At 62.0% G+C, this 46,088-nt stretch carries 42 protein-coding genes; 25 read left to right on the top strand and 17 right to left on the bottom strand.

Features of this window, described 5'->3' with window-relative positions; genetic code table 11:
- Positions 1 to 30: 30 nt before the first annotated feature.
- Complete coding sequence (locus HX851_RS31760; protein WP_177066345.1) at positions 31 to 975, bottom strand: GlxA family transcriptional regulator; 945 nt, start codon at positions 973 to 975, stop codon at positions 31 to 33.
- 195 nt (positions 976 to 1,170) lie between these two features.
- Here HX851_RS31760 and choX point away from each other — a divergent pair, with 195 nt between their 5' ends.
- The 6 genes from choX to HX851_RS31790 all read left to right on the top strand — a co-directional run bounded on the left by choX (position 1,171) and on the right by HX851_RS31790 (position 6,682).
- Positions 1,171 to 2,115, top strand: a complete 945-nt coding sequence (gene choX, locus HX851_RS31765; protein ID WP_177061319.1) for a choline ABC transporter substrate-binding protein — start codon at positions 1,171 to 1,173, stop codon at positions 2,113 to 2,115.
- A 72-nt stretch (positions 2,116 to 2,187) separates the two neighbouring features.
- Positions 2,188 to 3,075 carry a 3-dehydrocarnitine:acetyl-CoA trimethylamine transferase CdhC gene (gene cdhC, locus HX851_RS31770; protein WP_177061317.1) on the top strand — a complete coding sequence of 296 codons (888 nt, stop codon included), beginning with the start codon at positions 2,188 to 2,190 and terminating at the stop codon, positions 3,073 to 3,075.
- 141 nt (positions 3,076 to 3,216) lie between these two features.
- Positions 3,217 to 4,182 carry an L-carnitine dehydrogenase gene (locus HX851_RS31775; RefSeq protein WP_121135222.1) on the top strand — a complete coding sequence of 322 codons (966 nt, stop codon included), beginning with the start codon at positions 3,217 to 3,219 and terminating at the stop codon, positions 4,180 to 4,182.
- Positions 4,183 to 4,355: 173 nt separating this feature from the next.
- Positions 4,356 to 4,832: a thioesterase family protein gene (locus HX851_RS31780; RefSeq protein WP_177066347.1), complete on the top strand. Its 477-nt coding sequence runs from the start codon at positions 4,356 to 4,358 to the stop codon at positions 4,830 to 4,832.
- A gap of 24 nt (positions 4,833 to 4,856) precedes the next feature.
- Positions 4,857 to 6,020: a gamma-butyrobetaine dioxygenase gene (locus HX851_RS31785; protein ID WP_177066348.1), complete on the top strand. Its 1,164-nt coding sequence runs from the start codon at positions 4,857 to 4,859 to the stop codon at positions 6,018 to 6,020.
- A gap of 398 nt (positions 6,021 to 6,418) precedes the next feature.
- Complete coding sequence (locus HX851_RS31790; RefSeq protein WP_177061311.1) at positions 6,419 to 6,682, top strand: hypothetical protein; 264 nt, start codon at positions 6,419 to 6,421, stop codon at positions 6,680 to 6,682.
- Positions 6,683 to 6,822: 140 nt separating this feature from the next.
- Here the strand turns inward: HX851_RS31790 and gbdR are convergent, their stop codons facing one another.
- Entirely contained in the window at positions 6,823 to 7,926 is a 1,104-nt protein-coding gene (gene gbdR, locus HX851_RS31795; protein WP_017128334.1) for a choline metabolism transcriptional regulator GbdR, read from the bottom strand.
- Between the two features lie 593 nt (positions 7,927 to 8,519).
- Complete coding sequence (locus tag HX851_RS31800) at positions 8,520 to 9,896, bottom strand: L-serine ammonia-lyase (RefSeq protein ID WP_177066349.1); 1,377 nt, start codon at positions 9,894 to 9,896, stop codon at positions 8,520 to 8,522.
- 441 nt (positions 9,897 to 10,337) lie between these two features.
- On the opposite strand from HX851_RS31800, the gene HX851_RS31805 reads away from it, so the two are divergent.
- The 3 genes from HX851_RS31805 to choV all read left to right on the top strand — a co-directional run bounded on the left by HX851_RS31805 (position 10,338) and on the right by choV (position 13,375).
- Positions 10,338 to 11,285: a choline ABC transporter substrate-binding protein gene (locus HX851_RS31805; protein ID WP_177066350.1), complete on the top strand. Its 948-nt coding sequence runs from the start codon at positions 10,338 to 10,340 to the stop codon at positions 11,283 to 11,285.
- Positions 11,286 to 11,354: 69 nt separating this feature from the next.
- Positions 11,355 to 12,200 carry a choline ABC transporter permease subunit gene (choW, locus tag HX851_RS31810; RefSeq protein ID WP_177061304.1) on the top strand — a complete coding sequence of 282 codons (846 nt, stop codon included), beginning with the start codon at positions 11,355 to 11,357 and terminating at the stop codon, positions 12,198 to 12,200.
- Entirely contained in the window at positions 12,197 to 13,375 is a 1,179-nt protein-coding gene (choV, locus tag HX851_RS31815) for a choline ABC transporter ATP-binding protein (RefSeq protein WP_177061302.1), read from the top strand. Before choW ends, choV begins: the two co-directional genes overlap by 4 nt.
- 313 nt (positions 13,376 to 13,688) lie before the next feature.
- Here the strand turns inward: choV and HX851_RS31820 are convergent, their stop codons facing one another.
- Positions 13,689 to 15,320, bottom strand: coding sequence for a BCCT family transporter (locus tag HX851_RS31820; RefSeq protein WP_368670163.1), 1,632 nt, complete (start codon positions 15,318 to 15,320; stop codon positions 13,689 to 13,691).
- A 298-nt stretch (positions 15,321 to 15,618) separates the two neighbouring features.
- Here HX851_RS31820 and betI point away from each other — a divergent pair, with 298 nt between their 5' ends.
- The 11 genes from betI (at position 15,619) to yccS (ending at position 31,527) form a co-directional block, all read left to right on the top strand.
- A complete protein-coding gene (gene betI / locus HX851_RS31825) occupies positions 15,619 to 16,212 on the top strand; it encodes a transcriptional regulator BetI (RefSeq protein WP_017128329.1) in 594 nt (197 codons plus the stop codon).
- Positions 16,213 to 16,319: 107 nt separating this feature from the next.
- Entirely contained in the window at positions 16,320 to 17,792 is a 1,473-nt protein-coding gene (gene betB / locus HX851_RS31830; RefSeq protein WP_177066351.1) for a betaine-aldehyde dehydrogenase, read from the top strand.
- A gap of 176 nt (positions 17,793 to 17,968) precedes the next feature.
- Positions 17,969 to 19,672: a choline dehydrogenase gene (gene betA, locus HX851_RS31835; protein ID WP_177061298.1), complete on the top strand. Its 1,704-nt coding sequence runs from the start codon at positions 17,969 to 17,971 to the stop codon at positions 19,670 to 19,672.
- A gap of 331 nt (positions 19,673 to 20,003) precedes the next feature.
- Positions 20,004 to 20,699, top strand: a complete 696-nt coding sequence (locus HX851_RS31840; protein WP_177061290.1) for an RraA family protein — start codon at positions 20,004 to 20,006, stop codon at positions 20,697 to 20,699.
- 208 nt (positions 20,700 to 20,907) lie between these two features.
- On the top strand, positions 20,908 to 22,350 hold the full coding sequence (locus tag HX851_RS31845) for a TldD/PmbA family protein (protein WP_177061288.1): 1,443 nt from the start codon (positions 20,908 to 20,910) through the stop codon (positions 22,348 to 22,350).
- Positions 22,350 to 23,687: a TldD/PmbA family protein gene (locus HX851_RS31850; RefSeq protein WP_177066352.1), complete on the top strand. Its 1,338-nt coding sequence runs from the start codon at positions 22,350 to 22,352 to the stop codon at positions 23,685 to 23,687. The genes HX851_RS31845 and HX851_RS31850 overlap by 1 nt, the downstream gene beginning before the upstream one ends.
- 276 nt (positions 23,688 to 23,963) lie before the next feature.
- Complete coding sequence (locus HX851_RS31855; RefSeq protein ID WP_177066353.1) at positions 23,964 to 24,842, top strand: alpha/beta fold hydrolase; 879 nt, start codon at positions 23,964 to 23,966, stop codon at positions 24,840 to 24,842.
- 33 nt (positions 24,843 to 24,875) lie between these two features.
- Positions 24,876 to 26,306, top strand: a complete 1,431-nt coding sequence (mdtD, locus tag HX851_RS31860; RefSeq protein ID WP_177061282.1) for a multidrug transporter subunit MdtD — start codon at positions 24,876 to 24,878, stop codon at positions 26,304 to 26,306.
- Positions 26,307 to 26,574: 268 nt separating this feature from the next.
- Positions 26,575 to 27,912 (top strand): ATP-dependent RNA helicase DbpA, encoded by a 1,338-nt coding sequence (dbpA, locus tag HX851_RS31865; protein WP_256262532.1) that lies wholly within the window; start codon positions 26,575 to 26,577, stop codon positions 27,910 to 27,912.
- 141 nt (positions 27,913 to 28,053) lie between these two features.
- A complete protein-coding gene (locus HX851_RS31870; protein WP_177061278.1) occupies positions 28,054 to 29,232 on the top strand; it encodes a BaiN/RdsA family NAD(P)/FAD-dependent oxidoreductase in 1,179 nt (392 codons plus the stop codon).
- Between the two features lie 111 nt (positions 29,233 to 29,343).
- Positions 29,344 to 31,527, top strand: a complete 2,184-nt coding sequence (gene yccS, locus HX851_RS31875; RefSeq protein ID WP_177061276.1) for a YccS family putative transporter — start codon at positions 29,344 to 29,346, stop codon at positions 31,525 to 31,527.
- 249 nt (positions 31,528 to 31,776) lie between these two features.
- On the opposite strand, the gene HX851_RS31880 is transcribed toward yccS, so the two are convergent.
- Positions 31,777 to 32,514 (bottom strand): substrate-binding periplasmic protein, encoded by a 738-nt coding sequence (locus HX851_RS31880; RefSeq protein ID WP_177066354.1) that lies wholly within the window; start codon positions 32,512 to 32,514, stop codon positions 31,777 to 31,779.
- 297 nt (positions 32,515 to 32,811) lie between these two features.
- On the opposite strand from HX851_RS31880, the gene HX851_RS31885 reads away from it, so the two are divergent.
- Complete coding sequence (locus tag HX851_RS31885; protein ID WP_177061273.1) at positions 32,812 to 33,264, top strand: GNAT family N-acetyltransferase; 453 nt, start codon at positions 32,812 to 32,814, stop codon at positions 33,262 to 33,264.
- Positions 33,265 to 33,270: 6 nt separating this feature from the next.
- Here HX851_RS31885 and HX851_RS31890 read toward each other — a convergent pair whose 3' ends face one another.
- Genes HX851_RS31890 through HX851_RS31900 form a run of 3 tightly spaced genes read right to left on the bottom strand, consistent with a single transcriptional unit; the run spans position 33,271 to position 36,270 of the window.
- Positions 33,271 to 33,567, bottom strand: coding sequence for a winged helix-turn-helix domain-containing protein (locus tag HX851_RS31890; protein WP_177066355.1), 297 nt, complete (start codon positions 33,565 to 33,567; stop codon positions 33,271 to 33,273).
- 21 nt (positions 33,568 to 33,588) lie between these two features.
- Positions 33,589 to 34,101: a M48 metallopeptidase family protein gene (locus HX851_RS31895; protein WP_177066356.1), complete on the bottom strand. Its 513-nt coding sequence runs from the start codon at positions 34,099 to 34,101 to the stop codon at positions 33,589 to 33,591.
- A 45-nt stretch (positions 34,102 to 34,146) separates the two neighbouring features.
- The gene (locus HX851_RS31900; protein WP_177066357.1) at positions 34,147 to 36,270 is read right to left on the bottom strand and encodes a putative bifunctional diguanylate cyclase/phosphodiesterase; all 2,124 of its coding nucleotides are present in this window, start codon (positions 36,268 to 36,270) and stop codon (positions 34,147 to 34,149) included.
- Positions 36,271 to 36,513: 243 nt separating this feature from the next.
- Here HX851_RS31900 and HX851_RS31905 point away from each other — a divergent pair, with 243 nt between their 5' ends.
- The 3 genes from HX851_RS31905 (at position 36,514) to HX851_RS31915 (ending at position 38,892) form a co-directional block, all read left to right on the top strand.
- Positions 36,514 to 37,188 carry a polysaccharide lyase family 7 protein gene (locus tag HX851_RS31905; protein WP_177061269.1) on the top strand — a complete coding sequence of 225 codons (675 nt, stop codon included), beginning with the start codon at positions 36,514 to 36,516 and terminating at the stop codon, positions 37,186 to 37,188.
- Positions 37,189 to 37,436: 248 nt separating this feature from the next.
- On the top strand, positions 37,437 to 38,108 hold the full coding sequence (locus HX851_RS31910) for a polysaccharide lyase family 7 protein (protein ID WP_177061268.1): 672 nt from the start codon (positions 37,437 to 37,439) through the stop codon (positions 38,106 to 38,108).
- A 250-nt stretch (positions 38,109 to 38,358) separates the two neighbouring features.
- Complete coding sequence (locus tag HX851_RS31915) at positions 38,359 to 38,892, top strand: RICIN domain-containing protein (protein ID WP_177066358.1); 534 nt, start codon at positions 38,359 to 38,361, stop codon at positions 38,890 to 38,892.
- Between the two features lie 118 nt (positions 38,893 to 39,010).
- On the opposite strand, the gene HX851_RS31920 is transcribed toward HX851_RS31915, so the two are convergent.
- On the bottom strand, positions 39,011 to 39,217 hold the full coding sequence (locus HX851_RS31920; RefSeq protein WP_177066359.1) for a hypothetical protein: 207 nt from the start codon (positions 39,215 to 39,217) through the stop codon (positions 39,011 to 39,013).
- Positions 39,218 to 39,867: 650 nt separating this feature from the next.
- On the opposite strand from HX851_RS31920, the gene HX851_RS31925 reads away from it, so the two are divergent.
- Positions 39,868 to 40,068: a hypothetical protein gene (locus tag HX851_RS31925; protein ID WP_177061264.1), complete on the top strand. Its 201-nt coding sequence runs from the start codon at positions 39,868 to 39,870 to the stop codon at positions 40,066 to 40,068.
- Positions 40,069 to 40,077: 9 nt separating this feature from the next.
- On the opposite strand, the gene HX851_RS31930 is transcribed toward HX851_RS31925, so the two are convergent.
- The 8 genes from HX851_RS31930 to HX851_RS45235 form a co-directional block, all read right to left on the bottom strand.
- Entirely contained in the window at positions 40,078 to 41,337 is a 1,260-nt protein-coding gene (locus tag HX851_RS31930) for a type II toxin-antitoxin system HipA family toxin (protein WP_177066360.1), read from the bottom strand.
- Positions 41,330 to 41,581, bottom strand: coding sequence for a helix-turn-helix transcriptional regulator (locus HX851_RS31935; RefSeq protein ID WP_177066361.1), 252 nt, complete (start codon positions 41,579 to 41,581; stop codon positions 41,330 to 41,332). The genes HX851_RS31930 and HX851_RS31935 overlap by 8 nt, the downstream gene beginning before the upstream one ends.
- Before the next feature lie 157 nt (positions 41,582 to 41,738).
- Complete coding sequence (gene fba / locus HX851_RS31940) at positions 41,739 to 42,803, bottom strand: class II fructose-bisphosphate aldolase (protein WP_177061261.1); 1,065 nt, start codon at positions 42,801 to 42,803, stop codon at positions 41,739 to 41,741.
- Between the two features lie 79 nt (positions 42,804 to 42,882).
- The gene (locus HX851_RS31945) at positions 42,883 to 43,221 is read right to left on the bottom strand and encodes an MliC family protein (RefSeq protein ID WP_177061260.1); all 339 of its coding nucleotides are present in this window, start codon (positions 43,219 to 43,221) and stop codon (positions 42,883 to 42,885) included.
- Between the two features lie 58 nt (positions 43,222 to 43,279).
- Positions 43,280 to 43,504 (bottom strand): hypothetical protein, encoded by a 225-nt coding sequence (locus HX851_RS31950; protein ID WP_177061258.1) that lies wholly within the window; start codon positions 43,502 to 43,504, stop codon positions 43,280 to 43,282.
- Positions 43,505 to 43,536: 32 nt separating this feature from the next.
- The gene (locus tag HX851_RS31955) at positions 43,537 to 44,700 is read right to left on the bottom strand and encodes a phosphoglycerate kinase (protein WP_177061256.1); all 1,164 of its coding nucleotides are present in this window, start codon (positions 44,698 to 44,700) and stop codon (positions 43,537 to 43,539) included.
- A gap of 17 nt (positions 44,701 to 44,717) precedes the next feature.
- Positions 44,718 to 45,767, bottom strand: coding sequence for an erythrose-4-phosphate dehydrogenase (epd, locus tag HX851_RS31960; protein ID WP_177066362.1), 1,050 nt, complete (start codon positions 45,765 to 45,767; stop codon positions 44,718 to 44,720).
- A 173-nt stretch (positions 45,768 to 45,940) separates the two neighbouring features.
- The coding region (locus HX851_RS45235; protein ID WP_177066363.1) for a transketolase-like TK C-terminal-containing protein at positions 45,941 to 46,088 on the bottom strand (148 nt) is incomplete at its 5' end.

A 46,088-nucleotide genomic window follows, 5' to 3' on the forward strand; every position in this document is an offset into this window, starting at 1 on the left:
GCGAGTCCATCCAATTACAGGGAGCCCCCCCTACACGTTGATCCCGCGCCGGTCCTCCCGCGGACACTGGGCAAACCGCGCCCGGTAGCTGCGGGTGAAGTACGACGGCGACTCGAACCCACTGGCGATACTCACTTCCAGTACGCTCATGTCGGTCTGGCGCAACAATTGGCGCGCCTTCTCCAGGCGCAGGCCCAGATAGAAGTTGCTCGGGGTGTCCTTGAGATAGAGGCGAAACAGCCGCTCCAGTTGGCGCCGCGTGACCTTGATCGATTCCGCCAGCTCCAGCGTGCTCAGCGGCGGCTCCATGTGCTGTTCCATCTCGCCGACCACCTGCACCAGCTTTTTGTTGCTGATGCCGTAGCGCGTGGCGATCTGCATGCGCTGGTGGTCCTTGCGCGGGCGGATCCGCCCGAGCACGAACTGTTCCGACACCTGGATCGCCAGCTCCGGCCCGTGGGCCTGGCCGATCAGGTCGAGCATCATGTCGATGGAGGCAGTGCCGCCCGCGCAGGTGATGCGTCGGCGGTCGATCTCGAACAGTTCCTGGGTCACTTCCAATTGGGGATAGGACTCCTTGAACGCCTCCAGCGCTTCCCAGTGCAGGGTCATGCGATGACCTTCCAGCAGGCCGGCCTCGGCCAGCACCACGCTGCCGGTGTCGATGCCGCCGAGGGTGACGCCATCGTGATCGAGACGACGCAACCAGTGCTCCAGGGCCGGGGTCACGAACTTCAGCGGTTCGAAGCCGGCCACCACCAGCAAGGTCGCGCCCTTTTTCAGCGGTTCCAGCGCCGCATCGGCGTTGACCGACATGCCGTTGCTCGCCAGCACCGCGCCGCCGTCGGCGCTCAGTACATGCCAGCGATACAGCTCGCCGCGAAAGCGATTGGCCACGCGCAGCGGCTCGACCGCCGAGATAAAGCCCATCGCCGAGAAACCCGGCATCAGCAAGAAATAGAAATCCTGGGACATGGAGCGCACTCGCAAGACGGGTAGCGTTGCCGATGTGATACGCCAGTTCGACGATGGCGACAAGAGCACAGGTCGCTGCTGTGCAAGAGTCGGTCGCCGCTGTGCGCTTTCAGTGGGGCAGAGCTGCGTAACTTGAGCATCACCGGCGCATCAGACACCGGAACCGACAATAAACGACCTGCCGAGGAAACCATCATGAAACGACTGATCAGCCGCTGTGCAATCGCACTCACCGGTACCGCGCTCTTGAGCACTGGCGTCATGGCCGCGGACCAGGCGTCCTGTCAGAACGTCCGCCTCGGCGTCGTCAACTGGACCGATGTGATCGCCACCAGCGCCATGACCCAGGTGCTGCTCGACGGCCTGGGCTACCAGGTCAAGCAGACCAGCGCGTCCCAGCAGATCATCTTCGCCGGCATCCGCGACCAGCGCCTGGACATGTTCCTGGGCTACTGGAACCCGCTGATGACCCAGACCATCACGCCGTTTGTCGAGGGCAAGCAGGTGAAGGTGCTCGCCGAACCGAGCCTCAAGGACGCCCGCGCGACCCTGGCCGTACCGACCTACCTGGCCGACAAGGGCCTGAAGACCTTTGCCGATATCGCCAAGTTCGAAAAAGAACTGGGCGGCAAGATCTATGGCATCGAACCCGGCTCGGGCGCCAACACCCAGATCAAGGAAATGATCGCCAAGAACCAGTTCGGCCTGGGCAAGTTCCAGTTGGTGGAATCCAGTGAGGCCGCCATGCTCTCGGCAGTGGATCGCGCCGTGCGCCGCAAGGAGGCCGTGGTGTTCTTCGGCTGGGCGCCGCACCCGATGAACGTCAACGTGCAGATGACCTATCTCACCGGCAGTGAAAATGCCCTGGGCCCGAACGAAGGCATGGCCACCGTCTGGACCGTCACCGCGCCGACCTATGCCGCGCAATGCCCGAACGTGAACAAGCTGCTGACCAACCTGACCTTCACCGCCGAAGACGAGAGCCGGATGATGCAACCGCTGCTCGATCACAAGGACGCGCTGGAGTCGGCCAAGCAGTGGCTCAAGGATCACCCGCAAGACAAGGCCCGCTGGCTGGAAGGGGTGACCACCTTCGATGGCAAGCCGGCCGCCGACAACCTGCAACTGACCAGCAAGTAACTCACCGAAAATCGCACCCGCAGCCCTCGACGGCTGCGGTGTGAACCACCACGCCTGTAAGGAACCCGCACCATGAACCACGACGTCATCATCACCTGCGCACTCACCGGTGCTGGCGACACGACCGGCAGAAGCCCTCACGTTCCGGTCACGCCCAAACAGATCGCGGCGGCTGCCGTTGAAGCGGCCAAGGCCGGCGCCACCGTGGTGCATTGCCATGTACGCAATCCCGAGACCGGCAAGTTCAGCCGCGACGTGGCGCTCTACCGCGAAGTGATGGAGCGCATCCGCGAGGCGGACGTCGACATCATCGTCAACCTCACCGCCGGCATGGGCGGCGACCTGGAAATCGGCGCCGGCGAAAATCCGATGGAGTTCGGTCCGAACACCGACCTGGTCGGCCCGCTGACCCGCCTGGCCCACGTCGAGGCCCTGCTGCCGGAAATCTGCACCCTGGACTGCGGCACCCTGAACTTCGGCGACGGCGACACCATCTACGTCTCCACCCCGGCGCAGCTGCGTGCCGGCGCCAAACGCATTCAAGAGCTGGGCGTGAAGGCCGAGCTGGAAATCTTCGACACCGGTCACCTGTGGTTCGCCAAGCAGATGATGAAGGAAGGCCTGCTGGACGACCCGCTGTTCCAACTGTGCCTGGGCATTCCCTGGGGCGCCCCGGCTGACACCACCACCATGAAGGCCATGGTCGACAACCTGCCGGCGGGCGCGGTCTGGGCCGGTTTCGGTATCGGTCGCATGCAGATGCCGATGGCCGCGCAAGCGGTGTTGCTGGGCGGCAACGTGCGGGTCGGCCTGGAAGACAACCTGTGGCTGGACAAGGGCGTACTGGCGACCAATGGCCAGTTGGTCGAGCGCGCCACGGAAATCCTCAGCCGCCTGGGCGCCCGCGTCCTGACCCCGGCCGAAGGTCGGGCGAAGATGGGCCTGACCAAGCGCGGTTGATCCCAACACCCCATTTCACCTGTGGGAGCGGGCTTGCCCGCGAAGACAATGTTCCTGCCACAGAAAATGTGGCGGATATACGACCCTCTTCGCGGGCAAGCTCGCTCCCACAGGGTTCATCGAACTCTTCAGGAACATGCCATGAGCTTTATCACCGAAATCAAAACCTTCGCCGCCCTGGGCAGCGGTGTCATCGGCAGCGGCTGGGTCTCCCGCGCCCTCGCCCACGGCCTTGACGTTATTGCCTGGGACCCGGCGCCCGGCGCCGAAGCGGCCCTGCGCAAGCGCGTCGCCAATGCCTGGGGCGCCCTGGAGAAACAAGGCCTGGCTCCTGGCGCCTCGCAGGACCGCCTGCGCTTTGTCGCCACCATCGAAGAATGCGTGAAGGACGCCGACTTCATCCAGGAAAGCGCCCCGGAACGCCTTGAGCTGAAACTCGAACTGCACGGCAAGATCAGCGCCGCGGCCAAGCCCAATGCCCTGATCGGCTCCAGCACCTCGGGCCTGTTGCCCAGCGAATTCTACGAAGGCGCCACCCACCCGGAGCGCTGCGTGGTCGGCCACCCGTTCAACCCGGTGTACCTGCTGCCTCTGGTGGAAGTGGTCGGCGGCAAGAATACCGCGCCGGAAGCGGTACAAGCGGCGATGAAAGTCTATGAATCCCTCGGCATGCGCCCGCTGCACGTACGCAAGGAAGTCCCGGGCTTTATCGCCGACCGCCTGCTCGAAGCGCTGTGGCGCGAGGCGCTGCACCTGGTCAACGATGGTGTCGCCACCACCGGCGAAATCGACGATGCGATCCGCTTTGGCGCCGGTCTGCGCTGGTCGTTCATGGGCACCTTCCTGACCTACACCCTGGCCGGCGGCGATGCCGGCATGCGTCACTTCATGGCGCAGTTCGGCCCGGCACTGCAGTTGCCCTGGACCTACCTGCCGGCCCCGGAACTGACCGACAAGCTGATCGACGATGTGGTCGACGGCACCAGCGACCAGTTGGGCAAACACAGCATTTCGGCCCTGGAACGCTATCGTGACGACTGCCTGCTGGCGGTGCTGGAAGCGGTGAAGACCACCAAGGCCAAGCATGGCATGAGTTTCAGCGAGTAAATGGGCCGCCCTTCCGAGGGCAAGCCTTGGCACCAATCAAGCCTGAAATACAAACCTTGTGGGAGCCGGCTTGCCGGCGATGACGGCCAACAAGGCCATGCAAGACTTACTGGCCTCATCGCCGGCAAGCCGGCTCCTACAGGGTAGGTCTCTATTTTCACTGGAACACTGCCATGCCTACCCTCACCACCTACACCACCGAAATCAGCCCCGACTGGGTCGACTACAACGGCCATCTGCGCGACGCCTTCTACCTGCTGATCTTCAGCTATGCCACCGACGCCCTGATGGAGCGCCTGGGCATGGACAGCAACAACCGCGAAGCCACCGGCAGCTCGCTGTTCACCCTCGAACTGCACCTCAACTACCTGCACGAAGTGAAGCTCGGCGCCCAGGTCGAAGTACACACCCGGATCATCGGCCACGACGCCAAGCGCCTGCACCTCTACCACAGCCTGCACCTGGTGGGCGGTGACAAGGAACTGGCCGGCAACGAACAGATGCTGCTGCACGTCGACCTCGCCGGTCCGCGTTCGGCGCCCTTCAGCGAAGCGGTACTGGAAAAGCTGCAAGCCATTGTCGAAGACCAGGCCGACCTGTCGGCTCCCGAGTACATCGGCCGCGTGATTGGGCTGCCCGCGAAAAAATAAGAAACCACCGTAAAGGAGCTCACCGTGAACACCGCCGCCGCGTTTGCCGACTTCCGCAGTTATCCGCTGATCAGTGCCCTGACCGCCGTGCATCCGCTGGCGGATCGCATCGAGGTGTATTGGGCGGATGGGCGCATCAGTCCCTACCACCACGTCTGGTTGCGGGACAACTGCCCGTGTCCGCACTGCGTGTACACGGTGACCCGCGAGCAGGTACTGGAAATCGTCGATGTACCCGAGGACCTGGCTCCGGCTGCCATCCGTATCGACGGCAGCGGCTGCCTGTGCATCGACTGGCAGGACGGTCACGCCAGCCGTTTCGATCCGGGCTGGCTACGGGCCCATGCCTATGACGACGAGTCGCGCGCCGAGCGCCAGGCCGGCAAACCGAAAAGCCGGCTGTGGGACAGCAGCCTGGCGTTGCCGGTGTTCGAGTTCGCGGCGCTCAAGGAAGACCCGAAAATCCTGCTGCAATGGCTGGTGGCCTTGCGCGATACCGGCCTGACCCAGGTGCGTGGCGTCCCTACCGAACCCGGCTCATTGTCCGAGGTGGCCAAGCTGATCGCGTTTATCCGCCAGACCAACTTCGGCGTGCTGTTCAACGTGCAATCCAAGGCCGACGCCGACAGCAATGCCTACACCGCCTTCAACCTGCCCCTGCACAGCGACCTGCCGACCCGCGAGCTGCAACCCGGACTGCAATTCCTGCACTGCCTGGTGAACGACGCCGAGGGTGGCGAGAGCATTTTCGTCGATGGTTTTGCCATTGCCGATGCGCTGCGTCGGGAAGATCCGGCGGCATTTCGCGCACTCTGTGAAATCCCCGTGGAATTTCGCAACAAGGACCGCCACAGCGACTACCGCTGCCTGGCACCGATCATCGCCCTAGACAGCCTCGGCCAGGTCAGCGAGATCCGCATGGCCAACTTCCTGCGCGGGCCCTTCGATGCGTCCACGGAACAGATGCCGGTGCTCTACGGCGCCTATCGACGCTTTATCGCCATGACCCGCGAATCACGTTTTCGCCTGATGCGCCGGCTCAACCCTGGCGAACTGTGGTGCTTCGACAACCGCCGCACCCTGCACGCGCGCAACGCCTTCGACCCGGCCACCGGCGCGCGGCACTTCCAGGGTTGCTATATCGACCGGGATGAATTGCTCTCGCGGATACTGGTGTTGCAGCGCTGAACCCGGCACCGCCCGACTGATCGCTCCCACGCTCCCGCGTGGGAATGCCTCACTGGACGCTCGGCGTCCGCTGCGGATCTGTGACGCGGAGCGTCGCGGCTGCATGCCCACGCGGAGCGTGGGAACGATCAATGCCCCCTTCCCGCAGGCAAAAAAAACCCCGATCAAGCCGTGACAGGATCGAGGTGAGAGAGTGTCTGCAGCAGTTGAATGTCGAGAGGGTGACCAAACCATCGACGGGTCTGCTGGGGCCCAGTGTGCCCACTCCCCCGACCTGCGAGTTAGCCGAAAACGACCTGTTCATAGGTATCACAGTCACTGCGACAATCTGCCCTTGCCGACACTTGCAGTGGCTACCAGAATCGAAACACGATCACGCTCTGAATAGGACAAGCGCCATGATGTACGCGGATTTGATTGACCAGGAAGACCTGCTGGGCCAACTGAAGTCCCTGGGCTTCGAAGTACCGAACGGTGCCACCGCCGAGCAGGCCTGTGAGTGCGCGGTACGGGGATTGAACGATGTGCGGGCGATGACCCTGCGGACCATGGTCAAGCAGATGTACACCAGCAGCGCGACGATCCTGCCGGCGGTGCGCCAGGCCATCGACAAGCAGTTGCTGCCGGCGCTGGCGGAGTATCAGCAGACACGCCCGGCCTGATCATTGATGACGCCGCGAAACTTGTAGGAGCCGGCTTGCCGGCGATGAGGCCAGTGAGCCTTGCATCGTCTGATCAGCCGCCATCGCCGGCAAGCCAGCTCCTACAGGTACGGTGTTTCAGTCAAGTGTTGCGAGGTGGCTCAGAGCCTCACACTGGCAAACGTCGACTCGTTGCGCGCCTGGCTCAAGGCCGACATCGGTCCGGACAACGGGGCCAGGACCAGCGCCTGCGGAATCGGCATCATCGCCACCTGCTGGGTGGTGTTGGAACCGACACGCTCGTCACGCGGCGGAATGCCGAAGTACTCGCGGTAGCACTTGGAGAAGTGCGGCGTCGAGACGAAGCCGCAGACCGACGCCACTTCGATGATCGACATCGGCGTCTGCTTGAGCAACTGCCGCGCGCGGATCAGCCGCAGCTTGAGGTAGTAGCGCGACGGCGAACAGTGCAGGTACTTCTGGAACAGCCGCTCCAACTGCCGACGGGACACGGCAACATACACTGCCAGTTCGTCGAGATCGATCGGTTCTTCCAGGTTGGCTTCCATCAGCGCAACGATTTCCTGCAACTTCGGCTGGTTGGTGCCGAGCATGTGCTTGAGCGGCACGCGCTGGTGATCCTGTTCGTTGCGGATACGCTCGTAGACGAACATCTCGGAGATCGCCGCCGACAGTTCACGGCCGTGATCGCGGCTGATCAAGTGCAGCATCATGTCCAGCGGCGCCGTGCCGCCGGAGCTGGTGAAGCGGTTGCGGTCGAGGGTGAACAGGCGGGTGCTCATGGCGACGCGCGGGAAGGCTTCCTGCATCGACGCCAGGCATTCCCAGTGCACGCTGCAATCGAAGCCGTCGAGCAGGCCGGCACAGGCCAGCGCCCAACTGCCGGTGCACACCGCGCCAAGGCGGCGGGACTGACGGGCCTGGCTCTGCAACCAGGACACGTGTTCACGGGTCACGGTGCGCTGGATACCGATGCCGCCGCAAACAATCACGGTGTCCATCGCCGGTGCTTTGTGCATGGAGGCATCGGGTGTGATCTGCAGGCCGTCGCTGGCCCAGACCTGTCCGCCGTCGACGCTCAGGGTCGTCCAGCGATACAGCTCGCGACCGGACAGTTGGTTGGCCATACGCAGCGGTTCGACCGCGGAAGCCAGGGAAATGAGCGTGAAATTGTCCAGCAGCAGGAAGCCGATGGATTGAGGCGCACGGTTCTGGGGCTGGGCCCCGGACTGGAACGACGTCATCGCGATATCTCCTCACACAAAGCGGGTGATGGCCTCAGGCGGAGGCTCTTGTTATTGCCCTAGTTCCCTGTAGGAAAAGGTGCTTTGTAATGACAGAGCAATTGCCATGCCTAAAATTGAATGTGTATTCAATAACTCCTGAAAACGACATGGCGGCGTGTCTATATAGCCCCTGCCGGGAGTGCGGGTTATAAGCGTGAGAATGTTCTGCAAGCGCCCTGCTTCAGCGGGTTGAGCAAATCGGTAGCACTTGTGTTTCAGGCACGGGAAAGCGCCGGGCGGGAGTGTCACCGCAAGCACGGTCGACCGGCGGTAACGGGGCACGATCCTGGTTGTGCCCGGGTACTTCAGTTATCTGTTTGCGACGCGCCAAAAGGTGGCGCAGAGCGGGTTTGATGGGCGATTAGTGCACAATCCTGCAGTGACCGGACTGACGCTTTCGCTGGCAAGCCAGCTCCCACAGTTGACCGCGCAAATCATGACAAGGCACGCCCACAGGTTCGGAGTCGTACGTACCTTCCGGGCACGACAAAAAAACTTGTGGGAGCTGGCTTGCCAGCGAAGAGGCCAGCACGATCACCCCCTATTCCGGATCAGCACTCCACCGCGCTGACCGCCAACCCGCCCCGCGATGTCTCCTTGTATTTGTCGTGCATGTCGGCACCGGTATCGCGCATGGTACGAATCACCCGGTCCAGGGAAATAAAGTGCTGGCCGTCGCCCCGCAAGGCCATCTGCGCGGCATTGATCGCTTTCACCGCGGCAATCGCGTTGCGCTCGATGCACGGCACCTGCACCAGCCCGCCGACCGGATCGCAGGTCAGGCCGAGGTTGTGTTCCAGGCCGATTTCCGCGGCGTTGCACAGTTGCTCCGGCGTCGCCCCGAGAATCTCGGCCAACCCCGCCGCGGCCATCGCACAGGCCGAGCCGACTTCACCCTGGCAACCGACTTCGGCGCCAGAGATGGAGGCGTTCTTCTTGCACAGGATCCCCACCGCCGCCGCCCCGAGGAAGTAGTCGACGACATTGGCGTCGGTCACCGCTTCGCTGAACTTCATGAAGTAGTGCAGCACCGCCGGGATGATCCCCGCCGCGCCGTTGGTCGGTGCCGTGACCATGCGCCCGCCGGCGGCATTCTCTTCGTTGACCGCCAGGGCGAACAGGTTGACCCACTCCATCGCGCTGAGGGTCGAGCCGATCACATTCGGCTTGTTCAGCTCCTGCAGGCTGCGATGCAACTTGGCCGCGCGCCGACGGACATTCAAGCCACCAGGCAGGATGCCTTCATGCTTGAGGCCTTGCTCGACACAATCCTGCATCGCACGCCAGAGCTTCATCAGGCCGCCGCGGATCTCGTCCTCCGAACGCCAGACCCGCTCGTTGGCCATCATCAGTTCCGCCACCCGCAGGTTGTGCTTCTGGCACAACTCGAGCAACTCGACCGCACTGGAGAAATCATACGGCAGCACGGTCTGGTCCATGTCCGCAACACCGCTGGCCGCTTGCGCCGCATCGACGACAAAACCGCCGCCGACCGAATAGTAGGTGTCACGATGCAGCTCGCCACCGGCATCAAAAGCGACCAGGGTCATGGCGTTGGGGTGGAACGGCAGGTTCTCGTCGATCAGTTGCATGTCGCGCGCCCAGACAAACGGGATCGGCAGGCGATTGTCGAGCAGCAGCGTGTCGTTTTCCCGCAGGGTGGCGATGCGCAAGCCGATCTGCGACGGGTCGATTGCGTCCGGCCATTCGCCCATCAGTCCCATGATCACGGCGTTGTCGCTGCCATGGCCGATACCGGTGGCCGACAGCGAGCCATAGAGCTGTACCTCGACTCGCCGAACCTGCTCCAGGGTGCCGCGCTCACGCAGTCCCTGAACGAACAACGCCGCCGCCCGCATGGGCCCCACGGTATGGGAACTGGACGGGCCGATGCCGATCTTGAACAGGTCGAATACGCTGATTGCCATGACTGTGACGCCCTCTGGATGCAGGTTCCAGACGTTGAAACGCCTGGTGGCGGAGCTGCTACGCTGTAGGCGCGATCCGCCGGGATGAAGGCATCATCAGCCTTTTGAATCGGCGCTCGACGTCTGACACCGACGCACTCTTGTCCATCTACGCCAGGCGCCGCCGACAGGCTTTTTTCGGCGTTCTTTTGCGGTTCAGAGGGGGAAAAAGCACCGAAAAAATCTGTAAACGACCTCACCGACACTGGATGCGACCCTCCCTGTACTGGATACGACGCACCCTGTAGGCGACATATTCAGGCTGGTACATGATCAGTCTCGACTCGATTGCAAGGCACCGGGGTAGAGCTGTCCTCGAAGCCTCCAACCGCAACAGAACAATTAAGCGCGATCGTCCAGTCGGACACTGCCAAAAAAAAGAACACATAGGAGTCTACCCCCATGAAAGGTTCCCCCTCGTTGTTGTTGGCCGCCATGCTGAGTCTCCCGCTGCTGGCCCAGGCCGCAGAACCGGCACAGTGCAGTACCGTGAACTTCTCCGATGTCGGCTGGACGGACATTACCGCCACCACCGCCACCACCAGCGTCGTACTCGATGCCCTCGGCTACAAGACCAAGACCACGATGATTTCCGTGCCGGTGACGTACAAGTCCCTGGCCGACGGCAAGAACATGGACGTGTTCCTCGGCAACTGGATGCCGACCATGGAAAACGACATCAAGGCCTACCGTGACGCCGGGACCGTCGATGTCGTGCGCACCAACCTCACGGGCGCCAAGTACACCCTGGCCGTACCCCAGGCGCTGTATGACAAGGGCCTGCATGACTTCGCCGATATCGCCAAGTTCAAGAAGGAACTGGACGGCAAGATCTACGGCATCGAACCGGGCAACGACGGCAACCGCCTGATCCAGAGCATGATCGACAAGAACGCCTTCGGCCTGAAGGACGCCGGCTTCAAGGTCGTCGAATCCAGCGAAGCGGGCATGCTGTCCCAGGTCGACCGCGCACAGAAACGCGACACCGCCGTGGTCTTCCTCGGCTGGGCGCCACACCCGATGAACAAGCGCTTCAAGATCCAGTACCTGACCGGCGGCGACGATTTCTTCGGCCCGGATTTCGGTGCCGCCACCGTGGCGACCAACACCCGCAAGGGCTACGCGCAGGAATGCAGCAACGTCGGTCAGTTGCTGAAGAACCTCGAATTCACCGTCGACATGGAGAGCTCGCTGATGGGCAACATCCTCGACGACAAGATGAAACCCGAAGCCGCAGCCAAGGCCTGGCTGAAGAAGAACCCCAAGGTACTCGATACCTGGTTGGCCGGCGTGACCACCATTGACGGTAAACCTGGCCTGGACGCCGTGAAAGCCAAGCTCGCGCAATAACCGCCGTGTCCGGGCGGGTTCGCCCGCCTGGACTGGCATTTATTCCCCCGCATGTGGACGTTCAATACCATGCTGACTGAACATAAAATCCCTCTAGGCCAGTACATCGCCGCCTTCGTTGAATGGTTGACCAAACACGGTGCCAACTACTTCGATGCGATCGCTTCGACACTGGAAACGATGATCCACGGCGTGACGTTTGCGCTGGCCTGGTTCAATCCGCTGGCATTGATCGCGCTGATCGCGGTGATCGCCCACTTCATCCAGCGCAAATGGGGCCTGACCGCCTTCGTGGTCGCCTCCTTTCTGCTGATCCTCAACCTGGGATACTGGCAGGAAACCATGGAAACCCTCGCCCAGGTGATGTTCGCCACCCTGGTCTGCGTGGTCATCGGCGTACCGCTGGGCATCGTCGCCGCACACAAGCCGATGTTCTACACGATCATGCGCCCGGTCCTCGACCTGATGCAGACCGTACCGACTTTCGTGTACCTCATTCCGACCCTGACCCTCTTCGGTCTGGGCGTTGTACCCGGCCTGATTTCCACGGTGGTGTTCGCGATTGCCGCGCCCATCCGTCTGACGTATCTGGGCATCCAGGATGTACCGCAGGAATTGATGGACGCCGGCAAGGCCTTTGGCTGCTCGCGCCGTCAGTTGCTCGCACGAATCGAATTGCCCCACGCCATGCCGAGCATCGCTGCCGGTATCACCCAGTGCATCATGCTGTCGTTGTCGATGGTGGTGATCGCCGCACTGGTGGGTGCCGATGGCTTGGGCAAACCCGTGGTCAACGCACTGAACACCGCTGATATCGCCCTCGGTTTCGAAGCCGGCCTGGCGATCGTATTGCTGGCAATCATGCTCGACCGTATCTGCAAACAACCCGACGCACAGGTAAGGGGTGACGCATGAGCATAATCCGCTTCGACAAGGTAGACGTTATCTTCTCCAAGAACCCGCGTGAGGCCCTCGCGCTGCTGGACAAAGGCCTCAAGCGGGAAGAAATCCTGAAGAAGACCGGCCAGATCGTCGGCGTCGAGAATGCCAGCCTGGAAATCGAGAAAGGCGAGATCTGCGTACTGATGGGCCTCTCCGGTTCCGGCAAGTCCAGCCTGCTGCGTTGCATCAACGGCCTGAACACCGTCAGCCGCGGCCATTTGTTCGTCGAACATGAAGGCCGGCAGATCGATATCGCCAACTGCACCGACGCCGAACTGAAGATGATGCGCACCAAGCGCATCGCCATGGTGTTCCAGAAATTCGCCCTGATGCCCTGGCTGACCGTGCGCGAGAACATCAGCTTCGGCCTGGAAATGCAGGGTCGTCCGGAAAAGGAACGACGCAAGCTGGTGGACGAGAAGCTGCAACTGGTCGGCCTTGAGCAATGGCGCAACAAGAAGCCTGACGAACTGTCCGGCGGTATGCAGCAACGGGTCGGCCTGGCCCGCGCCCTGGCGATGGACGCCGATATCCTGCTGATGGACGAACCGTTCTCGGCCCTCGACCCGCTGATCCGCCAGGGGCTGCAGGACGAACTGCTGACCCTGCAGAACAAGCTGGCGAAAACCATCGTGTTTGTCAGCCACGATCTCGACGAGGCGCTGAAACTGGGCAGCCGCATCGCGATCATGAAGGACGGCCGGATCATCCAGTACAGCAAGCCGGAAGACATCGTGCTCAACCCGGCGGACGAGTATGTGCGCACCTTCGTCGCTCACACCAACCCGCTGAACGTGCTCTGCGGACGCAGCCTGATGCGCACCCTGGACAACTGCAAACGCGTCAACGGTTCGGTGTGCCTCGATCCGGGCGGCGACTCGTGGATCGACCTGGCCGAAGGCAACACCATCAAGGGTGCCCGCCAGAACGGCGCCAGCCTGAACCTGCAAAGCTGGGTGCAGGGCCAGTCGGTGGAGGCCCTGGGCCGTACCCCGACCCTGGTGGATTCGAATATCGGCATGCGCGACGCGCTGCAGATCCGTTACCAGACCGGCAACAAGCTGGTGCTGCACGACAATAACAAGGTGGTCGGGATTCTCGGCGACAGTGAGCTGTATCACGCGCTACTGGGCAAGAACCTCGGTTGAGACAGATGCAAAAACGCCGCGAAAGGATCGCGGCGTTTTTGTTTTCAGGGGTAGCCAGGAACACATCGCCCCTGTAGGAGCCTGGCTTGCCAGCGAAGAGGCCCTTGAATATTGTGCCACCCTCGCGGCCACCATCGCCGGCAAGCCGGCTCCCACAAGGGGCTGTCTTGTGGGGCACAACCGGCCTGTAGGAGCCGGCTTGCCGGCGATGAGAACAACGCGGTGCCCCGCGTCATCCACCCCTTCAGCTATAAACCCGGCCAAGGAGTTGCCGATGGCTTTCGAACCGGTCAAGCCCTTCGCGGATCATCCGCTAGTGCGCCTCGGCCAGCGCTGGCGTCACTGGCTTGTCCACAGGGCGCTGGACAATCGCCTGGGCCGGTTGCAGGTCCAGGGCACTCAGGCGCTCGCTGAAAGCGCGACGATCAAGAGCCGCCAGTTCGGCCTGTTCGCTTTCGATCTGCAGGTCCTGGCGCATGGCCTTGTGCAGGCCGAACATAAAGAACACCAGCACCACGGAGAACGGCAGACCGGCCAGCACCACCATGGTCTGCATGGCTTCGAAGTTACCGGCGAACAGCAGGCCGATGGTCACCAGGGTAATCACCGCCGACCAGAAGATCCGCAGCCAGTGCGGGGCATCCTCGTCGACCTCACCGCCCTTGCACGACAGGTTGGCCATCATCACCGCGCCGGAGTCCGCCGGGGTCAGGAACAGTACGAAGCCGACAAAGATCGACACACCGATGACGATTTTCGACGCCGGGTAATGCTCCAGCAACTGGTAGATCGCCATGGACGGCTGTTCCAGCGCCGTCTTGCCCAGCGCCACGGCGTCGTGGTTCATCACCAGGTCCAGGGCCGAGTTGCCGAAGATCGACAGCCACGCCAGGGTGAAGCCCAACGGGATCAGCAGGACACCGGCCACCAGTTCACGCACCGTGCGACCACGGGAAATACGCGCGATGAACATGCCCACGAATGGCGCCCAGGAAATCCACCAGGCCCAATAGAACAGGGTCCACAGGCCCAGCCAGCGGTCGGATTTCTCGGCATCGTTCTCGTAGACGTAGAGGTCGAAGGTCTTCAGTACCACACCGTTGAGGTAATCGCCGATGTTCTGCACGAAGCCGTTGAGCAGGTGCAGGGTCGGACCGAACAGCAGCACGAAGATCAGCAGGCCGCTGAACAGCACGATGTTCAGGTTGGACAGGCGACGGATGCCGTTTTCCACACCGGACACGGCGGCGATGGTCGCCACGGTGCTCATCACGATGATCACGATCAGCAGGTTGGTGTTGCTATGGGTCATGCCGAACAGGCTTTCCAGCCCCGAGGACACCTGCATCGAACCGATGCCCAGGTTGGTCACCAGGCCCAGCAGGGTGACGAACATGCCGAAGCCGTCCACCGCGTGCCCGGCCGCGCCCTTGACCCAGCGCTCGCCCACCAGCGGGTACAGCGCCGAGCGCAACGCCAGCGGCTGGTTGTGCCGATAGGCGAAGTACGCCACGGCCAGGCCGACCAGCGCGTAGATCGCCCAGCCGTGCAGGCCCCAGTGCAGGAAGGTCAATTGCAGTGCCTGACGCGCCGCCGCATGACTGCCGGCCACGCCTTCCGGCGGGTTGAAATAGTGGTCCAGCGGTTCGGAAGCACCGAAGTACAGCAGCGAAATGCCGATCCCCGAGGAGAACAGCATGCCGGCCCAGGCGCCGTAGCTGAAGTCCGGAGTGTCGTGTCTGGTACCCAGCTTCAACTTGCCGTAGGACGAGAACGCCAGCCCGATGACAAACACCAGGTAGGCGGCGATCACCACCATGTAATACCAGCCGAAGCTGCGTGAGAGCCAGGCCTGGGCCACGCCGAGCAGTTTGCCGGCCTCTTGCGGGGCGATGATCAGGATGGCGGTCAGCAACAGAATCAACGCGGTCGAGGTGTAGAACACCCAACCGTTGACCCGCACCTTTTCGGCGGGGGTCTTTATAAGAGAGGCAGAACTCATTGCACAGATGCTCCAGGCAGTGCGGGAGAAAGACACAAGGCAACACGGCACCCGGCCGATCGTTTAATGGGGCAGCCGACCAGCGGGTGATATAAAGGCGGCCCCGGAAAACCGGTAGGCAGCGGCAATTTGTCGCGGATCTTATTCTTTGTTGATTGAACGTTCAATCAAAACAAAATAGACTGGCCCACAAGCCGACAGCCGTTCCACGTCTGCCGGTGGGCCCAAGGAGAGGTGCACCATGCCCAAGGTCGGTATGCAACCCATACGCCGCCAGCAATTGATCGAAGCCACCTTGACGGCGGTCGATCAGGTCGGGATGGGGGACGCCAGCATTGCGCTGATCGCCCGTTTGGCCGGTGTCTCGAATGGCATCATCAGTCACTATTTTCAGGACAAGAATGGCCTGATCGCCGCCACGATGCGGTACCTGATGAACGCCCTGACCGAGAACGTCGCCGCGCGCCGCCAGGCGCTGACAGATGACAGCCCGCGGGCCCATCTGCAGGTGATTATCGAAGGCAACTTCGACGCCAGCCAGGTCAATGGCCCGGCAATGAAAACCTGGCTGGCCTTCTGGGCCACCAGCATGCACCACCCGTCTTTGCACAGGTTGCAGCGGATCAACGATCACCGCCTGTATTCCAACCTGTGCTGCCAGTTCCGCCGCGTCCTGCCGCTGCCCGCAGCCCGCAGCGCGGCACGGGGACTGGCAGCGTTGATCGACGGTTTGTGGTTGCGCGGCGCGTTGTCGGGAGACGCTTTCGACACCGCGCAGGCGCAACGGATCGCTTACGAATACATGGATTTCCAACTGGCTAAGCAGGAGCGCTAGAGCACCGAGAAACGCTCGGCCCCTGAACCACTGCCGAACGGTGTTGCCAGAACCCTATGGCGCACCCGGCGGTTAACGCCAACCACTGATGCACTTGCGAGGACACTATGGCCCGTTTCGAACTGCAAAAACTCTACATCGACGGCGGTTACACCGACGCCGGCGGCGATGCCACTTTCGATGCCATCAACCCGGCTAACGGTGAAGTTCTCGCCAAAGTGCAACGCGCGACGAAAGAAGACGTCGAACGTGCCGTGGTCAGTGCCGAGAAGGGCCAGAAAGTCTGGGCGGCGATGACCGCCATGGAACGTTCGCGCATCCTGCGTCGCGCCGTGGATATCCTGCGCGAGCGCAACGACGAGCTGGCCGCCCTGGAAACCCTGGACACCGGCAAGGCCTACTCCGAGACCCGCTATGTCGACATCGTCACCGGTGCCGACGTGCTGGAATACTACGCCGGCCTGGTACCCGCCATCGAGGGCGAGCAGATCCCGCTGCGCACCACTTCGTTCGTCTACACCCGTCGCGAGCCACTGGGCGTGGTCGCCGGTATCGGTGCCTGGAACTACCCGATCCAGATCGCCTTGTGGAAGTCCGCACCAGCCCTGGCGGCCGGCAACGCGATGATCTTCAAGCCCAGCGAAGTCACCTCGCTGACCACCCTGAAACTGGCCGAGATCTACACCGAAGCCGGCGTTCCAGACGGTGTGTTCAACGTGCTGACCGGCAGCGGCCGTGAAGTCGGCACCTGGCTGACCGAGCACCCACGCATCGAAAAGGTCTCGTTCACCGGCGGCACCGACACCGGCAAGAAGGTCATGGCCAGCGCTTCCAGCTCGTCGCTGAAAGACGTGACCATGGAACTGGGCGGCAAGTCGCCGCTGATCATCTTCGACGACGCCGACCTCGATCGCGCCGCCGACACCGCGATGATGGCCAACTTCTACAGTTCCGGCCAGGTCTGCACCAACGGCACCCGCGTGTTCGTGCCGAGCCACCTGAAAGCCGCGTTCGAAGCCAAGATCGCCGAGCGTGTCGCGCGAATTCGCGTCGGCAACCCGCAAGACGAGAACACCAACTTCGGCCCGCTGGTCAGCTTCGCTCACATGGAAAGCGTGCTGGGCTACATCGCCAAGGGCAAGGCCGAAGGCGCCCTCCTGCTGTGCGGCGGCGAACGCCTGACCGCCGGCGAGTTCGCCAACGGAGCCTACGTGGCGCCGACCGTGTTCACCGACTGCACCGACGAGATGACCATCGTTCGCGAAGAAATCTTTGGCCCGGTGATGAGCATCCTCAGCTACGAAACCGAAGAAGAAGTGATCCGTCGCGCCAACGACACCGACTTCGGCCTGGCCGCCGGTGTGGTAACCCGCGACCTGAACCGCGCCCACCGCGTGATTCATCAACTGGAAGCCGGGATCTGCTGGATCAATGCCTGGGGCGAGTCCGACGCGAAGATGCCGGTCGGCGGCTACAAGCAATCGGGTGTCGGCCGTGAAAACGGTATCAGCTCGCTGAACAACTTCACCCGGATCAAATCGATACAGGTCGAGCTGGGCGATTACGCCTCGGTGTTCTAGGAACCGAGTTCTGTATTGCCTGTGAGGCCGCCATCGCTGGCAAGCCAGCTCCTACAGGTTTGGTGTCGTTCGCCAAGCCTGCGGTTACCCCGCCCTTGTAGGAGCCGGCTTGCCGGCGATCGAGTGCGAAGCACTCGTCAGGCCCGACCCGACTCCATCTCAAGAGGGTGCATTCAATGTCCCAAGAATACGATTACATCATCATCGGTGCCGGCTCGGCCGGTAACACCCTGGCCACCCGCCTGACCGAAGACGAAGGCGTCACCGTCCTGCTGCTGGAAGCCGGTGGTCCCGACTACCGTTTCGACTTCCGTACCCAGATGCCCGCCGCCCTGGCGTTCCCACTGCAGGGCCGCCGCTACAACTGGGCCTACGAGACCGATCCGGAGCCGCACATGGACGGCCGCCGCATGGAATGCGGTCGCGGCAAGGGCCTCGGCGGCTCCTCGCTGATCAACGGCATGTGCTACATCCGCGGCAACGCCATGGACTACGACGGCTGGGCCAAGCTGCCAGGTCTGGAAGACTGGAGCTACCTCGACTGCCTGCCGTATTTCCGCAAGGCGGAAACCCGTGACATCGGCCCCAACGACTACCACGGCGGCGAAGGCCCGGTCAGCGTGACCACGCCCAAGGCCGGCAACAACCCGCTGTTCCACGCCATGGTCGAAGCCGGCGTACAGGCCGGCTACCCACGGACCGAAGACCTGAACGGCTACCAGCAGGAAGGTTTCGGCCCGATGGACCGTACCGTGACGCCCAACGGCCGTCGCGCCAGCACCGCCCGCGGCTACCTGGACACCGCCAAGCAGCGTTCGACCCTGACCATCGTCACTCACGCCCTGAGCGAAAAGATCCTCTTCGAGGGCAAGCGTGCCGTAGGCGTCCAGTATCTGCTGGGCAGCGCCGAAGAGCGTGTCGAGGCCCGTGCCCGCAAGGAAGTCATCGTCAGCAGCGGCGCGATTGCCTCGCCACAATTGCTGCAACGTTCCGGCGTCGGCCCGCGCCAGTTGCTGGAAAGCCTGGACATTCCGGTGGTCCACGACCTGCCGGGCGTCGGCGAGAACCTCCAGGATCACCTGGAGCTGTATCTGCAGTACGCCTGCACCCAGCCAGTCTCGCTGTACCCGTCGCTGCTCTGGTACAACCAGCCGGCCATCGGTGCCGAGTGGCTGTTCAATGGCACCGGCATCGGCGCCAGCAACCAGTTCGAGGCCGGTGGTTTCATCCGTACCCGTCCGGAATTCGAATGGCCGAATATCCAGTATCACTTCCTGCCGGTGGCGATCAATTACAACGGCAGCAACGGCGTCAAGGAACACGGCTTCCAGGCCCACATGGGCTCCATGCGTTCGCCGAGCCGCGGTCGTGTGCAGGCCACGTCCAGGGACCCGCGCCAGCACCCGAGCATCCTGTTCAACTACATGGCGACCGAGCAGGACTGGCAGGAATTCCGCGACGGCATCCGCCTGACCCGGGAAATCATGCAACAGCCGGCACTGGACGCTTACCGTGGCCGCGAAATCAGCCCGGGCATCGAAGTGCAGACCGACGAGGAACTGGACAAATTTGTCCGCGAGCACGCCGAGACCGCGTTCCACCCGTCCTGCTCGTGCAAGATGGGCACCGACGAGATGGCGGTGGTCGACAATCAGGGTCGCGTACATGGCCTGCAGGGCCTGCGGGTGGTCGATGCGTCGATCATGCCGATCATCACCACCGGCAACCTGAACGCGCCGACGATCATGATCGCCGAGAAAATCGCCGACAAGATCCGTGGCCGCCAGCCACTGCCGCGCAGCAAGGCCGACTACTACGTGGCCGGTGAGACGCCGGTGCGTGGCAAGCCGGTGCGTGAAGTGAGCCGTACCGCGCAGTAACCCCTGACACAGATCCTTGTAGGAGCCGGCTTGCCGGCGATCAGGCCCGCAAGCCTTGCATCGCCTGATCGGCCGCCATCGCCGGCAAGCCGGCTCCCACAGGTTCCAGGTCGTTCGCAGCTATTGCGTCTGGCTCAAAACCCGTGGGAGCGGGCTTGCCCGCGAAGGCATCAGCCCAGGCAGCACAAACCGCCCACCACACAACGTAAACAATCCCCACACCGCCCTACCCTTGCTCCTACCCCCCGCGCAGGCCTAATCTATCGGCGCGCAAACGTTTCACCTCGCCCCAATCGACACGCCGCCACATTGCTGGCCACGAGGCTTTCCCATGTTTGATGTCGTCTCTTCGAGCAAATGGCCTACCGGCTACCTGATCAACCCGAATCCTGAACCGCTCGATCCAAAATGGCTGAAGGAATTCAGCAAGATCCCCGCCGCCGCCGTGAGCGACTGCCTGGGACGCAACGTCGGTGGCCTGGGCCTCAAGCCTTTCCACGGCAACACCCCGATGCTGGGCAATGCCCTGACCGTGCGCGTGCGCCCGGGTGACAACCTGATGATCCTCAAGGCCATGCAGATGGCCCGCCCGGGCGATGTACTGGTGATCGACGGCAGCGCCGACCTGACCCGTGCCGTGTTCGGCGGCATCATGCGCGCCATGGCCCTCAAGGCCGGGATCGTCGGTGTGGTGATCAACGGCGCCCTGCGCGACCTCGACGAATGGCAGACCGGCGAACTGCCGGCCTATGCCATCGGTGGCGTACACCGTGGTCCGAGCACCGATGGTGGCGGCGAAATCAACGTGCCGATTTCCTGTGCCGGCATGCTGGTGACCCCGGGTGACCTGATGATCGGCGACGGCGACGGCGTGGTCGCCGCGGCCCGTAGCGAACTGCCGGAACTGCTGATCCGCTGCCATGACCTGCTGGCGCGGGAAAAAGCCACCCTGGCGGCCATCGAAGCCGGTACCCTGGATCCGGATCGTTTCGATGCGATCCTGCGTGCCAAGGGCTGTCCGCTGTAACCCCGGGCTTCGCCCTCCCCCTGTAGGAGCCGGCTTGCCGGCGATGAGGCCAGCAAGCCTTGCATCGCCTGATCAGCCGCCATCGCCGGCAAGCCGGCTCCCACAGGGTTTGTACCGTTCGCAAAATCACCTTTTCCTGACAGACTGGCATCGGGGCCTTTTATAAAATGCCCCGTCGCGGCCACCGCCATTTCCAGGGAGGTTCCCCATGTTCGACTTCCACCCCCAGCTCAAGCAGCACTTCGCTGCCTTGCGCACGGGCGCTGAATTCTTTTCCCTGCGCTATGTTCGCGAATCCGGCCAGTACCTGTCGGTGCGCAAGAACGTCCCGGAGCCGCCCAGCCTGAGCCGCGACGAAGGCGCGATGCTGACCGTGCGGGTCAACGGTGTCGAAGCCTATGCCTCCACCAACGACCTCTCGCGCCAAGGCCTGCAGGCCGCCTTGCAACGGGCCGAAGAACAGGCCAGGCTGATTGCCGGCCACGCCCTGCTCGACCTGCGCCAACAAACCGTCTCCAGCGAACGCGGCGATTACTGCTCGCCCCAGCTCGAACAGCCCTTTGCCTCGCTGAGCGACTGTTACGCCCTGCTCGCCGTCGAATCCGCCGCCGTACCCAGGGACGAGCGCCTGGTCAACTGGGAAGTCAGCCTCGGTGTGACCCATGTCGAGCAGATCTACCTCAACAGTGCCGGGGCCGAACTGCGCCAGGCGCAACGTTTCGTCTTCCCGGGCCTGAGCGTGACCGCCTTCGATGGCATGGACAGCCAGACCCGTACCCTCGGTCGCGAGAATTTCGGCCAGCAAGGCAGTACCGAAGTGCTTGGCCGCTCCGGGCTGATCGGTGCCGGTGCGCGGATCGCCGACCAGGCCCTGCAACTGCTGCTGGCGCCCAACACCCCGTCGGGCCCGCGCGACCTGCTGCTGACGCCGGACCAGATGATCCTGCAGATCCACGAATCCATCGGTCACCCGCTGGAGCTGGACCGGATCCTCGGCGACGAACGCAATTACGCCGGCACCAGCTTCGTCAAGGCCGGCGACTTCGGCCACCTGCAATACGGCTCGTCGCTGCTCAACGTAACCTTCGATCCGGAGATCCCGGAACAGTTGGCCAGCTACGGCCATGACGACGACGGCAGCGCCGCCCACAAACAGTTCCTGATCCGCGAAGGCCTTTTGCTACGGCCGCTGGGTGGCGCGCTATCGCAGTTCCGCGCCGGCCTCGAAGGTGTCGCCAACAGCCGCGCCTGCAGTTGGAACCGTCCGCCGATCGACCGCATGGCCAACCTGAACATCGAACCGGGGGACAAGTCCTTCGCCCAGTTGGTCGGCGGTATCGAAAAGGGCATCCTGATGTCCACCAACCGTTCGTGGTCCATCGACGATGCCCGCAACAAGTTCCAGTTCGGTTGCGAATGGGGCCAACTGATCGAGAACGGTGAGCTCAAGGGCGTGGTCAAGAACCCCAACTACCGGGCGATTTCCGCGCAGTTCTGGCGCAACCTCAGCGCGGTCGGCGATGCCACGACCTTTAAGGTCCTGGGCACACCGAACTGCGGCAAGGGCGAGCCCAACCAGGTGATTCGCGTCGGGCATGCGTCACCCGCCTGCGTATTCAGCCATGTCGATGTGTTTGGAGGAGATGCCTGATGGATCAGTCACAGAGTCAGGCCGCACACTTCCAGGCGCTGGTGCAATGGCTGCGCGAACACCTGCGGGCCGCCGAGAAATTCACCCTGGGTTATGCCGCCGAGTCCTCGCAGTTCATCCGTTTCAACCACGGCCGCGTGCGTCAGGCCGGTCAGGTGCAGCAGGCCAGCCTGGACTTCAAGCTGATCGACGCGGGGCGGCATGCGGATCTGCGGATCACCCTCTCCGGCGAACCGGAGCTGGATCGCCAGCGCCTGGCCGAAGGCCTGCAACAGTTGCGCGAGACCTTACCGTTGTTGCCCGCCGATCCGTACCTGCTGCTCAATCACAATGCCTGGCAGAGTCGCAATGTGCAGGACCAGCCGCTGCCGGACACCGCCCGCGTTCTGGAAGAGATCAGCCGGGCCTCGACCGGCCTGGACCTGGTCGGTTTCTATGCCGCCGGCCCCATCAGCCGCGGTTTTGCCAGTTCGGACGGGGCGTTCGGTTGGCACCAGGCCAATAGCTTCAACTTCGACTGGAGCCTGTTCCACGAAAACGGCCAGGCGGTGAAAGCCAGCTATGCCGGGCATGCCTGGGACAGCGACGGTTTCGCCCGGCGTTTCCAGCAGGCCCGCGACCAGCTCGGCTTTCTTGGACGACCGTTGCGCACCCTCGCCCCTGGCGAGTACCGCGCATACCTGGCGCCGGCGGCGCTGGAAGAAATCATGGGCATGCTCTGCTGGGGCGGCTTCTCGGCACAGGCCATCGCCAGCAAGCACAGCCCGTTGCAGAAGCTGTATGCCAGCGAAGCCTCGTTCCACCCGATCGTCTGGTTGAACGAGCAGGTCAGCGGCTCGTTGAGCCCGGCGTTCTCCAACGAAGGTTATCCGCGCAGCGACCTGTCGCTGGTCGCCAAGGGCTCGGCCAACGGCCAGATGGTCAGTTCCCGCAGTGCCGCCGAGTATGGCCTGACCACCAACGGCGCGGGCGGCGGCGAATACCCCAGCGCGCTGGAGATGAAAGCCGGACGTTTGGCGCAGCAACAGGTTCTCGAGGAACTGGGCACCGGCCTGTATATCAGCAACCTGTGGTACCTGAACTACTCGGACCAATCGGCCGGCCGCATGACTGGCATGACCCGCTTCGCCACCTTCTGGGTGGAGAACGGCGAGATCCAGGCGCCGGTCAGCACCATGCGCTTCGACGACAGTGTCTACAGCCTGCTCGGCACCCAGCTGGAAGCCCTGACCCAGGAACGCGAACTGCTGTTGTCGGCCAGTACCTACGATCAGCGGCAGACGGCATCGAGCCTGCTGCCGGGGGCACTGATCCGCAAGCTGACGCTGACCTTGTAGACGAAAAAACCTTGATCGTTCCCACGCTCCGCGTGGGAACGATCAACGATCATCAAAAGCGACAAGATTACCCTGACCAAAACACCCGCATACCTACCCGTTTCGACAGTTGCCCCGCCAGACCCGGCGCGTTATACATAGCCCATCATCCGGCGCGGCATTAAAAAGCCAGCACCTCGCTCGTTCTCAACACCCGACCCACAGGCTTCACCCGCGATTTCGTTACTCAATGCCGCGCCTCTTTCACTCGCCGAAAGTGTTTTGCTGGAGTTTGATATGAATCATGGAAGCTTCGTCATCAATAATCTGTTCAGGCATTTCAACGTCCATGTCCAGCGCATCGGCGACGATCCGCGCCGCAATACCGTGCTGCTGGTCAACGGCGCCCTCTCCACCACGTCGTCGTTCACCCGCACCAGCAAATGCCTGGCCGAGCATTTCAACGTGCTGCTGTTCGACCTGCCGTTTGCCGGCCGCTCCCAGCCCTACAACCCCGATCCGGGGCTGGTGACCAAGGACGACGAGGTGGAAATGCTCCTGGCACTGGTGGAGCGCTTCGAGGTCAATCACCTGGTGTCGGCGTCCTGGGGCGGGATCTCCAGCCTGCTGACCCTGGCCAGGAACCCGCCGAGCATCCAGAGTTCGGTGATCATGGCCCTGGCCCCCGACCTCAACCCGCCGATGCTGGCCTACGTGCAGCGGGTCCACGAACTGATCCAGGTCGACGACAAGTCCGCCATCGGCCATCTGCTCAACGATACCGTCGGCCACTTCCTCCCGTCTCGCCTGAAGACCACCAACCACCAGCACCTCAGTGCCATGGCCAGCACCGAATACCGCCAGGCGCGCTTTCATATCGATCAGGTGCTGCAACTGGGCGACGGCAACTACCTGCGACCGCTGTCCGCGATCCGTACCCCGGTGCACTTCATCAACGGCGCCAAGGATATCTATACCCCTGCCGAAGGCGCCCGGCAGTTCCAACGGCACATCCCCCATTGCAGCTTTTCGGTGGCCGAGGACACCGGGCACCTGCTCGACCTTGAGTCGCGAGTGGCCGCCGACAATGTTCATCGCGCCCTGCTCGGTTTTCTGCTGTCGAAGGAGCAAATAGCGCGTTGTCGGAGCGCTCAAGCGCAAACCGATCAGGCATAATTGGATTCATAGCCTGCTAACAAAGAGCTGCCCATGCCCAACCGTGCCCCGCTGGACGCAACGACCGCTCGCTGGCTGCCCTGGGTGGTGGCCATCGCCTTCTTCATGCAGTCCCTCGACGGGACCATCCTCAACACCGCCCTGCCGGCCATGGCCCTCGACCTGGCGGAAAACCCGTTGCGCATGCAGGGCGTGGTGATCGCCTACATGCTCACCGTGGCGTTGCTGATACCCGCCTCGGGGTGGATTTCCGACCGTTTCGGTACCAAGCGCGTGTTCTTCTGCGCGATCCTGCTGTTCAGCATCGGTTCGCTGCTGTGTGCCCTGTCGAGCTCGCTGAACATGCTGGTGGGCGCGCGGGTGATCCAGGGGCTCGGCGGTTCGCTGATGCTGCCGGTGGGCCGGCTGGTGGTGCTGCGTGCCTACCCGCGTTCGGAACTGGTACGAATCATGGGCTTCATCACCATCCCCGGTCTGCTCGGCCCGTTGATCGGTCCGACCATGGGCGGCTGGATGGTGCAGTTCCTGACCTGGCACTGGATCTTCCTGATCAACCTGCCGGTGGGCCTGGTCGGCTGTTATGCGGTGTGGAAATTCATCCCCGACCTGCGCGGCAGTGAGCGCACGCGTTTCGACGGTATCGGTTTCCTGCTGTTCGGCGCGGCGATGCTGCTGATCACCATCGCCATGGAGGGCCTGGGCGAGCTGCAACTGCCGCACCTGCGGGTGATGTTGCTGCTGTTCGCCGGCCTGGCGTGCCTGGCGGCCTACTGGCTGCGGGCCGGGCATATCGACAACCCGTTGTTCGCGCCGTCGCTGTTCAAGACCCGCACCTTCGCCGTGGGCATCCTCGGCAACCTGTTCGCCCGCCTGGGCAGCGGCGCCCTGCCGTTCCTGGTGCCGTTGCTGCTGCAAGTCGCCCTGGGCTACTCGCCGTCACAGGCCGGGATGAGCATGCTGCCCCTGGCGGCGGCGGCGATGTTCGCCAAGTCGATTGCCCGGCCGCTGATCGAGCGCCTGGGCTATCGCATCGTGCTGACCGGCAATACCCTGGCGCTGGGCATCATGCTCGCGGCCCTGGGCCTGGTCACCGAGCACACGCCGTATCCGTTGCTGCTGGGCATGCTGGCGATTGCCGGGGCGATCAACTCGCTGCAATTCACCGCAATGAACACCGTGACCCTGATCGACCTCGACGACAAGGCCGCCAGCAGCGGCAACAGCCTGCTGTCGGTGGTCGCGCAGTTGTCCCTGAGTCTCGGCGTGGCCTGTGCCGGCGCCCTGCTCGGCGGCTTTACCGCGGCCATCGGCAACGACGGCGTGGACACGGTGCTCGGCGCCTTCCAGCTGACCTTCCTCACCGTGGGCATCATGGCGATGCTGGCGGCGGCGATTTTCCTGCAACTGTCGCCCCAGGACGGGCGGCGGGCCAGGGTGGTTCAGGAGCAGCATATCGAACACTAGACGTGCCACCCGTGGGAGCCGGCTTGCCGGCGATGAACGATAACGCGGTGTACCTGATACACCGCGTCGCCTGAATCGCCGGCAAGCCGGCTCCTACAGGTTCTCATTGCCAGCAAGGGAACGCATTCCGACGGTATCTGGCTACTTTTCATCCAGAATTTGCAGCACCGCCAGCCGGGACTGATACACTGCGCGACATTTTGTTTTGCAGGCCAGTCCCGTGACCACCATCGCCACCGCTTTTAACTCCTTGCCCCTGTCCGCCGCCATGCTGGCTAACCTCGACTCCCTCGGTTATGCCCAGATGACGCCGATCCAGGCGCAGAGCTTGCCGGTGATCCTCAAAGGCATGGACCTGATCGCCCAGGCCAAGACCGGCAGCGGCAAGACCGCCGCCTTCGGCATCGGCCTGCTGAACCCGATCAACCCGCGCTTCTACGGTTGCCAGGCGCTGGTGATCTGTCCGACCCGCGAGCTGGCCGACCAGGTCGCCAAGGAAATCCGCCGCCTGGCCCGCGCCGAAGACAATATCAAGGTGCTGACCCTCTGCGGCGGCGTGGCCCTGGGCCCGCAGATCGCCTCCCTGGAACACGGCACGCACATCATCGTCGGCACCCCGGGGCGCATCCAGCAGCACCTGCGCAAGGGTTCGCTGGTCCTGCACGGCCTCAACACCCTGGTGCTCGACGAAGCCGACCGCATGCTCGACATGGGTTTCTACGACGCCATCGAGGAAATCATCGCCCAGCTTCCCGAGCGCCGGCAGACCCTGCTGTTCTCGGCCACCTACCCGGTGAGCATCAAGCAGTTGGCCTCGAAGTTCATGCGCAACCCGCAGCAGGTCAAGGCCGAGGCGATGCACGCCGACAGCCAGATCGAGCAGCGCTTCTACGAGATTTCTCCGGAAGAGCGCATGGACGCGGTGGTCAAGGTGCTCAACCATTTCCGCCCGACCTCCTGCGTGGCGTTCTGCTTCACCAAGCAGCAGGTCCAGGAAACCGTCGACGCCCTGACCGCCAAGGGCATGTCCGCCGTCGCCCTGCACGGCGACCTGGAACAGCGCGACCGCGACCAGGTCCTGGCGATGTTCGCCAACCGCAGCATCTCGGTGCTGGTGGCCACCGATGTGGCGGCGCGCGGCCTGGATATCGATGCCCTGGACATGGTGATCAACGTCGAGCTGGCGCGCGATTCGGAAATGCATATCCACCGCGTCGGTCGTACCGGCCGGGCAGGTGAGACCGGCCTGGCGATCAGCCTGGTGGCGCCATCGGAAAGCCTGCGCGCGCGGGCCATCGAGGAAGTGCAGAAGTCGCCGTTGAACTGGGACCAGCTCGACAACCTCAAGTCCCAGGGCGGCGGTCCGCTGCTGCCGGCCATGAGTACCCTGTGCATCGCCGCCGGCCGCAAGGACAAGGTCCGTCCGGGGGATATCCTCGGCGCCCTGACCGGCGATGCAGGGATTCCCGGGACCCAGGTCGGCAAGATCGCGATTTTCGATTTCCAGGCCTATGTGGCGGTGGAACGCGGTGTCGCCAAGCAGGCCTTGCAGCGTCTGAACGATGGCAAGATCAAGGGCCGCTCGCTGCGCGTGCGGATTCTCTGATTCACGCCGCCCCCGTGGGAGCCGGCTTGCCGGCGATGAACGATAACGCGGTGTGCCTGATACACCGCGCCGCCTGGATCGCTGGCAAGCCGGCTCCCACATAAAAGCCTTGCCTGCCTGAAAATCAATGAGGACATCGTTGTGCCCGCTACTGAAGTTGTGATCATCGGCGCCGGTGCCGCCGGCCTGATGTGCGCCTTTACCGCCGCTGCCCGCGGACGCCAGGTGATGCTGATCGACCATGCCAACAAGGCCGGGAAGAAAATCCTGATGTCCGGTGGCGGTCGCTGCAACTTCACCAATATGTACACCGAGCCCGGCAATTTCCTCTCGCAGAACCCGCACTTCTGCAAGTCGGCCCTGGCCCGCTACACCCAGTGGGATTTCATCGCGATGGTGGCCAAGCACGGCGTGCCCTATCACGAGAAAAAACTCGGCCAGCTGTTCTGCGACAACAAGTCCAGCGACATCCTCGGCATGCTCCTGGACGAATGCGACCAGGCCGGCGTCAGCCTGCACCTGGACACGTCGATCCAGCACATCGAGAAACTCGAAAGCGGCTACCTGCTGCAGACCACCCTCGGCCAGGTCACCTGCCAGTCCCTGGTGATCGCCACCGGCGGCCTGTCGATCCCGACCCTCGGCGCCACCGGGTTCGGCTACCAGGTGGCCAGGCAGTTCGGCCACCAGTTGTTACCAACCCGCGCCGGCCTGGTGCCGTTCACCATTACCGATCAACTCAAGGACTTGTGCGGCGAGCTGTCCGGGACCTCGGTGGATTGCCTGGTGAGCTGCAACGACCAGAGCTTCCGGGAAAATATCCTGTTCACCCACCGCGGCCTCAGCGGCCCGGCGATCCTGCAGATTTCCTCGTTCTGGCAATCCGGCGATACCGTGCACATCAACCTGTTGCCGGACCACGACGCCCTGCAATGGCTGCAACAGCAACAGGCCGAACGGCCCAACAGCGAGTTGAAAACCCTGCTCGGCGAGCTGTTCACCAAGAAGATGGCCAACCTGCTGGCCGAACACTGGTTCGTCTCCAAACCCATGAAACAGTACACCCCGGCGGAACTGGCCGAGGTCGCGGGCAAGCTCGGCGACTGGCAGGTCGTGCCGGCCGGCACCGAAGGCTATCGCACCGCCGAAGTCACCCTCGGCGGGGTCGACACCCGCGAAGTCTCGTCGAAGACCCTGGAATCGCTGAAAAGCCCCGGCCTGTACTTTATCGGCGAAGTGCTGGACGTCAGCGGCCATCTTGGCGGCTTCAACTTCCAGTGGGCCTGGGCGTCGGGCTATGCGGCAGCGCAATTCGTCTGACACGCCACTCGATCACGGAACAGATTTTGCTGGGGATGAGCACGGCGCCATTGCAACGCCGCGCGAACTCCCGCAATTTAGATCAATCGCTTAGCAGGCTCTCACTCCTTCATGGCATCGACCTCGTTCAACCAGTCCCTGCGCCGCCTCTGGGCGCTGGATAAATTCAGTTATAGCGTTCGGGTGTTCATCGCCCTGACCGGCATCATGACCCTGTGCTGGTTCCAGAACGAAATGAAGCTGCTGATCCCGCTGTTCCTCGGGGTCATCGCCAGCGCCCTGGCCGAAACCGACGACAGTTGGCAAGGTCGCCTCAATGCGCTGGCGGTGACGCTGGTGTGTTTCAGCGTCGCGGCCTTCTCGGTCGAACTGCTGTTCCCCTATCCGCTGGTGTTCGTCGTCGCCATGGCCCTGGCGGCCTTCGGCCTGACCATGCTCGGGGCACTGGGTGAACGCTATGGAGCGATTGCCTCGGCCACCCTGATTCTCTCGGTCTACACCATGATCGGCGTGGACCAGCGTGGCGGCGAAGTCAACGATCTCTGGCACGAACCCTTGCTGCTGGTGGCCGGTGCCGGCTGGTACGGCCTGCTCTCGGTACTGTGGCAGGCGCTGTTTTCCAACCAGCCGGTGCAACAGAGCCTGGCGAAGCTGTTCCGCGAACTGGGCCGCTACCTCAAGCTCAAGTCATCGCTGTTCGAACCGATCCGGCAGATGGACGTCGAGGCCCGACGCCTCGAACTGGCCCGGCAAAACGGACGGGTGGTCGCGGCGCTGAACACCGCCAAGGAAATCATCCTGCACCGGGTCGGCAACGGTCGTCCGGGTTCGAAGGTCAGTCGCTACCTGAAGCTGTATTTCCTCGCCCAGGATATCCACGAGCGCGCCAGTTCCTCGCACTACCCGTACAACGCCCTGGCCGAAGCCTTTTTCCACAGCGATGTGCTGTTCCGCTGCCAGCGCCTGCTGCGCCAGCAGGGCAAGGCCTGCCAGGCGCTGGCGGAGTCGATCCAGCTGCGCCAGCCGTTCGTCTATGACGCCAGCTTTGCCGAAGCCCTGGGCGACCTGCACGCCTCGATGGAACACCTGCGCATCCAGAGCAACCCGGCCTGGCGTGGGCTGTTGCGCTCGCTGCGGGCCCTGGCCGCCAACCTCAGCACCCTCGACCGCCTGCTCAGCGACGCCAGCAACCCGGACAGCCTGGCCGACGCCACCGACAGCAGCCTGCTGGACCGCTCGCCGCGCAACTTCAAGGACGTGCTGACCCGCCTGCGCACCCAACTGACCCCGACCTCGCTGCTGTTCCGCCATGCCTTGCGCCTGCCGCTGGCGTTGAGCGTCGGCTACGGCATGGTGCACCTGGTGCACCCGTCCCAGGGCTACTGGATCATCCTCACCACGCTGTTCGTCTGCCAGCCGAACTACGGTGCCACGCGGCGCAAGCTGGGCCAGCGGATCATCGGCACCGCCATCGGCCTGACCGCCGCCTGGGCGTTGTTCGACCTGTTCCCGAGCCCGTTGATCCAGGCCATGTTCACCATCGTTGCCGGGGTGACCTTCTTTATCAACCGTACCACCCGCTACACCCTGGCGACCGCCGCCATGACCCTGACAGTGCTGTTCTGCTTCAATCAGGTGGGTGACGGCTACGGCCTGTTCCTGCCACGCCTGATGGATACCCTGCTCGGTGCCCTGATCGCCGGCCTGGCGGTGTTCCTGTTCCTGCCGGACTGGCAGGGCCGCCGCCTGAACAAGGTGCTGGCCAACACCCTGAGCTGCAACAGCCTGTACCTGCGCCAGATCATGCAGCAGTACGCCCACGGCAAGAGCGACGACCTGGCCTACCGCCTGGCCCGGCGCAACGCGCACAACGCCGACGCGGCGCTATCGACCACCCTGGCGAACATGCTGATGGAGCCGGGGCATTTCCGTAAGGAAGCCGATGTCGGCTTTCGTTTCCTGGTGCTCTCGCACACCTTGCTCAGCTATCTCTCAGGGCTGGGCGCACACCGGGAAAACCAGCTGCCGGCGGAAGTCCGCGAGCATCTGATCAACGGCGCCGGGGCGACCCTGGCCGCCAGCATCGAGCAGATTGCCATCGGCCTGGCGAACAAGACGCCCATCGAGGTCCAGAGCGACACCGAGGAAACCCTGGCGAACGAACTGGAACAGATGCCGGACGAGACCGACGAGATACAGCGACTGGTACAGACGCAACTGGCACTGATCTGCCGTCAGTTGGGGCCGTTGCGTACGCTGGCGGCGCACCTGATCAAGGCGCCGGAGGAAGACTGAAGCACTCCGCCGCCCCCGCTGATCGTTCCCATGCTCCGCGTGGGAATGCCTCACTGGACGCTCTGCGTCCGCTGCGGATCTGTGAGGCTGCATTCCCACGCGGAGCGCGGGAACGATCGACTGAGCCCCCCTTGAAGGCACCGCGCGCCCTAGCAGGAGCCGGCTTGCCGGCGGTGAGGCCAGTCAGCCTTGCATCGCCTGATGGGCCGCCATCGCCGGCAAGCCGGCGCCTACATGGTTTGGGGGTGATCACATGCCGTGCAATTTGAGCAGGCGCTCGTAACTGCCGTCCACTTTCATCTCGGCAATCTCGCGATCGAAATTGGCGACGATCTGTTCATGCTCCGGGTTCTTCAAACTGACCAGGATATGCAGGCTGTTCTCGCTCAACGGCTTGGGCAGGAACTCCACCGCGTTGCGCACCCGCGGGGTTTCGCTTTTCAGGTAGTAACGCGCCACATATTCGTCTTCCAGGGTCAGCTTCACCCGGTCCGCCGCCAGCATGCGCACGGCCATGGCGAAGTTGTGCACCGGGACCTTCTGCAACTGGGCGTCCGCTTCGAAGTCGGGGGAGTAGGCGTAGTCGCGCACCACGGCAATCGGGAGCTCATGCAGTTGCTGCAGGTTGTCGTAGGTGATCGGTGAATCCTTGCGCTTGAGAAAACGCACGCGGTTGAGCAGGTACTCGTCGGAGAACTGCCCCAGCAAGGTCCTGTCCTTGGTGTACCAGGCATTGATCAGCACGTCATAACGCCCTTCGCCGACCCCTTTGAGGGCCCGTGCCCAGGGCACCTGCTCGAAGTCACTGGCGTAACCGGCACGGGCCAGGGCGGTGCTGACGATATCGGTGGCCAGGCCGCCATTGACCAGGGTCGCATCGGTGAACGGCGGCCAGGCGTCGGCCACCAAGCGCAATTTGTCCGCGGTAGCGCTCTGTGCCAGCAGCAGCAATCCAAGCAAAGCAAAAGCTCGATGCAGTCGCGACATGCCAAAGATCCTTAGCGGGCGGGTCTGCCCTGCAGAATGAACCGAAGCCCATGGGCCGGGCGAAAGCAACTGGCCATCTCCCAGCTCCTAACATTAGCTCATTGGAGCCGCGGCAAACGCCCTGCAAAGCAGATTACACAAAGATGACGAGGCCGAGCAAAATGAATGATGGCAACTAGCCTTCGTTCACAAAAAATTACCCGGCTGCCCGATCCACACCGGTCGGGGAGCAACGGTTGGCTCCGCGAAGCAACCCGCTTAGTATCGGTGCCGGATACTTGAATCAGGATGAGGAACATGACAATCGACTGGATCTGCAAACATCACAGCGACCTGGGCAAGGAACAGCTCTACACCCTCCTGCAACTGCGTACCGAGGTCTTCGTGGTCGAGCAGAAATGCCCCTACCAGGAAGTCGACGGCCGCGACCTGGAAGGCGATACCTGTCACCTGATGGGCTGGCGCGACGACCGGCTGGCGGCCTACCTGCGCCTGCTCGACCCGGTGTCGCAGGGCGGTGACGTGGTGATCGGCCGGGTGGTGATCGCACCACAGGCCCGGGGGCTCGGGCTGGGGCACGAGTTGATGGCACAGGCGCTGAAGCACGCCGAAAAATTGTGGCCGGAACAGCCGATCTACCTCTCGGCCCAGGCGCATCTGCAGGGCTACTACGCGCGCTATGGCTTCGAGGTCGTGGGCGAGGCGTATCTGGAGGATGACATCCCGCACATCGGCATGCGCAAGGCCTGAAACCGCTCAGGGATAACCCAGCACCTGCCTGATCGATGCCAGGTTGCGCTCGATCCAGGCCTTGTCGATCGCGCCCCAGCCATGGATCCGGTAGTGCCCGGCATGGTTGCGGGCGCCCTCCTCCTGCTCGAACTCACAGAGAATATCCAGGTCCGCCAGGGCCACGATGGTGTCCTGGGCGGTGCGCCGCGGCATACCGGTCGCTTCGGTCAACGCCGGGACGCTGTTCGCCACCCCGCTATCGATCAGCCAGGCCACATACAGGCGGCGATAGAAACTGCTCTTGGTCTTGCTGACGTCCATCCGCAAATCCTTGTCGGTCGCTTAATCGGCCACGACGGCCTTGCCCTGCAGGTCCCGCCAGGTCAGATAGACCCGCAGGTCGAATTCCAGTTGGTGATACCCCGGCTGCATGTATTCGCACAGCTGGTAGAAGGCCTTGTTGTGATCGCTTTCCTTGAGGTGCGCCAGTTCGTGCACCACGATCATCTTGAGAAACTCCGGTGCCGCCTCCTTGAACAGCGAGGCGATGCGAATCTCTTTCTTGGCCTTGAGCTTGCCGCCCTGCACCCGCGAGATCGCGGTATGCAGGCCAAGGGCGCGATGGGTCAGGTCCAGGCGATTATCGAACAGTACCTTGTCGATGGCCGGGGCATTGCGCAGGTGCTCCTGCTTCAGGGCCAGGGCATAGCCGTACAGCGCCTTGTCGCTCTGCACGCCATGTCGCCCGGGATAGCGCTGGTTCAGGTAGGTGCCCAGCTGGTCCCCGGCAATCATCTGGCGCACCTGGTCCTGCAAGGACGTGGGATAAGCCTGAAGGTATTTCAGCGCAGTCATGGAAGGCCGTTACGTACATCGAAGAAGACCACCAGTGTAGCGAATTCAACCCGTCAGTGCGCTCCAGTCGAATGTCGGGCCGAAGCCGGTGGCATCCCTGGCGGTCAGCGGACGGGCCACCAGGAAGCCCTGGACAAAGGGACAGCCATTGGCCTTGAGCCACTGTGACTGCTCCAGGGTTTCCACCCCTTCGGCGATCACCAGCAGGCCGAACTGCTGGCAGAGCTCGATCACGCTGCGCGCCAGCGCCGCGTCCCGCGGCGAATCGAGAATCTTGGCGATCAGGTGACGGTCGAGCTTGAGGGTGTCCAGCTCAAGGTCGCGCAGGTGATTCAGCGAACAATGACCGGAGCCGAAGTCATCCAGGGCGACCCGCATGCCCAGTGCGCGAATGCGCCGCAGCTGTTTGCGCGAGGCCTCGAAATCGTGCATCAGCGCCGCCTCGGTGACCTCGACCTCCAACTGGCTGGGGCGCAGGTCGTGACGCTCGATCACCTCCTGCAACTCGTCGACCAGGTTCGGCATGCAGAACTGGGTGGAACTCAGGCTGACACTGAGCACCAGTTCATCGGCGAACACACCATTCCAGGCATGGCGCTGGGTCGCCGCCTGGCGATAGATCCAGCTGCCCAGGCGGCTGATCAGGCGGACCTCTTCCAGCAGCGGCAGGAACAGCCCCGGCGGCACGTCACCGACACTGGGATGGTGCCAGCGCAACAAGGCCTCGAAGCCGCGCAGACGACCGTCCGCGAGGGACACCTGGGGCTGATAGACCATCTTGAATTCCTTGCTCTCGATGGCCGAACGGACGCTTTCCTCGAGCATCAGCCGCGAGCGGGCCCGCCCGTTCATTTCATGGTCGTAGTAGCGATATTGCTGGCGCCCGGCGCGCTTGGCCTCGTACATCGCAATGTCCGCGGCCCGCAACAGGCCATCGAGGTTGGCACCGCAATCGGGGTAGGTGGCGATCCCGATGCTGACCCCCAGGGTCATGTCCAGGCCATCGATCTGCTGGCGGATCGACACCCGCTCGATCAGTCTTTCCGCGAGTTTCGCCGCCTGCTCCGGGCGCTCCAGATCGAGCAAGGTGGTGAATTCGTCGCCGCCCATGCGCGCCAGGATATCGAAGGGCTTGAGACAGGCCTTCAACTGCTCCGAGACCCAGCGCAGCACCCGGTCGCCAGCCTCGTGCCCAAGGGAGTCGTTGACCCGCTTGAAGCCGTCGAGGTCGAGGTACATCAACACCAGCGACTTGTGGCTGTGATCGCTGCGCAACAGGGTGTTTTCCGCGGTCTGGTAAAAGCCCCGGCGATTGAGCAGGCCGGTCAGCGGATCGGTTACCGCCTGGAATTCCAATTGTTGATGCAGATGGTGCACCACCGACATGTCGAGCACGGTGACCACCATCGCCCGCTGATCCGAGGGCAAGGGCGCGCAGGACATGGCCACCGGCAGCGATTCCCCGGCGCTGGTGCGCAGCAGGGCATCGTGCAGGCGATAGATTTCACCCTTGCGATAACCTTCGTGCAACGGGCAACTTAGCCAATCGGCAAAGTGTGGTCGCTGCAGGAAATTCAGGAGCGGCATGCCGATCAACAACTCCAGTGGAGCGTTGAGCAGACGGGAAATCGCCGGGTTGGCGAAACGGATATGACCCTCGTCATTGACCACCAGAATGCCTTCCGCGGCGTTCTCCAGCACCGAGGCATTGAAGGCCCGGGCCGCTTCCAGATCGCGGGTCAGTTGCTGCAGGGCCCGACGATTGCGCTGCTGTTCCAGCAACGCCTGGACCTTGGGCTTGAGGATATCCGGATTGAAGGGTTTGAACAGGTAGTCCACCGCACCGCTGGCATAACCCTTGATCACGGCGTCCTGGGACTGCTCGTTGGCGGTGAGGAAGATAATCGGGGTCAGGCGTGTGCGCTGGCTGCCCCGCATCAGGCGGGCGACTTCGAAACCGTCCATGCCAGGCATCTGCACATCCAGCAGCACCAGGTCGATCTCATGTTCCAGCAGCAGTGTCAGCGCTTCGATACCGGACGCCGCCGTGACCACCTGCCAGTCCTGCCGCTCCAGTAACGCTCGCATGCTGATCAGGTTTTCAGGATAGTCATCGACCACCAAAAGGACAGAACTGCTATCACCAGCCTTAAGTTGCGCGCAATCCATGCTGCTTCTCTATGTTCGGGGAACTCCACCGGAGGTCAGACGGAAAACCGGACTTTTACAAGGACAACTCTAGTTCGGGTTTGCGCAAAGAGTAGTAACCATTACGCCATCATCCACAGCCAGTACCGATATCCCGACTAACGGTCGATGAAACTCATTCAGGCATTCAGCCGGCCGACAGTTGCCGAGTACCGTCAGGGCTTATAAGAGAGGCTCTCGACCGCACGAGCCAGGACTGTGAGCATGATCGACCTGTCGACCTGGGAATTGACCATTCCCGAGGGCACACCCGCCACCCGCATCGGTACCCAGGCCCTGGTCCAGGGCTTCAGGGATGAATATTTCCATGCCGACAGCGCCAGCCTGTTTTTCTGGGCCCCGGTCACCGGCACGCTGACGCCGAACACCCATTACCCGCGCACCGAACTGCGCGAGACCAGCGCCAACGGGCGCCTGCGCAACTGGGCCTACCCCGACGCCGACAACAGCTTGCGTGCCAAGCTGGCGGTGAACCAGGTGCCGTCCAGCGGCAGTATCGTGATCGGCCAGATCCACGTCGACCACGACAGCAAACCGCTGCTCAAGCTCGAATACCGCTACAAGACCGACAGCCATACCGGATCGATCGTTGCCCAGGTCCGCAGCGACGATCCGCAGGCAAAGAACGGTGCCCTGGTGGTCATCGCCCGCAATGTCCAGCTCGACCAGCATTTTTCCTACGAAATCCACCTCACGCCCAACGGCACGCTGAGCCTCAACGCCGCCGACGGACACTGGCAAACCCATCTCGCCCCCGCCTGGGCCAGCAAGCAGCTGTACTTCAAGGCCGGTGTCTATGTGCAGGACAACCGTGGCGGTGTCAACGACGGGGGTCGAGCCACTTTCTACGACCTGGCGATCAAGCACAGCCCGGTCTGATTGCCGTCCCATGCAGTAATAGCACCTTGCCAACCCGACCAACGGCTATCGGCGCAAGCCGAAGCCTGGCGGGCTCCGTGCATTTCGTCGGCACTTTGACGTCAACCGTTCGCCGGTTTGACGTTAACAATCTATCGTTCAACCCGTATAAAGAGCGCCCAAAGCCCCAGGCTAAAGCAGTTCGTCTGAAATTTTCCAGACGATATGCCCATGCCCGTGCGTAGTACGTTTTACACGGGAGACACCCCATGATCGACCTCACGACTTGGAACCTCAGCGTGCCTGTCGGCACACCTCCAGCGACCATTGAAACCGCCAAGCTGGTAGAAGGTTTCAAGGACCAGTACTTCCATTCAGATACCGGCACCTTGTTCTTCTGGTCGCCCGTGACCGGATCCAAGACCGAGAACGCCATCTACCCGCGCAGTGAGCTGCGCGAGACCTATGCCGACGGGCGCCTGCGCAACTGGCTCTATAGCGAGGCGAACAATTACCTGCGCGCGACCCTGGCGGTGAACCAGGTACCGTCGTCGGGCAAGATCGTCATCGGCCAGATCCATGCGTACAACAGCACCCAGCCGATGCTCAAGGTCGAGTACCAGTACAAGGACTGGCGCAAGACCGGAATCATCGTGGTGAAGATCCGCAATCATCCGGACGACGAGGAGAGCCGGGTCATCCAGATCGCCGACAACGTGCCGCTGGATAAAAGCTTTACCTACGTGATCCACCTGAGTCGCGGCGGCTACCTGAGCGTGCATGCCGCCGACGCGGCCTGGAACACCCAGATCAGCACCACCTGGCGCGACAAGCCACTGTATTTCAAGGCCGGGGTCTATGTGCAGGACAACACCGGGTATACCAGCGAAGGCGGGATGGTGACGTTCTACAAACTGGATATCGATCACGAGAAGGGTTGAAGAACGGCATGACCGGTTGATTCAACAACGCGCTTTATATTTTAAGGCGCTACTCGCTATTCGGAAGCCGTCTATAAACCTGTCATTTCTGACAGTAGACCGGTTGGCAAAGCCTGCTCAAGATATTCAGTAACAGTCTCTCAGGAGTGGGTTTTCCCTGGCATTCGAGTCTCTACGTGGCGCCCCTTCGGCAAGTGTTCATCCAGAGAGCACCGCACCGGTGCCACGCGACATACCAAGGAGAGCGATCATGCAAGATGAAATCCCCCCCATTGAAGGTGAAACCTCTGAACAGACACCCAAGGGCGCCCCAGGGTCGGCTGTAAGAGTCCCGGACGGCATCTATAAAATCCACACAGCTCTCTCTAATGGGCAAAGCAGCCTTGTTGACATGTATCTGAATGGAAGTGGATCACCCTTGTATCGCCACGGGATCAAGCTATATCACAATAATAATGAGCGCGAATCCACGTGGCATATTTCCTACCGCGATAAGTACAACAGCTACCTGATTTATAATGGAAAGGTGGATAACCGAATGCTCGAAGCCACCGATTCCTCTGATCTGTATGCCTCATTAATCCTAGGCTCACAAAACATAATACCACCTAACTATCAGTGGATATTCAAGAACGCGGGAAGCCCAAATAATTACTATATCGAATGTAAATCCAACGGCAACGTGCTAGACGTAAGAGGTTCTCAAACAAATGATAATTCCCAAATCATCCATTGGCCCTATCATGGAACGGTAAATCAGAGATTCATATTGGTAAAATTATAAATAATACTTAAGCCACAGTGCCCCCGCATTCAGATCTCGATGCAAAGAGGGCGGATAATTCCGCCCTCTTTCATATCAGACTCCGACTCATCGTCGGAAGCCTTGCCAACGATAACGGCTAGGGTTTGGTGACAAGCGTGGCCTTTGCCTGACCTTTGGGCTCCGGCACTGCCTTCGGATCAATAGTAGCCTTTGCCGCACCTTTGACCTCCGGTTGCGTCGACGGCGTGGATGTGACCTCTCCCGAATCCGTGGGCGCTGGTGCAATATTGACAGGTGCCGCACCTTTGGAACCCACCACACTGGTTTTATCTGTTGAACTCATGATCTTATACTCCATGTAGTACATGAGCCATGACAGTGCAAAATCCAGACACGTTTGACCACTGTCAGAATTGACAGTTTTTTAGTCTTTATTCAAATATCGACAGTGACTGACATAACCATTGTCGAGTCACGGATAAAACAACGAGGACTTCCGATACTTGGCAATGGGATCGATCTGCTCGATCTCGTCGAACCGCAACGTTCGGTATAAGCCGGTCTCCGCACAGTAGACCATTATTCGACTGTTCCAGTCGATACTGCAAAGCTCTCCACGCTCGCATGCCGGTGCCATACCGGGCACTCGCCTGGTCACATTGATCTTCTGCCTGATCCTGAAATACTTCAGATAATTCGGATCGCTCTCGTCCTCATCCCTCATGGTCCATGGCTCCACTGAATGTATGAAGCGTCAGCGTGATATATTTACACCCTGTTACACCACTGTCATAAATAACAGTAATTTATATCATTTATAACTATCCACTACTCCCTTTAACACTATATGAACCCCCCATAACAAAACATCACAAGCTCCTCACTTCTTATAAATAACACATCTAGACAACTGTCAATTCTGACAGTAGACAAACTTCTCCAGACTCATCAACCTGCCAGACCGGTGATTTCCCAAGACTGGAGAGCTCAGCGATGAAATGGGCACTGGTTATCGAATCCACTGTCAGTGGTTATTACGTGAGAGAAATCCGGGAAGCGGACCAGAAGCCGCCCTACCACCCGACTCAGATCAGCCACTGCCGCTGGATCGCCATCCCTCGGGACGAAGAGGCGCATGTAGGCGATATCTGGAACGGCGAATCCTTCCATCCGCCGAGAACGGACCTGCATTGAGCTCAAGCTTCAGCTCAGCGGCTTTTGCCTGAGACGCGGGCGCATGGCGTCATGCTGCGCCAGTATCCGCCCGATATCCCACTGCGCGCGCATTTTCAAGAACAGTTCGGCATCGATACGCTGCCGGTGGGTGACCAGCGCTTCGCTCATGGCTTCGGCGATTCGCTCAATGATCAAGACCGGTTTATCCACGGCACAGTGTTTACGGCCGAAGTCGATCAGTTGCTGACGATCCGGGTAGGCCTTCGCCTTGTTCATTTTGATCGCCAACGTCCGATCCACCAATGCCTGACCGGACTTGGGATTATAGTGCTCATAAACAGTGGTGGTCGTCACATCGAACACCGGTGCCAGTCGCACCGTTTCGGGCTGCGCCGGGGTCGCATAGATCACGCCAAAGTTCTTCAAGTGCGCATCGCCGTTGCGCACCATCACTGATAGGCAGACAGAAGAGAACAACGCCTCTAGCGCATGCACCGGATTGCCCTTGCGGCACACCTGCCCCACCACCGCCGCCAGGGTTTCGTAGCTTTGGGAGTATTTGTAGTTGTCATGGGGGTCTTTATTGAGTCCCAGCAGCACGGCCATGTCTTCAAAACCCAGGCGCCCTTCGGGCGTCAGGTCAAAACGCTCCATGACAAACAACTCGCCGTTGTCCGAAAGCCAGAACGGCGGCACCTCCAACCCGGCAAGGCGTGCAGCTTCCATGCAGAGGAACTCGTTCTGGGCCAGGTGTGGATACTCATCGGCACCCGATTTCACGATCAGATCCGAACTGAGCAGTGTCTTGCGATCCCCCTTGAGCTTGTCCAGATCCGGCACCAGTACCTTGGGCTGCACCCCGGACACTCCGGATTCGAAATAGGTATCCACCAGAAATTCGAAGACCGCCTGAGAAGTGTCGGCAGTCAGTATTTCGTGCAACCCGACCTGTGCCGACACAGGGGCCGATATTTCAACAGGATTACGATAAGTGAGACGTCCGATCTGGTTACCGCCGATCACCGAAAGCAAACGCATCTCGTCCATTTGCATATGCTTGGCCATGCGGCGCTTGATCTGATCGGCCAGGTAACCTTCGGGCACGTTCATATCAAAGATGGGGTGCGGTACATTCCTCACCGATGGCGTCGGATCATAGGGCATGACCAGCGATACCTCCCTGGAAGCGTCGGCAGAAGCGTAGGCAAACGAAAATTGCGAGCCCTTGGATAGCTCACCCGAAAGCCCCTGAGGCACGTCCACTTGCAGTCGTTTGACTCTACTCATCGTGCTCGACCAACTCTGCGAGGGACTTGAGATCAATACGCTCGTCGACCAGATCAAGCGCCATGCCCAGGGCCGCAATCACTCGGAACAAGGTGTAGACCTCGACATTTTCGCCCGCTTCAAGGTCGATGATGGTTTTACGGTTACAGTTGGCCTTTTGCGCGAGTAACGCTTGGCTGTAGCCTTTCGAGCGGCGCAAGAGACGAACTCTCTCGCCCAGAGCAAAGGGATTGAAGATCAACATACCGTTACCTATAACGGACTTTTTAAATAATAAGACACATTATGTCCATCTTAGAGGACAATTCAAATCCCTTTCGTCCGAGCACTTGAATCAAAGCGATTAAAGAGAACCCATAAAAAAACCCGCCTTTCGACGGGTTCCTTCAACGCTGGCGATCTCAGTTGACCTTGGCGTTCAACTCACCTTTCAGGTAACGCTGGAACATCGCTTCCAGGGAGACCGGCTTGATCTTGGAGGCGTTGCCGGCGGTGCCGAAGGCTTCGTAACGGGCGATACATACGTCACGCATGGCGGTCACGGTGGCACCGAAGAACTTGCGCGGGTCGAACTCGCTCGGGTTGGTGGCCATCAGGCGACGCATGGCACCGGTGGACGCCAGGCGCAGGTCGGTGTCGATGTTGACCTTGCGCACGCCGTGCTTGATGCCTTCGACGATTTCCTCGACCGGTACGCCGTAGGTTTCCTTGATGTCGCCACCGTACTGGTTGATGATCGCCAGCCACTCTTGCGGCACCGACGACGAACCGTGCATCACCAGGTGGGTGTTGGGGATACGCTTGTGGATTTCCTTGATGCGATCGATCGCCAGCACGTCACCGGTCGGCGGCTTGGTGAACTTGTAGGCGCCGTGGCTGGTGCCGATGGCGATGGCCAGGGCGTCGACCTGGGTCTTCTTGACGAAGTCGGCGGCTTCTTCCGGATCGGTCAGCATCTGGCTGTGGTCCAGCACGCCTTCGGCGCCGATACCGTCTTCTTCACCGGCCATGCCGGTTTCCAGCGAACCCAGGCAACCCAGCTCGCCTTCAACCGAAACGCCACAGGCGTGAGCCATGGCCACGGTCTGCTGGGTGACACGGACGTTGTACTCGTAGTCGGTCGGGGTCTTGCCGTCTTCGCCGAGGGAACCGTCCATCATCACCGAGCTGAAGCCCAGTTGGATGGAGCGCTGGCAGACGTCAGGGCTGGTGCCGTGGTCCTGGTGCATACACACCGGGATATGCGGGAATTCTTCGATAGCGGCCAGGATCAGGTGCCGCAGGAACGGCGCGCCGGCGTATTTGCGGGCACCGGCCGAAGCCTGGACGATCACCGGGGAGTCAGTCTTGTCAGCGGCTTCCATGATGGCGCGCATCTGCTCAAGGTTGTTGACGTTGAAGGCTGGAACGCCGTAGCCATACTCGGCTGCGTGGTCCAGCATCTGGCGCATGCTGATAAGTGCCATTGTGTGTGTCTCTCCCGGACGAGGGTCGTTAATCGTGCAAGCCTGCCGGAGCGGCGGCTGCTATTCAAGTTATTGCCGATCAGGGTGCTTTGCAGGCCCGACCGATCAGATCGTTGGTGGCGACCCAGTAAACCAGGCCCTCATCACCTTTTTTGTGAAACGCCAACATGTTGTCGCTGTAGAGCACACCGCTGTCGACAGCGCCGACTTCGGGTTTCAGGCGATACACCTGGTCGCCGCCGCCGAGGCGCACGTCGACCGACTTCTGCGCGCTGTCGGCATAACGCCAGAGCACCTCGGCCTGGCTGTCGCAGACCCAGCGGGTCCAGTTGTCCGTCGACGACGTCGATGAGGACAGGTTGAAGCCGGCGCAACCGCCGAGCAGTGCCAGTGAAGCGAGGGCGATAAAGCCTTTCATGCCGGTTCCTCGACTGACGGCCCTGGCCGCCAGTACTGCCTGTAGTGAATCTGACCCGTCAAGGGCAACCCTGTTCCCGAGTCCCGGACGATGCGTCATATTTTTCCAACCCGTCCGGCCCCAGGCGCTTGTTCAGCACCGGCGCGGTCTCCGCCTGCCAGTCGGCCTGGTCGCAACCCTTGCCGGCCGCCGGAGCAACCTCAGACGCTGTCCCGGCCGCGGGCTTGCCGGCACAACCGGCCAGCACAGCCACCAGGATCAGCAGCACGAATGGCCTGACCATATGAAAACTCCCTTTCAAAGGCCAATGCCGCTTCAGGCCTTGGCGCGGGTTTCCAGCACTTCCACGGCCGGCAGCACCTTGCCTTCGACGAACTCGAGGAATGCACCGCCACCGGTAGAAATGTAGGAGATATCCGAGGCAACACCATATTTATCGATGGCCGCCAGGGTATCTCCACCCCCGGCAATGGAGAATGCCGCGCTGTCGGCGATGGCTTGGGCCAGCACCTTGGTGCCGTTGCCGAACTGGTCGAATTCGAAAACCCCCACCGGACCGTTCCACAGGATGGTCCTGGATGACTTCAGCAGCTCGGCGAAATTCGCCGCGGTCTGCGGGCCGATGTCCAGGATCATGTCGTCAGCCGCTACATCAGCGATCAGCTTGACGGTGGCCGCGGCGCTTTCCGCGAATTCCTTGGCGACCACCACGTCGACCGGCAACGGCACATTGACCTTGGCGGCGATGGCGCGGGCGGTGTCCAGCAGGTCCGGCTCGTAGAGCGATTTGCCCACTGGGTGACCGGCAGCGGCCAGGAAGGTGTTGGCGATGCCGCCGCCGACGATCAGCAGGTCGCAGATCTGGCTCAGGCTGTTCAGCACATCGAGCTTGGTCGACACCTTGGAGCCGGCAACGATGGCCGCCATCGGCTTGGCCGGCGCGCCCAGGGCCTTGCCCAGCGCATCCAGTTCGGCCGCCAGCAGAGGACCGGCAGCGGCGACCTTGGCAAACCTGGCCACGCCATGGGTCGAACCCTCGGCACGGTGCGCGGTGCCAAAGGCGTCCATCACGAACACATCGCAGAGCGCGGCATATTTCTGCGCCAGCTCGTCGGCGTTCTTTTTCTCGCCCTTGTTGAAGCGCACGTTCTCGAACAGCACGATGTCGCCGGCCTTGACCTCGACACCGTCAAGGTAATCGGCCACCAGCGGCACATCGCGGCCCAGGGCCTTGCCCAGGTAGTCGGCGACCGGCTTGAGGCTGTTCTCGGCGGAGAACTCGCCTTCGGTCGGACGGCCCAGGTGCGAGCAGATCATGACAGCCGCGCCTTTTTCCAGGGCCAGCTTGATGGTCGGCAGCGAGGCCAGGATACGCGCATCGCTGGTGACAACACCGTCCTTGACGGGGACGTTGAGGTCTTCGCGAATCAGTACGCGCTTACCTTGCAGATCGAGGTCGGTCATCTTCAACACGGTCATGGGTCGCAATCTCTGGTTTACGGTTTTTGGTGAACCACGTTCAGGTAATGCCCTGCAACGTCGATCATTCGGTTGGCAAAACCCCATTCGTTGTCGAACCAGGCCAGCACGTTCACCAGCCTCGGGCCGGAAACACGGGTCTGACTCGCATCGACAATCGCCGAATGGGGGTCATGGTTGAAATCACAGCTGGCGTGAGGCAGCTCGGTATAGGCCAGCAGCCCCTTGAGCGGGCCACTGGTGGCGGCCTCGCGCAGGATCCGGTTGACCTCCGCCGCATCGGTGTCGCTGACGGTCTGCATCGTAATGTCGAGGCAGGACACGTTCACCGTCGGCACCCGTACCGCTTTGGCCTGGATTCGCCCGGCAAGTTCCGGCAGCAGGCGTTCGATGCCTCGGGCCAGACCGGTGGACACAGGGATCACCGACTGGAAGGCCGAACGCGTGCGGCGCAGGTCTTCGGCGTGGTAGGCGTCGATCACCGGCTGGTCGTTCATCGCCGAGTGAATGGTGGTGATGGACACGTACTCCAGGCCGATGGCCTGGTCCAGCAGGCGCAACAGCGGTACCCCGCAGTTGGTGGTGCAGGAGGCGTTGGACACCAGTAACTCGTCGCCAGTCAGGCAATCCTGGTTGACGCCGTAGACGATGGTGGCGTCGACATCGGTCTCGCTGGCCATCGGCTGGGAGAACAGCACCCGTGGCGCGCCGGCGTTGAGGAAGCGCTGGCCATCCTCACGGGTGTGGTAGGCGCCGGAACACTCCAGCACCAGGTCGACGTCCAGGGCGGCCCAGTCGATCTCTTCGGGCGTGGCACTGCGCAGGACTTTCACGCAATGCCCATTGATATGCAGACAATCGTCCTCGACCCGCACTTCGCCGGGAAAGCGGCCGTGGGTGGAGTCGAAACGTGTCAGGTATTCGAGGCTGGCCAGGTCGGCCAGGTCGTTCAGGGCAACGATTTCAAACCCCGCCTGCGCGCCCCGCTCGAACAACGCACGCAGGACACAACGACCGATACGGCCGTAGCCGTTGAGTGCAACTCTGTAGGGACGCGGTTGGGGCATGGGAATCTCGATAGACACAGGCAGACGCTAGTCTCATGAGCGGCACACATACCTGCAGGAGCTGGCTTGCCAGCGATCTGCGGTGCATCTGACACACCGCGAATCGCTGGCAAGCCAGCTCCTGCAGGGTTCGCGGTGGCCGAAACCACCAGGAACCGCAGAACGTTCGGTTCTTAGTCTTCCAGCAGCTCTTCAGCCTGACCCAGGATGTTTTCCAGGGTGAAGCCGAACTCTTCGAACAAGGCCGGCGCAGGCGCCGACTCGCCGTAGGTGGTCATGCCGATCACGCGGCCTTCCAGGCCCACGTACTTGTACCAGTAG

Origin of the sequence: Pseudomonas gingeri (genome assembly GCF_013385635.1) — a bacterium.
Lineage (GTDB): Bacteria > Pseudomonadota > Gammaproteobacteria > Pseudomonadales > Pseudomonadaceae > Aquipseudomonas > Aquipseudomonas gingeri_A.

Coding starts and splice junctions, on each gene's coding strand:
- HX851_RS31760 (WP_177066345.1), bottom strand. CDS start 975: ATGTCCCAGGATTTCTATTTCTTGCTGATGCCGGGTTTCTCGGCGATG.
- choX (WP_177061319.1), top strand. CDS start 1,171: ATGAAACGACTGATCAGCCGCTGTGCAATCGCACTCACCGGTACCGCG.
- cdhC (WP_177061317.1), top strand. CDS start 2,188: ATGAACCACGACGTCATCATCACCTGCGCACTCACCGGTGCTGGCGAC.
- HX851_RS31775 (WP_121135222.1), top strand. CDS start 3,217: ATGAGCTTTATCACCGAAATCAAAACCTTCGCCGCCCTGGGCAGCGGT.
- HX851_RS31780 (WP_177066347.1), top strand. CDS start 4,356: ATGCCTACCCTCACCACCTACACCACCGAAATCAGCCCCGACTGGGTC.
- HX851_RS31790 (WP_177061311.1), top strand. CDS start 6,419: ATGATGTACGCGGATTTGATTGACCAGGAAGACCTGCTGGGCCAACTG.
- gbdR (WP_017128334.1), bottom strand. CDS start 7,926: ATGACGTCGTTCCAGTCCGGGGCCCAGCCCCAGAACCGTGCGCCTCAA.
- HX851_RS31800 (WP_177066349.1), bottom strand. CDS start 9,896: ATGGCAATCAGCGTATTCGACCTGTTCAAGATCGGCATCGGCCCGTCC.
- HX851_RS31805 (WP_177066350.1), top strand. CDS start 10,338: ATGAAAGGTTCCCCCTCGTTGTTGTTGGCCGCCATGCTGAGTCTCCCG.
- choW (WP_177061304.1), top strand. CDS start 11,355: ATGCTGACTGAACATAAAATCCCTCTAGGCCAGTACATCGCCGCCTTC.
- choV (WP_177061302.1), top strand. CDS start 12,197: ATGAGCATAATCCGCTTCGACAAGGTAGACGTTATCTTCTCCAAGAAC.
- betI (WP_017128329.1), top strand. CDS start 15,619: ATGCCCAAGGTCGGTATGCAACCCATACGCCGCCAGCAATTGATCGAA.
- betB (WP_177066351.1), top strand. CDS start 16,320: ATGGCCCGTTTCGAACTGCAAAAACTCTACATCGACGGCGGTTACACC.
- betA (WP_177061298.1), top strand. CDS start 17,969: ATGTCCCAAGAATACGATTACATCATCATCGGTGCCGGCTCGGCCGGT.
- HX851_RS31840 (WP_177061290.1), top strand. CDS start 20,004: ATGTTTGATGTCGTCTCTTCGAGCAAATGGCCTACCGGCTACCTGATC.
- HX851_RS31845 (WP_177061288.1), top strand. CDS start 20,908: ATGTTCGACTTCCACCCCCAGCTCAAGCAGCACTTCGCTGCCTTGCGC.
- HX851_RS31850 (WP_177066352.1), top strand. CDS start 22,350: ATGGATCAGTCACAGAGTCAGGCCGCACACTTCCAGGCGCTGGTGCAA.
- HX851_RS31855 (WP_177066353.1), top strand. CDS start 23,964: ATGAATCATGGAAGCTTCGTCATCAATAATCTGTTCAGGCATTTCAAC.
- mdtD (WP_177061282.1), top strand. CDS start 24,876: ATGCCCAACCGTGCCCCGCTGGACGCAACGACCGCTCGCTGGCTGCCC.
- dbpA (WP_256262532.1), top strand. CDS start 26,575: ATGCTGGCTAACCTCGACTCCCTCGGTTATGCCCAGATGACGCCGATC.
- yccS (WP_177061276.1), top strand. CDS start 29,344: ATGGCATCGACCTCGTTCAACCAGTCCCTGCGCCGCCTCTGGGCGCTG.
- HX851_RS31880 (WP_177066354.1), bottom strand. CDS start 32,514: ATGTCGCGACTGCATCGAGCTTTTGCTTTGCTTGGATTGCTGCTGCTG.
- HX851_RS31885 (WP_177061273.1), top strand. CDS start 32,812: ATGACAATCGACTGGATCTGCAAACATCACAGCGACCTGGGCAAGGAA.
- HX851_RS31890 (WP_177066355.1), bottom strand. CDS start 33,567: ATGGACGTCAGCAAGACCAAGAGCAGTTTCTATCGCCGCCTGTATGTG.
- HX851_RS31895 (WP_177066356.1), bottom strand. CDS start 34,101: ATGACTGCGCTGAAATACCTTCAGGCTTATCCCACGTCCTTGCAGGAC.
- HX851_RS31900 (WP_177066357.1), bottom strand. CDS start 36,270: ATGGATTGCGCGCAACTTAAGGCTGGTGATAGCAGTTCTGTCCTTTTG.
- HX851_RS31905 (WP_177061269.1), top strand. CDS start 36,514: ATGATCGACCTGTCGACCTGGGAATTGACCATTCCCGAGGGCACACCC.
- HX851_RS31910 (WP_177061268.1), top strand. CDS start 37,437: ATGATCGACCTCACGACTTGGAACCTCAGCGTGCCTGTCGGCACACCT.
- HX851_RS31915 (WP_177066358.1), top strand. CDS start 38,359: ATGCAAGATGAAATCCCCCCCATTGAAGGTGAAACCTCTGAACAGACA.
- HX851_RS31920 (WP_177066359.1), bottom strand. CDS start 39,217: ATGAGTTCAACAGATAAAACCAGTGTGGTGGGTTCCAAAGGTGCGGCA.
- HX851_RS31925 (WP_177061264.1), top strand. CDS start 39,868: ATGAAATGGGCACTGGTTATCGAATCCACTGTCAGTGGTTATTACGTG.
- HX851_RS31930 (WP_177066360.1), bottom strand. CDS start 41,337: ATGAGTAGAGTCAAACGACTGCAAGTGGACGTGCCTCAGGGGCTTTCG.
- HX851_RS31935 (WP_177066361.1), bottom strand. CDS start 41,581: ATGTTGATCTTCAATCCCTTTGCTCTGGGCGAGAGAGTTCGTCTCTTG.
- fba (WP_177061261.1), bottom strand. CDS start 42,803: ATGGCACTTATCAGCATGCGCCAGATGCTGGACCACGCAGCCGAGTAT.
- HX851_RS31945 (WP_177061260.1), bottom strand. CDS start 43,221: ATGAAAGGCTTTATCGCCCTCGCTTCACTGGCACTGCTCGGCGGTTGC.
- HX851_RS31950 (WP_177061258.1), bottom strand. CDS start 43,504: ATGGTCAGGCCATTCGTGCTGCTGATCCTGGTGGCTGTGCTGGCCGGT.
- HX851_RS31955 (WP_177061256.1), bottom strand. CDS start 44,700: ATGACCGTGTTGAAGATGACCGACCTCGATCTGCAAGGTAAGCGCGTA.
- epd (WP_177066362.1), bottom strand. CDS start 45,767: ATGCCCCAACCGCGTCCCTACAGAGTTGCACTCAACGGCTACGGCCGT.